The 56482-nt window shown below is 59.2% G+C and carries 54 protein-coding genes and 3 pseudogenes (2 of these 57 cut by a window edge); 42 read left to right on the top strand and 15 right to left on the bottom strand.

Going from position 1 to position 56482, the window contains the following annotated elements:
* From ACZZ0G_RS29235 to ACZZ0G_RS29145, 19 genes are all read left to right on the top strand, one after another.
* Positions 1 to 823, top strand: the 3' portion of a protein-coding gene (locus ACZZ0G_RS29235; protein ID WP_463558630.1) for a bifunctional helix-turn-helix transcriptional regulator/GNAT family N-acetyltransferase. It extends 101 nt beyond the left edge of the window; only the last 823 of its 924 coding nucleotides appear in the window; its start codon lies beyond the left edge, outside the window; the stop codon is at positions 821 to 823.
* A gap of 874 nt (positions 824 to 1697) precedes the next feature.
* On the top strand, positions 1698 to 2654 hold the full coding sequence (locus ACZZ0G_RS29230; RefSeq protein WP_463558629.1) for an AraC family transcriptional regulator: 957 nt from the start codon (positions 1698 to 1700) through the stop codon (positions 2652 to 2654).
* Positions 2655 to 2795: 141 nt separating this feature from the next.
* The gene (gene benA / locus ACZZ0G_RS29225; RefSeq protein WP_463558628.1) at positions 2796 to 4151 is read left to right on the top strand and encodes a benzoate 1,2-dioxygenase large subunit; all 1356 of its coding nucleotides are present in this window, start codon (positions 2796 to 2798) and stop codon (positions 4149 to 4151) included.
* Entirely contained in the window at positions 4151 to 4639 is a 489-nt protein-coding gene (benB, locus tag ACZZ0G_RS29220) for a benzoate 1,2-dioxygenase small subunit (RefSeq protein ID WP_463558627.1), read from the top strand. The genes benA and benB overlap by 1 nt, the downstream gene beginning before the upstream one ends.
* 20 nt (positions 4640 to 4659) lie before the next feature.
* Positions 4660 to 5673 (top strand): benzoate 1,2-dioxygenase electron transfer component BenC, encoded by a 1014-nt coding sequence (benC, locus tag ACZZ0G_RS29215; protein ID WP_463558626.1) that lies wholly within the window; start codon positions 4660 to 4662, stop codon positions 5671 to 5673.
* Between the two features lie 21 nt (positions 5674 to 5694).
* On the top strand, positions 5695 to 6456 hold the full coding sequence (locus ACZZ0G_RS29210; RefSeq protein WP_463558625.1) for a 1,6-dihydroxycyclohexa-2,4-diene-1-carboxylate dehydrogenase: 762 nt from the start codon (positions 5695 to 5697) through the stop codon (positions 6454 to 6456).
* Positions 6457 to 6477: 21 nt separating this feature from the next.
* Complete coding sequence (locus ACZZ0G_RS29205) at positions 6478 to 7599, top strand: muconate cycloisomerase family protein (RefSeq protein WP_463558624.1); 1122 nt, start codon at positions 6478 to 6480, stop codon at positions 7597 to 7599.
* Positions 7600 to 7614: 15 nt separating this feature from the next.
* Positions 7615 to 7905: a muconolactone Delta-isomerase gene (catC, locus tag ACZZ0G_RS29200; RefSeq protein WP_463396569.1), complete on the top strand. Its 291-nt coding sequence runs from the start codon at positions 7615 to 7617 to the stop codon at positions 7903 to 7905.
* A 173-nt stretch (positions 7906 to 8078) separates the two neighbouring features.
* The gene (gene catA, locus ACZZ0G_RS29195; protein WP_463558623.1) at positions 8079 to 8996 is read left to right on the top strand and encodes a catechol 1,2-dioxygenase; all 918 of its coding nucleotides are present in this window, start codon (positions 8079 to 8081) and stop codon (positions 8994 to 8996) included.
* Positions 8997 to 9902: 906 nt separating this feature from the next.
* Positions 9903 to 10949 carry an isopenicillin N synthase family dioxygenase gene (locus ACZZ0G_RS29190; RefSeq protein ID WP_463558622.1) on the top strand — a complete coding sequence of 349 codons (1047 nt, stop codon included), beginning with the start codon at positions 9903 to 9905 and terminating at the stop codon, positions 10947 to 10949.
* A 27-nt stretch (positions 10950 to 10976) separates the two neighbouring features.
* Positions 10977 to 11786 (top strand): MetQ/NlpA family ABC transporter substrate-binding protein, encoded by an 810-nt coding sequence (locus ACZZ0G_RS29185; RefSeq protein WP_463558621.1) that lies wholly within the window; start codon positions 10977 to 10979, stop codon positions 11784 to 11786.
* Complete coding sequence (locus tag ACZZ0G_RS29180) at positions 11783 to 12583, top strand: methionine ABC transporter ATP-binding protein (RefSeq protein WP_463558620.1); 801 nt, start codon at positions 11783 to 11785, stop codon at positions 12581 to 12583. Before ACZZ0G_RS29185 ends, ACZZ0G_RS29180 begins: the two co-directional genes overlap by 4 nt.
* A complete protein-coding gene (locus tag ACZZ0G_RS29175) occupies positions 12580 to 13251 on the top strand; it encodes a methionine ABC transporter permease (protein WP_463558619.1) in 672 nt (223 codons plus the stop codon). The genes ACZZ0G_RS29180 and ACZZ0G_RS29175 overlap by 4 nt, the downstream gene beginning before the upstream one ends.
* An 8-nt stretch (positions 13252 to 13259) precedes the next feature.
* Entirely contained in the window at positions 13260 to 14816 is a 1557-nt protein-coding gene (locus ACZZ0G_RS29170; RefSeq protein ID WP_463558618.1) for a sugar ABC transporter ATP-binding protein, read from the top strand.
* On the top strand, positions 14809 to 15834 hold the full coding sequence (locus ACZZ0G_RS29165; protein ID WP_463558617.1) for an ABC transporter permease: 1026 nt from the start codon (positions 14809 to 14811) through the stop codon (positions 15832 to 15834). The genes ACZZ0G_RS29170 and ACZZ0G_RS29165 overlap by 8 nt, the downstream gene beginning before the upstream one ends.
* 23 nt (positions 15835 to 15857) lie before the next feature.
* Positions 15858 to 16913: a substrate-binding domain-containing protein gene (locus ACZZ0G_RS29160; protein ID WP_463558616.1), complete on the top strand. Its 1056-nt coding sequence runs from the start codon at positions 15858 to 15860 to the stop codon at positions 16911 to 16913.
* Positions 16914 to 17061: 148 nt separating this feature from the next.
* Complete coding sequence (locus ACZZ0G_RS29155; protein WP_463558615.1) at positions 17062 to 17727, top strand: sulfite oxidase-like oxidoreductase; 666 nt, start codon at positions 17062 to 17064, stop codon at positions 17725 to 17727.
* A gap of 430 nt (positions 17728 to 18157) precedes the next feature.
* A complete protein-coding gene (locus ACZZ0G_RS29150) occupies positions 18158 to 20545 on the top strand; it encodes a TonB-dependent receptor plug domain-containing protein (protein WP_463558614.1) in 2388 nt (795 codons plus the stop codon).
* Positions 20535 to 21935: an APC family permease gene (locus ACZZ0G_RS29145; protein ID WP_463558613.1), complete on the top strand. Its 1401-nt coding sequence runs from the start codon at positions 20535 to 20537 to the stop codon at positions 21933 to 21935. The genes ACZZ0G_RS29150 and ACZZ0G_RS29145 overlap by 11 nt, the downstream gene beginning before the upstream one ends.
* A gap of 226 nt (positions 21936 to 22161) precedes the next feature.
* Here ACZZ0G_RS29145 and ACZZ0G_RS29140 read toward each other — a convergent pair whose 3' ends face one another.
* Positions 22162 to 22623: a DUF3574 domain-containing protein gene (locus ACZZ0G_RS29140; RefSeq protein WP_463558612.1), complete on the bottom strand. Its 462-nt coding sequence runs from the start codon at positions 22621 to 22623 to the stop codon at positions 22162 to 22164.
* Between the two features lie 631 nt (positions 22624 to 23254).
* On the opposite strand from ACZZ0G_RS29140, the gene ACZZ0G_RS29135 reads away from it, so the two are divergent.
* From ACZZ0G_RS29135 to ACZZ0G_RS29095, 9 genes are read left to right on the top strand one after another with little or no spacing between them, the layout of a single operon-like run.
* Positions 23255 to 24568, top strand: a complete 1314-nt coding sequence (locus ACZZ0G_RS29135) for an aspartate aminotransferase family protein (protein WP_463558611.1) — start codon at positions 23255 to 23257, stop codon at positions 24566 to 24568.
* Positions 24558 to 25061, top strand: coding sequence for an N-acetyltransferase family protein (locus ACZZ0G_RS29130; RefSeq protein WP_463558610.1), 504 nt, complete (start codon positions 24558 to 24560; stop codon positions 25059 to 25061). The genes ACZZ0G_RS29135 and ACZZ0G_RS29130 overlap by 11 nt, the downstream gene beginning before the upstream one ends.
* Positions 25062 to 25068: 7 nt before the next feature.
* Complete coding sequence (locus ACZZ0G_RS29125; RefSeq protein ID WP_463558609.1) at positions 25069 to 25551, top strand: adenylyltransferase/cytidyltransferase family protein; 483 nt, start codon at positions 25069 to 25071, stop codon at positions 25549 to 25551.
* Positions 25552 to 25600: 49 nt separating this feature from the next.
* A complete protein-coding gene (locus ACZZ0G_RS29120; RefSeq protein WP_463558608.1) occupies positions 25601 to 26233 on the top strand; it encodes an HAD family hydrolase in 633 nt (210 codons plus the stop codon).
* 2 nt (positions 26234 to 26235) lie between these two features.
* Entirely contained in the window at positions 26236 to 27282 is a 1047-nt protein-coding gene (locus ACZZ0G_RS29115) for an NAD-dependent epimerase/dehydratase family protein (RefSeq protein WP_463558607.1), read from the top strand.
* A complete protein-coding gene (locus ACZZ0G_RS29110; RefSeq protein WP_463558606.1) occupies positions 27276 to 29540 on the top strand; it encodes a glycosyl hydrolase family 65 domain-containing protein in 2265 nt (754 codons plus the stop codon). The genes ACZZ0G_RS29115 and ACZZ0G_RS29110 overlap by 7 nt, the downstream gene beginning before the upstream one ends.
* Positions 29537 to 30778 (top strand): MFS transporter, encoded by a 1242-nt coding sequence (locus ACZZ0G_RS29105; protein WP_463558605.1) that lies wholly within the window; start codon positions 29537 to 29539, stop codon positions 30776 to 30778. The genes ACZZ0G_RS29110 and ACZZ0G_RS29105 overlap by 4 nt, the downstream gene beginning before the upstream one ends.
* On the top strand, positions 30762 to 31865 hold the full coding sequence (locus tag ACZZ0G_RS29100; protein WP_463558604.1) for a DegT/DnrJ/EryC1/StrS family aminotransferase: 1104 nt from the start codon (positions 30762 to 30764) through the stop codon (positions 31863 to 31865). Before ACZZ0G_RS29105 ends, ACZZ0G_RS29100 begins: the two co-directional genes overlap by 17 nt.
* Positions 31862 to 32980: an NAD(P)/FAD-dependent oxidoreductase gene (locus tag ACZZ0G_RS29095; protein WP_463558603.1), complete on the top strand. Its 1119-nt coding sequence runs from the start codon at positions 31862 to 31864 to the stop codon at positions 32978 to 32980. Before ACZZ0G_RS29100 ends, ACZZ0G_RS29095 begins: the two co-directional genes overlap by 4 nt.
* Positions 32981 to 32984: 4 nt before the next feature.
* On the opposite strand, the gene ACZZ0G_RS29090 is transcribed toward ACZZ0G_RS29095, so the two are convergent.
* From ACZZ0G_RS29090 to ACZZ0G_RS29075, 4 genes are all read right to left on the bottom strand, one after another.
* Complete coding sequence (locus ACZZ0G_RS29090) at positions 32985 to 35369, bottom strand: DUF3772 domain-containing protein (RefSeq protein ID WP_463558602.1); 2385 nt, start codon at positions 35367 to 35369, stop codon at positions 32985 to 32987.
* 95 nt (positions 35370 to 35464) lie between these two features.
* Entirely contained in the window at positions 35465 to 35902 is a 438-nt protein-coding gene (locus ACZZ0G_RS29085) for a DUF6130 family protein (protein ID WP_463558601.1), read from the bottom strand.
* A gap of 166 nt (positions 35903 to 36068) precedes the next feature.
* Entirely contained in the window at positions 36069 to 36299 is a 231-nt protein-coding gene (locus tag ACZZ0G_RS29080) for a hypothetical protein (protein ID WP_463396556.1), read from the bottom strand.
* Between the two features lie 100 nt (positions 36300 to 36399).
* Complete coding sequence (locus ACZZ0G_RS29075) at positions 36400 to 37305, bottom strand: LysR family transcriptional regulator (RefSeq protein WP_463558600.1); 906 nt, start codon at positions 37303 to 37305, stop codon at positions 36400 to 36402.
* 155 nt (positions 37306 to 37460) lie between these two features.
* Here ACZZ0G_RS29075 and ACZZ0G_RS29070 point away from each other — a divergent pair, with 155 nt between their 5' ends.
* The 7 genes from ACZZ0G_RS29070 to ACZZ0G_RS29040 all read left to right on the top strand — a co-directional run bounded on the left by ACZZ0G_RS29070 (position 37461) and on the right by ACZZ0G_RS29040 (position 43080).
* On the top strand, positions 37461 to 37886 hold the full coding sequence (locus ACZZ0G_RS29070) for a VOC family protein (protein WP_122606237.1): 426 nt from the start codon (positions 37461 to 37463) through the stop codon (positions 37884 to 37886).
* A gap of 112 nt (positions 37887 to 37998) precedes the next feature.
* On the top strand, positions 37999 to 39255 hold the full coding sequence (locus ACZZ0G_RS29065) for a cation:dicarboxylate symporter family transporter (RefSeq protein ID WP_463558599.1): 1257 nt from the start codon (positions 37999 to 38001) through the stop codon (positions 39253 to 39255).
* A gap of 117 nt (positions 39256 to 39372) precedes the next feature.
* Positions 39373 to 40476: an alkene reductase gene (locus ACZZ0G_RS29060; RefSeq protein WP_463558598.1), complete on the top strand. Its 1104-nt coding sequence runs from the start codon at positions 39373 to 39375 to the stop codon at positions 40474 to 40476.
* 57 nt (positions 40477 to 40533) lie between these two features.
* A complete protein-coding gene (locus tag ACZZ0G_RS29055) occupies positions 40534 to 41277 on the top strand; it encodes an SDR family oxidoreductase (RefSeq protein ID WP_463558597.1) in 744 nt (247 codons plus the stop codon).
* Positions 41278 to 41358: 81 nt separating this feature from the next.
* Positions 41359 to 41745 (top strand): nuclear transport factor 2 family protein, encoded by a 387-nt coding sequence (locus ACZZ0G_RS29050; RefSeq protein WP_463558596.1) that lies wholly within the window; start codon positions 41359 to 41361, stop codon positions 41743 to 41745.
* Positions 41746 to 41810: 65 nt separating this feature from the next.
* On the top strand, positions 41811 to 42245 hold the full coding sequence (locus tag ACZZ0G_RS29045; protein ID WP_463558595.1) for an SRPBCC family protein: 435 nt from the start codon (positions 41811 to 41813) through the stop codon (positions 42243 to 42245).
* A 115-nt stretch (positions 42246 to 42360) separates the two neighbouring features.
* Positions 42361 to 43080, top strand: coding sequence for a class I SAM-dependent methyltransferase (locus ACZZ0G_RS29040; RefSeq protein ID WP_463558594.1), 720 nt, complete (start codon positions 42361 to 42363; stop codon positions 43078 to 43080).
* A 36-nt stretch (positions 43081 to 43116) separates the two neighbouring features.
* Here the strand turns inward: ACZZ0G_RS29040 and ACZZ0G_RS29035 are convergent, their stop codons facing one another.
* Positions 43117 to 43668 carry a GNAT family N-acetyltransferase gene (locus tag ACZZ0G_RS29035; RefSeq protein WP_463558593.1) on the bottom strand — a complete coding sequence of 184 codons (552 nt, stop codon included), beginning with the start codon at positions 43666 to 43668 and terminating at the stop codon, positions 43117 to 43119.
* A 227-nt stretch (positions 43669 to 43895) separates the two neighbouring features.
* Between ACZZ0G_RS29035 and ACZZ0G_RS29030 the strand changes: the two genes are divergently transcribed.
* Positions 43896 to 44201, top strand: a complete 306-nt coding sequence (locus ACZZ0G_RS29030; RefSeq protein ID WP_463558592.1) for a hypothetical protein — start codon at positions 43896 to 43898, stop codon at positions 44199 to 44201.
* A 94-nt stretch (positions 44202 to 44295) separates the two neighbouring features.
* On the opposite strand, the gene ACZZ0G_RS29025 is transcribed toward ACZZ0G_RS29030, so the two are convergent.
* The 3 genes and pseudogenes from ACZZ0G_RS29025 to ACZZ0G_RS29015 form a co-directional block, all read right to left on the bottom strand.
* On the bottom strand, positions 44296 to 44451 hold the full coding sequence (locus ACZZ0G_RS29025) for a DUF2986 domain-containing protein (RefSeq protein ID WP_463396546.1): 156 nt from the start codon (positions 44449 to 44451) through the stop codon (positions 44296 to 44298).
* 169 nt (positions 44452 to 44620) lie between these two features.
* A complete protein-coding gene (locus ACZZ0G_RS29020) occupies positions 44621 to 45529 on the bottom strand; it encodes an alpha/beta fold hydrolase (RefSeq protein ID WP_463558591.1) in 909 nt (302 codons plus the stop codon).
* A 66-nt stretch (positions 45530 to 45595) separates the two neighbouring features.
* Positions 45596 to 45679 (bottom strand): annotated as a pseudogene (locus tag ACZZ0G_RS29015) (VOC family protein); the annotation flags it as partial.
* A 168-nt stretch (positions 45680 to 45847) separates the two neighbouring features.
* Between ACZZ0G_RS29015 and ACZZ0G_RS29010 the strand changes: the two are divergent.
* Both ACZZ0G_RS29010 and ACZZ0G_RS29005 read left to right on the top strand, forming a co-directional pair.
* Positions 45848 to 46288 (top strand): annotated as a pseudogene (locus ACZZ0G_RS29010) (alcohol dehydrogenase catalytic domain-containing protein); the annotation flags it as partial.
* Positions 46288 to 46545: pseudogene (locus tag ACZZ0G_RS29005) on the top strand (LysR substrate-binding domain-containing protein); the annotation flags it as partial. The pseudogenes ACZZ0G_RS29010 and ACZZ0G_RS29005, both read left to right, overlap by 1 nt.
* A 77-nt stretch (positions 46546 to 46622) precedes the next feature.
* On the opposite strand, the gene ACZZ0G_RS29000 reads toward ACZZ0G_RS29005, so the two are convergent.
* Genes ACZZ0G_RS29000 through ACZZ0G_RS28990 form a run of 3 tightly spaced genes read right to left on the bottom strand, consistent with a single transcriptional unit; the run spans position 46623 to position 49414 of the window.
* On the bottom strand, positions 46623 to 48164 hold the full coding sequence (locus ACZZ0G_RS29000; RefSeq protein WP_463558590.1) for a methyltransferase regulatory domain-containing protein: 1542 nt from the start codon (positions 48162 to 48164) through the stop codon (positions 46623 to 46625).
* A 58-nt stretch (positions 48165 to 48222) separates the two neighbouring features.
* Complete coding sequence (locus ACZZ0G_RS28995; RefSeq protein ID WP_463558589.1) at positions 48223 to 48912, bottom strand: phytanoyl-CoA dioxygenase family protein; 690 nt, start codon at positions 48910 to 48912, stop codon at positions 48223 to 48225.
* 19 nt (positions 48913 to 48931) lie between these two features.
* Positions 48932 to 49414: a GNAT family N-acetyltransferase gene (locus ACZZ0G_RS28990; RefSeq protein WP_463558588.1), complete on the bottom strand. Its 483-nt coding sequence runs from the start codon at positions 49412 to 49414 to the stop codon at positions 48932 to 48934.
* Positions 49415 to 49678: 264 nt separating this feature from the next.
* On the opposite strand from ACZZ0G_RS28990, the gene panB reads away from it, so the two are divergent.
* Complete coding sequence (gene panB / locus ACZZ0G_RS28985) at positions 49679 to 50494, top strand: 3-methyl-2-oxobutanoate hydroxymethyltransferase (protein WP_463558587.1); 816 nt, start codon at positions 49679 to 49681, stop codon at positions 50492 to 50494.
* On the opposite strand, the gene ACZZ0G_RS28980 is transcribed toward panB, so the two are convergent.
* The 3 genes from ACZZ0G_RS28980 to ACZZ0G_RS28970 all read right to left on the bottom strand — a co-directional run bounded on the left by ACZZ0G_RS28980 (position 50491) and on the right by ACZZ0G_RS28970 (position 53619).
* Positions 50491 to 51891, bottom strand: coding sequence for an aminotransferase-like domain-containing protein (locus ACZZ0G_RS28980; RefSeq protein ID WP_463558586.1), 1401 nt, complete (start codon positions 51889 to 51891; stop codon positions 50491 to 50493). The two genes, panB and ACZZ0G_RS28980, sit on opposite strands and share 4 nt — an antisense overlap.
* 95 nt (positions 51892 to 51986) lie before the next feature.
* Positions 51987 to 53039 (bottom strand): NAD(P)/FAD-dependent oxidoreductase, encoded by a 1053-nt coding sequence (locus tag ACZZ0G_RS28975; RefSeq protein WP_463558585.1) that lies wholly within the window; start codon positions 53037 to 53039, stop codon positions 51987 to 51989.
* Positions 53040 to 53142: 103 nt separating this feature from the next.
* Positions 53143 to 53619: a hemerythrin domain-containing protein gene (locus ACZZ0G_RS28970; RefSeq protein WP_034155440.1), complete on the bottom strand. Its 477-nt coding sequence runs from the start codon at positions 53617 to 53619 to the stop codon at positions 53143 to 53145.
* Positions 53620 to 53947: 328 nt separating this feature from the next.
* Between ACZZ0G_RS28970 and ACZZ0G_RS28965 the strand changes: the two genes are divergently transcribed.
* The 3 genes from ACZZ0G_RS28965 to ACZZ0G_RS28955 form a co-directional block, all read left to right on the top strand.
* Positions 53948 to 55345 carry a cytochrome ubiquinol oxidase subunit I gene (locus ACZZ0G_RS28965; RefSeq protein ID WP_463558584.1) on the top strand — a complete coding sequence of 466 codons (1398 nt, stop codon included), beginning with the start codon at positions 53948 to 53950 and terminating at the stop codon, positions 55343 to 55345.
* Complete coding sequence (gene cydB / locus ACZZ0G_RS28960) at positions 55335 to 56345, top strand: cytochrome d ubiquinol oxidase subunit II (RefSeq protein WP_463558583.1); 1011 nt, start codon at positions 55335 to 55337, stop codon at positions 56343 to 56345. The genes ACZZ0G_RS28965 and cydB overlap by 11 nt, the downstream gene beginning before the upstream one ends.
* Positions 56346 to 56439: 94 nt before the next feature.
* Positions 56440 to 56482, top strand: the 5' portion of a protein-coding gene (locus ACZZ0G_RS28955; RefSeq protein WP_463558582.1) for a zinc-dependent alcohol dehydrogenase. The gene runs 1184 nt beyond the window's last position; the window shows 43 of its 1227 coding nt (coding positions 1-43); the start codon lies at positions 56440 to 56442; its stop codon lies off the right edge, out of view.

The following is a 56482-nucleotide window of genomic DNA, read 5'->3' as shown; positions in this document are numbered from 1 at the left end:
CGACTACTCGCTGACTGAGTTGCGGATCCTCTATGAACTGGCCTCGCGTGGCGACCTGACCAGCGCCGATCTACGCCAGATGCTTGGGCTGGACGCCGGCTACATGAGCCGGATCATCAGCGGTTTCGAGAAGCGCGGCCTGATCCAGAAAGTCCCGTCGCCCACGGACGCTCGCGCTGCGCAGTTACACCTTACTGACCTCGGCCGTGAAATCCTGATCCCGCTGGAAAAGGCTTCCCGCGAACAGATTGTCACCATGCTCGAGCGATTACCTGAACCGCAGCAGAAACAACTGATCGGCGCCATGACGCTGATCCAGACACTGCTGCAAGGCAACAAGGATTCGAACTACGTGTTACGCGATCCGCAGCCCGGTGACATGGGCACGGTGATGCAGCAGCAAGCCGCGCTATATACCCGCGAATACGGCTGGAACGCGGAGTTCGAAACGCTGGTGGCCGAGGTGGTCGCCAAGTATTTACGCGATTACGACCCGACGAGCGAGCGTTGCTGGATCGCGGAAAAGGACGGCAAGGTCATTGGTTCCGTGTTCATCGTCCGCCAGGACGCCACCACCGCCAAACTGCGCATGCTCTATGTCGACGCCAGCGCGCGGGGCTTGGGCATTGGCAGTCGTCTGGTCGAGGAGTGCCTGCGTTTCGCCCGCCAGGTTGGTTACCAGAAAATGACCTTGTGGACGACCAGCAACCTGACGGCAGCGCGCAAGATTTATCAGCAGGCCGGATTTGAACTGGTGGAGGAGGAGGCGGTTCAGAGCTTTGGCAAGGATCTGGTGAGGCAGACGTGGGCGCGGGCGTTGTGATCTGATTTTCATCGGCGGGTGCAGTGAAAAGGCAGACGAAAAAAAACCACCTTAGCGGGGTGGTTTTTTAACCTCGGTTTGCGGCTGAGGTTTGTTGCTTCACTAGCTGCTTTAACGTTCGCTCATGGTAGGAGTCTTTGGGCCCCCTTGCAAGGTTAAAGTTCGTAAGAAACTGGTTGTTTGCGCTATTTCATTTCCAGAAAAAGCTGGCAGAAATAATGGTTAACAAAACAGAAAATTACTTTTCCTGAAAGCCTTTGAATGAAGGTTATGATGCGGGCGCTCACTTGTTCGAGCAGCGGTGAGGCCAGGCTGGTGACTAAACGGTTTCATGCCCTTTGACACGGTTTGCACCCGTGCCGGAATGATGTTTCGGAGGGATTTCAACCGGCCGCCTCACTAGCTGCTTTAACGTGCAGGCTGAAGGCACGCATGATCCGGTAAGCTTGCTGGAGGTTTGGCCCCCAGCGCTGGAGGCCAAAACGTATGAAGCTTTTGCTGCGTACGCTGAGCCTTGTATGGAGATTGTTTAAAGCGTTTCGCTTTTACGAGTTCCTGCGAGACCATTTTGACGACCTGAAGTAAGGGCCGTTGAGGTGGGAGAAGCCCGTTTCAGTTTCGACTGGAACGGGCTTTTTTTGTTTTTTAAAACTGTCATAAGTAGGATTTTTCTGTATCGGATTTTTTGGCGTGTAGGGCATTTCTTCGGCAAGTGTAGGCCTAGTTCAAACCACCCCTTAATCCGCAAAAAACGTTCGATTATCGAGCACCCAAACCTTCGTCCAATTGCCCACCCCGACACTCCGGCGTACTGTGAGTCGTGATGCCTGAAACCCCGTGATCCCAAAATAACGACAACAACGAGCAATGCCCCATGGACAGCCATCTGCTGAGCGATCGCAGCAGCGTGTTTCGTCACGCTGACCCTTATGCCGTCTCCGACTACGTCAATCAGCACGTCGGCCAGCACTTCATCGGCCTGTCCAGAACCACCCACCCGCAAGCCAGCCTCAACCACCGCAAACTCGCCGATCTCGATCTGGCGCGCATCAGCTATGGCGGCAGCGTGCGCGTGACCTCGGCGGCGCTGGAGACCGTATACCACCTGCAAGTGCTGTTGCAGGGCAATTGCCTGTGGCGTGGACACAAGCGCGAACAGCATTTGGTGCCTGGTGAGTTATTGCTGATCAACCCGGACGATCCCGTCGATCTGACGTACTCCGACGACTGCGAGAAATTCATCCTCAAGGTGCCCGTCAGCGTGCTCGAAACGGTGTGCGACGAGCAGCGCTGGATACGCCCTGCGAGTGGTGTTCGATTCCTGCGCAATCACTATCAGTTGAATGAGCTGGAAGGCTTCACCAACCTGCTGGCGATGATCTGCCAGGAAGCCGAGGCCAGCGATCCGTTGCTGCGGGTGCAGGAGCATTACGCGCAAATCATCGGCAGCAAACTCATATCGCTGATGAACACCAACGTCAGCCGTGAATGCCTGAGCGCACCGAATGTCAGCTTCGAGCGCATCCTCGATTACATCGAACGCAATCTGAAACTGGATTTGCCCGCCGAACATCTGGCGGCGCAGGCGAGCATGAGCCCGCGCTCGCTGTACAGCTTGTTCGAACGTCAACTCGGCATCACGCCGATGCAATACATCCGCCAGCGCAAGCTGGCACGCATTCACGCCTGCCTCAGCGACCCGAGCTGCCCGGTGCGCAACCTCACCGAACTGGCCCTGGATTACGGCTTCCTGCACCTGGGCCGTTTCTCCGAAAGCTATCGCCAACAGTTCGGCGAACTGCCGTCACAGACCTTCAAGCGCCGCCACTGATACCTCCCTTCGAAACACGCCGAATCATCTGCCGCGCCATCCTGCACAAAACGGATAGCGATCTGCAGGATTCGGCTATTGCCCCTCGCTGTGCCTCCCTAACCTGACCTGGCCTGAACAATAACAATGGAGGCCCCGGCCATGTCCCTGGGAATCGACTACCTCAATGCCATGCTTGAAGAAGACAAGGAGAAGGGCGCCTACCGCTGCAAGCGGGAGATGTTCACCGATCCGCGTCTGTTCGAACTGGAGATGGCGAACATCTTCGAGGGCAACTGGATTTACCTCGCCCACGAAAGCCAGCTGCCCAACAACAACGATTTTCTCACCACCAGCATGGGGCGCCAGCCGATCTTCATCGCGCGCAACAAGGACGGTGTGCTCAACGCGTTCCTCAATGCCTGCAGCCATCGCGGCGCCATGCTTTGCCGGCACAAGTCCGGCAATCGCTCCAGCTACACCTGCCCGTTCCACGGCTGGACCTTCAACAACAGCGGCAAACTGCTCAAGGTCAAAGACCCGAGCGAAGCCGGCTATCCTGCAGGCTTCAATTGCGAAGGCTCCCATGACCTGACCAGGGTTGCGCGTTTCGAGTCCTATCGCGGCTTTCTGTTCGGCAGCCTCAATGCCGATGTGAAATCCCTCGCCGAGCACTTGGGCGAGTCAGCGAAGATCATCGACATGATCGTCGATCAGTCGCCAGAAGGTCTGGAAGTGCTACGCGGTTCCAGTTCCTATATCTACGAAGGCAACTGGAAACTCACCGCCGAAAACGGTGCCGACGGCTACCACGTCAGCTCCGTGCACTGGAACTACGCCGCCACCCAGAACCAGCGCCAGCAGCGCGAAGCGGGCGAAGCGATCAAGACCATGAGCGCTGGCAGCTGGGCGAAGAAGGGCGGCGGTTTCTACTCCTTCGATCACGGCCATCTGTTGCTCTGGACTCGTTGGGCTAACCCTGAAGACCGTCCCGCTTATGAGCGTCGCGACGAACTCGCCCGTGATTTCGGCCAGGCCCGTGCCGACTGGATGATCGAAAACTCGCGCAACCTGTGCCTGTACCCGAACGTGTATCTAATGGATCAGTTCAGCTCACAGATCCGCATCGCCCGGCCGATCTCGGTCGACAAAACGGAAATCACCATTTACTGCATCGCCCCCAAAGGCGAGAGCGCCGAAGCCCGGGCCAAACGCATTCGTCAGTACGAAGACTTCTTCAACGTCAGCGGCATGGCCACGCCGGATGATCTGGAAGAGTTCCGCTCGTGCCAGACCGGTTACGGCGCGGGTCGTGGCTGGAATGATATGTCCCGTGGCGCGACGCATTGGGTCGAAGGCGCGGACGCAGCAGCCGAGGAAATCGATCTCAAGCCACTGCTCTCGGGCATGCGCACCGAAGACGAAGGCCTGTTTGTGCTGCAACACAAATACTGGCAAGAAACCATGCTCAAAGCCGCTGCCACCGAACCACAACTGATTCCCGTGGAGGCCGTGTGATGAGCAACCTCTACGACATCGTGCGCGATTTTCTCTACCGCGAAGCGCGCTACCTCGATGACGGCCAGTGGGATCAATGGCTGGAACTGTACGCCGCCGATGCGACCTTCTGGATGCCGGCCTGGGACGACAACGACACGCTCACCGAAGACCCGCAAAGCGAAATCTCGTTGATCTGGTACGGCAACCGTGGCGGCCTCGAAGACCGCATCTTCCGGATCAAGACCGAGCGCTCCAGCGCGACCATTCCCGACACCCGCACCTCGCACAACCTGAGCAACATCGAAATCGTCGAGCAGGGCGAAGGCCAGTGTCAGGTTCGCTTTAACTGGCACACCCTGAGCTTCCGCTACCAGGTCACTGACAGCTACTTCGGCAGCAGTTTCTACACCCTCGATCTGCGTGGCGAACAGCCGCTGATCAAGGCCAAGAAAGTCGTGCTGAAAAACGATTACGTCCGTCAGGTCATCGACATCTACCACATCTAGTCGACACGGCGAGGTGCACCATGAATTTCCAGATTGCGCTTAATTTTGAAGACGGCGTCACCCGATTCATCGAGGCTGGCGGCCATGAAACCGTCGCCGACGCGGCGTATCGCCAGGGCATCAATATCCCGCTGGACTGCCGTGACGGCGCCTGCGGAACCTGTAAATGTTTCGCCGAAGCCGGGCGGTACGACATGGGCGACAACTTCATCGAAGACGCCTTGAGCGCGGACGAACTCGAGCAAGGTTACGTGCTGACCTGCCAGATGCGCGCCGAAAGCGATTGCGTCATCCGCGTGCCGGCCGGCTCGCAAGTGTGCAAGACCGAGAAAGCGAATTTCCAGGCTTCGATCAGCGATGTGCGGCAACTGTCCGAGAGCACTATCGCGCTGTCGATCAAGGGCGAAGCCCTGAGCAAACTGGCGTTTCTGCCGGGTCAGTACGTCAACCTGCAAGTGCCGGGCAGCGAGCAGACCCGCGCCTATTCCTTCAGTTCGTTGCAGAAGAATGGCGAGGTCAGCTTTCTGATTCGCAACGTGCCCGGTGGCTTGATGAGCAGCTTTCTGACCGGGCTGGCCAAAGCGGGTGACAGTCTGAATCTGGCCGGGCCGTTGGGCAGTTTTTACCTGCGCGAAATCAAGCGCCCGCTCTTGTTGCTGGCGGGCGGCACAGGCTTGGCACCGTTCACCGCAATGCTGGAGAAAATCGCCGAGCAGGGCAGCGATCATCCCGTGCATTTGATCTACGGCGTGACCAACGATTTCGATCTGGTCGAACTCGACCGCCTCGAAGCGCTTGCCGCGCGTATTCCCAACTTCAGTTTCGGCGCTTGCGTGGCCAATCCGCAGAGCGCGCATCCACTTAAGGGCTACGTCACTCAGCACATCGAACCGCGCCATCTCAATGAAGGCGATGTCGACGTGTACCTGTGCGGTCCGCCGCCGATGGTCGAAGCGGTCAGCCAATACATTCGTGAACAGGGCATCACCCCGGCGAATTTCTACTACGAAAAATTCGCCGCTGCGGCTGCCTGAATCCCTTCCTTCGAGGTTGCCATGAACAACAGATTCTCCAACAAGGTCGCGCTGGTTACCGGCGCGGCGCAGGGCATCGGCCGCCGGGTGTGCGAGCGCCTGCTGAACGAAGGCGCGCAAGTGATCGCGGTTGATCGCTCGGAACTGGTTCACGAACTGCAAGGCGAGGGCGTTCTCGTGCTGACCGCTGACCTTGAACAATACGCCGATTGTGCGCGGGTCATGGCCGAGGCGATCAACACCTTCGGCCGCCTCGACATCCTGATCAACAACGTCGGCGGCACGATCTGGGCCAAGCCGTTCGAGCACTACGAAGTCGAACAGATCGAAGCGGAAGTGCGCCGTTCGCTGTTTCCGACTCTATGGTGCTGCCACGCGGCGCTGCCGTCCATGCTCAAGCAAGGGCGCGGCGCCATCGTCAACGTGTCGTCGATCGCTACCCGCAGCATCAATCGCGTGCCGTACGGCGCGGCCAAGGGCGGCATCAATGCCCTGACTGCGTGCCTGGCGTTCGAGAACGCCGAGCGCGGGATTCGCGTCAACGCCACCGCACCGGGCGGCACCGAAGCTCCGCCGCGACGCATCCCGCGCAATGCCGGCGAACAGTCGGCGCAGGAGCAGGCCTGGTATCAGGAGATCGTCGCGCAAACCCTCGACAGCAGCCTGATGAAGCGCTACGGCAGCCTCGACGAACAGGTCGGAGCGATCCTCTTTCTGGCTTCCGATGACGCCTCGTACATCACCGGCGTGACCTTGCCGGTCGGTGGCGGCGACCTCGGTTGAGCACTTTTCAAGGACATTGAAATGCAGCGAATTCTGATTGAGAGCCTGTCGACGATCATCGTCGACCTGCCGACCATCCGCCCGCACAAACTGGCGATGCACACGATGCAGAAACAGACGCTGGTGATCCTGCGCCTGCGTTGCAGCGATGGCATTGAAGGCATCGGCGAAGCCACCACCATCGGTGGCCTAGCCTACGGCTACGAAAGCCCGGAAAGCATCAAAGCCAATATCGATGCGCATCTCGCACCAGCGCTGGTGGGCATGGAAGCCGACAACATCAACGCGGCGATGCAGCGGCTCGACAAGATCGCCAAAGGCAACACCTTCGCCAAGTCCGGCATCGAAAGCGCACTGCTCGATGCTCAAGGCAAACGCCTCGGACTGCCGGTCAGCGAGCTGCTCGGCGGCCGCGTGCGTGACAGCCTCGAGGTGGCCTGGACTCTGGCCAGCGGCGACACCGCCCGCGACATCGCCGAAGCAGAGCAGATGCTTGAAGCACGCCGCCATCGCATCTTCAAATTGAAGATCGGCGCCAATCCGCTGGAGCAAGACCTCAAGCACGTCGTGGCGATCAAAAAAGCCTTGGGCGAACGCGCCAGCGTGCGGGTCGACGTCAACCAGTATTGGGATGAATCCCAGGCGATTCGTGGCTGTCAGGTGCTCGGTGACAATGGCATCGAGTTGATTGAGCAGCCGATTTCGCGGGTCAATCGCTCCGGGCAGATTCGCCTGAATCAGCGCAGCCCGGCACCTATTATGGCCGACGAATCGATCGAAAGTGTCGAAGACGCCTTCAGCCTCGCTGCCGACGGCGCCGCCAGTGTGTTCGCCCTGAAAATCGCCAAGAACGGCGGCCCGCGTGCCGTGCTCAGAACCGCGCAGATCGCCGAAGCCGCTGGCATCGCGCTGTACGGCGGCACCATGCTCGAAGGCTCCGTCGGCACGCTGGCCTCGGCGCATGCCTTCCTGACCCTTAAGCAACTGACTTGGAGCACCGAGCTGTTCGGCCCACTGTTGCTGACAGAAGACATCGTCATCGAAACGCCGCAGTACCGCGATTTTCACCTGCACATCCCGCGAACTCCGGGCCTTGGCCTAGCGCTGGATGAAGAGCGTCTGGCGCGTTTTCGTCGCCATTGAATCAGGAGAACCAGCATGTTGTTCCACGTAAAAATGACCGTGAAATTGCCCGTCGATATGGATCCGTCACTGGCCAATCGGCTCAAGGCTGACGAGAAGGAACTCGCGCAACGCCTGCAACGCGAAGGCGTATGGCGGCACCTGTGGCGCATTGCCGGGCACTACGCCAATTACAGCGTTTTCGATGTGCCGAGCGTTGAGGCGCTGCACGACACGCTGATGCGCTTGCCGTTGTTTCCCTACATGGACATCGAGGTGGATGGCCTGTGCCGGCATCCGTCGTCGATGCACAGCGACGACCGCTAATTCTGAGCTCGCCGCATTTCCCTTGTGGGAGCGAGCTTGCTCGCGAAAGCGGTGAGCCAGTCGCCATAGATGCAGGATGACACAACGCATTCGCGAGCAAGCTCGCTCCCACAGGGGAAGTGCGCTGAGTAAGAGAACTGCACCGACAAAACAACAAGATGAGGTAAACCACCATGACCGTGAAAATAGCCCACACCGCCGAGCTGCAAACGTTCTTCAAAGAAGCCGCCGGTTTTGCCAACGATGACGGTAACTCCCGTCTGAAAACCATCGTCCTGCGCATCTTGCAGGACAGCGCGAAAATCATCGAAGACCTTGAAATCAGCGAGGACGAGTTCTGGAAAACGGTCGATTATTTCAACCGTTTGGGCGCTCGCTCGGAAGCAGGACTGCTGGTCGCCGGCCTTGGCCTGGAGCATTTCCTCGACCTGTTGCAGGACGCCAAGGACGCACAGGTCGGCTTGACCGGCGGCACGCCGCGCACCATCGAAGGCCCGCTGTACGTGGCTGGCGCACCGTTGTGTGAAGGTGAGTGCCGAATGGATGACGGCAGTGAGGAGGGCGTCGCCACGGTGATGCTTCTTGAAGGTCAGGTGTTCGATCTGCATGGCCAGCCATTGGCCGGTGCCACGGTTGACCTGTGGCATGCGAACACCAAGGGCACTTACTCGTTTTTCGACTCGAGCCAGTCCGAATACAACCTGCGTCGCCGCATCATCACCGACGCCGAAGGCCGTTACCGCGCTCGCAGTATCGTGCCGTCCGGGTATGGTTGCGATCCGCAAGGGCCGACCCAGGAATGCCTGAACCTGCTCGGCCGCCATGGCCAGCGCCCAGCCCATGTGCACTTCTTCATCAGCGCGCCGGGGCATCGGCACCTGACCACGCAGATCAATCTGTCGGGTGATCAGTATTTGTGGGATGACTTCGCCTATGCGACCCGTGAAGGGTTGGTCGGGGAGGTGGTGTTTCGTGAGGACGCGGCGTTGGGGCGTTATGCCGAGCTGAAGTTCGACTTCCAGTTGCAACCGGCACCGGACGTTAGTGCCGAACAGCGCAGTCAGCGGCCGCGTGCGTTGCAAGAGGCTTGATACCGCGTCGTCTGATTCCCTCACCCTAACCCTCTCCCAGAGGGAGAGGGGACTGATCGGGGTGATCTTGAGTGCTACGTCGACCTGAACGTTTTGTACCGAATCCAACCCGGTCGTTCAGGTCGACGTATAACGCAAGATAACACGGTCGGCTCCCTCTCCCTCTGGGAGAGGGCTGGGGTGAGGGGACTGATCGAGTTGATCTTGAGCGCTACGTCGACCTGAACGTTTTGTACCGAATCCAACCCGGTCGTTCAGGTCGACGTATAACGCAAGACAACACGGTCGGCTCCCTCTCCCTCGGGAGAGGGCTGGGGTGAGGGGACTGATCGAGTTGATCTTGAGCGCTACGTCGACCTGAACGTTTTGTACCGAATCCAACCCGGTCGTTCAGGTCGACGTATAACGCAAGACAACACGGTCGGCTCCCTCTCCCTCTGGGAGAGGGCTGGGGTGAGGGGACTGATCGAGTTGATCTTGAGCGCTACGTCGACCTGAACGTTTTGTACCGAATCCAACCCGGTCGTTCAGGTCGACGTATAACGCAAGACAACACGGTCGGCTCCCTCTCCCTCGGGAGAGGGCTGGGGTGAGGGGACTGATCGAGTTGATCTTGAGCGCTATGTCGACCTGAACGTTTTGTACCGAATCCAACCCGGTTTTTCAGGTCGACGTATATCGCAAGACAACTTGGTCGGCTCCCTCTCCCTCGGGAGAGGGCTGGGGTGAGGGGAAATCGGGCCTAAGGTAATGCGAAAAAGATATTGGCTACGTATTTTTAAGATCGTTTAGTTTTGATTTAACGACGAATCAAAACGCATCAAACCGATAGACCCCCGATTGCCATGACGGCACACGCTGAATCGATCACAGGTTTTTCAGGTTTGATTCACACGGGAGTGAATCATGCCGCATACCCTCGACATCACCGCATTACCGACGCTGGACCTGTCGCTGTTCGAAGGCACGGCACAGCAGCGTTACGAGTTTCTTGAAAACCTGCGCCACGCCGCCCGCGATGTTGGCTTCTTCTACCTGACCGGTCACGGCATCGACAGCGCTTTACTCAAGCGCGTTCAGGCTCATGCTCAGCAGTTCTTCGCCTTGTCCGACAGCGAGAAAACCGCCGTTGGCATGATCAATTCACCGCACTTTCGCGGTTACAACCGTGCCGCCTCGGAGATCACCCGTGGCCAGCCCGATTTGCGTGAACAGTTCGATCTGGGCGCCGAGCGCGAGGCGCTGCCCTTGACGGCGGACAGCCCGTTCTGGGCGCGGCTGCAAGGTCCCAACCAATGGCCGGCGGCATTGCCGGAACTGAAACCGTTACTGCTGGAATGGCAAGAAGCGATGACGCGGATGTCATTGCGCCTGCTGCGCGCCTTCGCTCAGGCACTGTCGCTGCGCGCCGATGCTTTCGATCAACTCTACGGCGACAAACCCAACGAACACATCAAACTGATGCGCTATCCCGGCCAGTCCAGCGAATCGAGCCATCAAGGTGTCGGCGCGCACAAGGACTCCGGTTTCCTCAGCTTTCTCCTGCAAGACCAGCAGGCCGGTCTGCAGGTCGAAATCGAAGACGGCCGCTGGATCGACGCGTTGCCGCGCGAGAACACTCTGGTGGTGAACATCGGTGAACTGCTCGAACTGGCCAGCAACGGTTATCTGCGCGCTACGGTGCACCGGGTCGTATCACCGCCCGAGGGCAGCGAACGCCTGTCCATCGCCTTCTTCCTTGGCGCGCAACTCGACGCTGTGGTGCCCCTGTATCCATTGCCCACCGCACTGTTGCGCGAGGCGCGCGGGCCGGCCAGTGATCCGCTCAACCCACTGTTTCGCGATGTCGGCTGGAACTACCTCAAAGGTCGTTTGCGCTCGCATCCCGATGTCGCGCAGCGCTTCTATGCCGATGCGCTGCTGCCGCCACCGCCCGTTCGCAAATCTGCCTGACTCATCACTCGCTCAAGGACTCCGCACATGATCAAGAAAGCAGGTTTGACCCTGGCCGTGCTCGGCGCGCTGCTGACGTCGTTCAGTGCGCAGGCGCTGGAGCCGTTGCGCGTCGCCGCCGACCCGGTGCCCCACGCGCAGATTCTCGCGTACATCCAGAAAATCGATCCGCAGCTCAATCTCAAAGTCATCGAGATCCCCAACGGCGTGAACTCCAACGAGCTGTTGGTACACGGTGACGTCGATGCCAATTACTTCCAGCACCTGCCGTACCTGAAATCCCAGGAAAAAGCCCTCGGCGAAAAACTCGCGGTGGCGGCCACGGTGCATATCGAGCCCTTGGGCATCTATTCACGTCGACACAAAAGCTTCGCCGACGTGCCGGTCAAAGGCACCGTCGCCGTGCCCAACAACGTCACCAATCTGAGCCGCGCGCTGTACCTGTTGCAAGACAATGGCCTGATCAAACTCAAACCCGGCTTCAACGACCCGGCGGCTGATCAAGCAACGCCCAAGGACATCGCCGAAAACCCCAAACAGCTGAAGATTCTGGAGATCGAATCGCCGCAGATTCCGCGCTCGCTGGACGACGTCGATCTGGCTGTGATCAACGGCAACTACGCGTTGGACGCAGGCCTGGTGCCGGCCAAGGATGCCTTGGGCCTGGAGAAGGCGGAACACAATCCCTACGCCAACATACTGGTGACGACGCCGAAGCTTGCGCACGACCCGCGCATCGCGCAACTGGCCAAAGACCTGACGTCGCCAGAGGTCGCCAAATACATCACCGACAACTTCGCCGGCTCGGTGATCCCAGTGGCAGGCGGCAAGCCATGATTACCGTCGAGCAGTTGAGCAAGACCTATCCTTCGGCCGCGCAACCGGCACTTGATCAGGTCTCGCTGAGCATTCCCAACGGCGCGGTCTACGGGATTCTCGGGCGCAGCGGTGCGGGTAAATCGACGCTGCTACGCTGCCTCAATCTGCTCGAACGACCGGACAGCGGACGCATACTGCTCGATGGCATCGACCTGACGATGCTGTCGGTCAGCGAACTGCGCCAGCAGCGCCAGCGCATCGGCATGATCTTTCAAGGCTTCAACCTGCTGCATTCGCGCACGGTGTTCGACAACATCGCGGTGCCGCTGGAGATCGCCAAGGTGGGCAAGCCGTGGCGTCACGTGCGGGTTCGCGAACTGCTTGATCTGGTCGGTTTGAGTGACAAGGCGCAGGCCTTTCCCTCGCAACTGTCCGGCGGGCAGAAACAGCGCGTCGGCATTGCCCGCGCTCTGGCTGCTGAACCGGCGTATCTGTTGTCGGACGAGGCCACCAGTGCGCTCGACTCGGAAACCACAGCATCCATCCTTGAGCTGCTGCGCGATATCAATCGGCAACTGGGCGTGACCATCGTGCTGATCACCCATGAACTGGAGGTGGTCAAGTCGATCTGTGATCACGCCGCGTTCATGGCTAACGGACGTCTGGTCGAGGCTGGGCCGGTGCCGCGGCTGCTGGCCGATCCGCAGTCACAACTAGGCGCATCGCTGCGCCCGACTTGTGGCTTGCCGCTGGGCCACGATGCGCCGGGCCTGAGTTTTCTCAAGCAATACGGCGTACGGGCGGCACACTCATGAACCGCACGGTCAACTGGGATGAAATCCTGCAACTGGTGTTCAACGCCACTGGTGAAACCCTGTACATGGTCGTGCTTGCGGGGTTGTTTACGCTGCTGATTGGCTTGCCACTGGGCGTGTTGCTATTTATCAGTCGCCGCGATGGGTTGCTGCCGATGCCGCGCCTGAATGCCGTACTGGGTGGCGTGGTCAACCTCGGCCGTTCACTGCCGTTCGTGGTGATGTTGATTGCCCTGATCCCGCTGACGCGGCTGGTGGTCGGCACGACGTTGGGCAGCACCGCCGCCGTGGTGCCGATCACCATCGGCGCGTTTCCGTTCTTCGCGCGTATCGTCGAAAACGCTTTGGATGAAGTCGACAAAGGCCGCATCGAAGCGATCCTCGCCATGGGTGGCGACATCGGCCATGTGATTTTCAAAGTGTTGTTGCCCGAAGCGCTGCCGGCATTGCTGGCCGGGATCACCTTGACGCTGGTGATGCTGATCGGTTTTTCCTCGATGGCGGGCGTGATTGGCGGCGGTGGGCTGGGTGATCTGGCCATTCGTTACGGCTATCAGCGTTTCAACAATGAAGTGATGGTGGCCACGGTGGTGGTGTTGGTGATCCTCGTTCAGGGCGTGCAAAGCCTGGGCGATCGGTTGGTTCGTTCGCTGGCGCATCGCCGCTAAGGAATTGTATGAGTGTGCCGGTCGCCGTGGCCCGCGAGCCGCTGATTCGAGTACGTGAGTTGAGCAAGTTGTTTGGCGCGAGTCGGGCACTGGACCGTGTCAGCCTGGACATCTATCCCGCCGAAGTGGTCGCGTTGCTCGGTGCCAATGGCGCGGGCAAGTCGACCCTGGTGAAGATTCTGGCGGGCAGCCAGACTGCCGATGCTGGGGAAATTTGTGTGGACGGTGAACCACGACATTTCGCTTCGCCGCTGTCGGCGCGGCGGGTCGGGATTGTCGCGGTGCACCAGCAGATCAATGAGGGTATCGCACCGGGTTTGAGCGTCGCGGAAAACCTGCTGCTCGATGAACTGTGCAAGCCGGACGCGGACTTCTGGCTCAATCGACAACGCCTGCTGGAACGCGCCGCGAGCATCGCCGCCGGGCTGGGTTTGACCTTGCCGCTGGAGCAGCCGATCGAACATCTCGGTCAGGCCGAACGGCAATTGGTGGTGCTCGCCCGGGCCTTGGCCTTGCAGCCGCGCCTGCTGATTCTGGATGAACCGACGGCGGCACTCTCGGATGCCGAGGCGCAGCGCTTGTTTGGTTTGTTCGACACCTTGCGCAATCGCGGCGTGGCGATTCTGTACATCTCCCATCGACTCTCCGACCTGCAACGCGTGGCAGATCGCGCCATCGTCCTGCGCGATGGCCAGTTCGCGGGAGAGTTCTCGGCGCGGCAATTGCCGCAAGCGGTGAGCGCCATGCTCGGGCAGGCGCTGACGGATCATGTCTACCAGCCGCGTGTGGCCGGGCGCGAGGTGTTGAAACTTAACGCCATGCAAATCCTGCCGCGATCCGCCGCGTTCGACCTGACCCTGCACGAAAACGAAGTGGTGGTGCTGACCGGCTTGTTGGGCGCCGGTAAAAGCGAAATCGCCGAGGTGCTGTTCGGCCTGCGTAAGGCGGCCTCGGGCAGGGTGCAACTGGATGGCGCTGACTGGCGCGCGGACTCACCGCGCCAGGCCATTCAATGCGGAGTGTTCTTCGCTGCCGAAGATCGCGCCAGTCAGTCGCTGGTACCGGATTTCTCTCTGCGTCGCACCCTGACTTTGCCATTTCTCGAACGCTTCACCCGTGGCGGCTTCATCCGCAACCGCGCCGAGGCCACAGCGGTCGAGACACAAGTGGTGGCGCTGGGAATCAAGACCGCCGGCATCGATGTGCCGATGACCGCACTGTCGGGCGGCAATCAACAGAAAGTCGTCCTTGGCCGCTGGCTACTCGGCGAAGGGCGGGTGTTGATTCTCGACGAGCCCTTTCAAGGCGTCGACGTACGCGCCCGCCGCGACATCGGCCAACTGCTGCGCGACAGCGCCAAGGGTCGCGCGACGTTAGTGATTTGCGCCGACGTCGATGAAGCCCTGGAAATTGCCGACCGCATTCTACTCGTGCGCGATCACGCGGTGGTTGCCGAGTACCCGCGTGACGGCCTCGATCGTGCTGATCTGGTGTCCGCGTTGGCCGGCAGCGACGTCACCGAACATTCCCCTCGAGCCACGCCAAGGAGCAGAGCGAGTGCCTGATTCAAGTTCACTGTTATCGACCGAACCGGCACGCGCCGAGCGTCTGCTGCACGGGTTGATCCGCTACGGCCTGTTGTGGCTGCTGGCGCTGATCGTGGTGTTTTTCAGCGTGGCGGAACCGGCATTCCTGCGCGTCGGCAACCTGTTCAGCATCCTGCAATCGGTGTCGATTGTCGCGCTGCTGGCGCTGGGGGTGACGCTGACCATGGCGGTCGGCGGTCTCGATCTGTCGATTGGCGCGGTGGCGGCGATGAGCCTGATGATCGCCAGTTACGTGATGGTCGTGCTCGGCTGGGGCGCGGTACCGGCGGTGTTTATCAGTCTGGCGGGCGGGGCGCTGGTCGGTCTGCTCAACGGCTGGCTGATCGTCAAACTGCGCGTGCCGGACATTCTCGCGACGCTGGGCAGCATGTTTCTGGTGATCGGCGTGCAGCTGATTCCCACTGGCGGGCGTTCGATAGCGGTCGGCATGACCTTGCCCAGCGGTGAGGAAACCGAAGGTACGTTCAGTGCTGCTTTTCTGGCGCTGGGGCGCGGGCGATTGTGGGAGGTGGTGCCGATTCCGGTGTTGATCACGGCAGTGGTTGCGCTGGCGGTGTGGCTGTTTCTCGAACGCACGCGTATCGGCCGGCTGTTCTATGCCATCGGCGGCAACGAGCAAGCGGCGCGACTGGCCGGTGCGCCGGTGCAGCGCTTCAAGTTGTTGGCTTACGTGCTCTCGGCGTTGCTCGCATCGCTCGGCGGATTGTTGCTGGCGGCGCGCCTGGGTCGCGGCGACGTCAGTTCCGGTAACGGTCTGGTGCTGGATGCCCTCGGCGCGGCGCTGATCGGTTTTGCCGTACTCGGCGCGAAGAAACCCAATGCCTTTGGCACGCTGGTCGGGGCGCTGCTGGTGGCGGCGTTGCTCAACGGTCTGACCATGCTCAACGCGCCGTATTACGCGCAGGATTTCGTCAAGGGACTGGTGTTGGTGCTGGCCCTGATGTTCACGTTCGGCCTCGCGCATCGGGCGCGTTGAGCCGCTTTATGCAAGGAAGTTGTATGCACGGTTCTATCACACAGTTCGCCCGTCATTGCCTCGCCGGCGCGTTGCTCTCGGCAGTGGCGCTGGGCGCTCAGGCCAAAGCCTTGCCCGGCGCGCCGGCACCGTTCGATAAGGGGCAGGTGCAAATCGCGCTGGTGGGTTACTTGTTCTCCGGGGACTTTCCCGAGGCGTATTTGCGTGGCGTTGAAAAACAGACCGAAGCGCTCGGTGCCAACCTGCGGGTATTCGATGCCCGGCAGCAAGCGGCGAGTCAGGGCGAGATGATCGATCAGGCGATCGATCTGGGCGTCGATGGCATCATCGTCCAGCTCGGTTTGGCCGAAACCCTGAAAGCGCCGATTGACCGGGCGATTGCCAAAGGCATCAAGGTCGTCGCTTTCGACGTCGATCTGAACACCCCGCAAGTGACCCAGGTCGAGCAGGATCACCATGCGCTGGCGCGTCTGGCGCTGGATCAAGCCGTTAAGGACAACGGCACGAAGTTTGATGCCGGCTACGTGTACATCAGCGGTTTTACGCCGATGGAGCGCCGTGACGAAATCTGGAGTCAGGTGAAGAAGGCCAATCCGGGGATCGTCGAAAAGGCACGCTTTGGCACGCTGAATCCACCAATCGCCAATTCGGTGGCGGATCAGGCCAGCGCCGTACTTCGCGCCAATCCGGGCATCAGCGTGATTTTTGCCCCGTTCGATGAATTCGCCAAAGGCGCGAAAATCGCCGTGGACGAGGCGGGTCTGGCGCGCAAGGTGAAGATCTACAGTGCCGATATTTCCACCGCCGATATTCAGATCATGAAAGAACCGGACAGCGCCTGGGCGGCGACGGCAGCGGTCAATCCGCAAGTGGCCGGTGCGATCAGCGTGCGCAGTCTGGCGATGTTGATTGCCGGGGAAAATCCGGGGCATCAGGTGCTGGTGCCGCCGACGCTGATTACCCGTCAACAGTTGCTGGATCTGGACGTGAAGAACGTTCGCGACCTGGCGCAGAAACTTCCGAGCTTTGGTGATACCGCGAATGTCGCGCGGGCCCCGTGGATTCCAGTGGCCAACTAGAACCTCCTACCGACAACGATCCCCTGTAGGAGTGAGCCTGCTCGCGATAGCGGATTTGAATCCAACATTGTTGCCGGCTGATCCACCGCTATCGCGAGCAGGCTCACTCCTACAGGAGATTGGGGGCACCCTTGAAAATGGAGTGACTATGCACAACAAAGCCTCACGCTTACGCAAAAGCCGTTCCCCGAAATCCGATCCGGCGCTTGGTAAACGACTACCCCCAGGCCAGGTGCTGACGGAGCGATTCCCAATTCTCCACGAAGGCGAAATACCGGACTATGACCTCGCCAACTGGTCGCTGTGCCTGTCCGGCACGCTCGCCCAGCAGATCGAATTGCGTTACGCCGATCTGCTGGCACTGCCACAGCGGCAACTGCGTTGTGACATCCATTGCGTGACACGCTGGTCGAAATTCGACACCGAATGGAGCGGGGTGCATCTGCAGGATTTGTTGCAAGCGTTCGATATCCAACCGACATCGGCGTTCGTCATGGCCCATGCCGACCACGATTACCAGACCAACTTGCGACTCGACGATCTGTTGCACCCCGACAGTCTGTTGGCCACCCATTACGCTGGCCAACCGCTGACTGCGCAACATGGCTGGCCACTGCGGCTGGTGGTGGCGGGGCGGTATTTCTGGAAGAGCGCCAAATGGTTGCGTGGGCTTGAATTCGTTGATCAGGAACAACCGGGTTTCTGGGAAAAAAACGGCTTTCATCTGCACGCGGATCCGTTTGCCGAACAGCGATTCAGTGGGGATGAACTGGATATTGCCGAGGATGCCTGGCTGGCAAAAGAGTTCGATTAAATAATGCCCGACGCAGATCAAAACTGTAGGAGTGAGCCTGCTCGCGATAGCGGTGTATCAGTAAAAAAGTTGTCAACTGACACACCGCTATCGCGAGCAGGCTCACTCCTACAGGGGGACTGCATTTCAGTGTTAAAAATTGGTGTTAGTTGGTTCAGGTGTTGGCTCAGCAACACTTCTGCTGAACTAAGAACAATCCTTTAGACCGATCTAACCTAAGCGTTATTGGTTCTTTTGCGATCGACAACAGCTCGTCTAGCATGGGCTTTCAAGGGGAAACGTCTAACGCTGGGGAAACTGCAACTCACCGTAAAAAAGCCTTCACTGCCTTCCAGAAATCCAAAACTACAGCAGACATTGCCGCGCATTGCTTGCCGTACTTTATTGTCGGTAACGGCCGGGTATTAACTGCGATTCAAGGAGCTGTTATATGCATTACCGTTCCCGTTCATTACTGGCGGCTGCCGTCGTGTCCGCCATCTGGCAACTTCCGGCCAATGCAGAAGAAACGTCCGCAAGCGCCGACAGCGACTCGCGACTCGGCACCGTGTTGGTCACCGGCACTCGCGGCACTTCGCGCACCGTGCTCGATTCGCCGGTACCGGTCGACGTGCTCACCGCCGAAGACCTCAAATCCGCCGGCGCCGCTGACGGTGAACTGGGCGCGGCGTTGCAGACGCTGTTGCCATCCTTCAGCCTGCCGCGCCAATCCAACTCCGGTGGTGCCGACCATGTGCGCGCGGCGCAATTGCGCGGCATGAGTCCGGATCAGGTGCTGGTGCTGGTCAACGGCAAGCGCCGCCACACGTCGGCGGTGGTCAACGACTCTTCGAAGATCGGTCGCGGTACCGCGCCGGTCGACTTTAACTCGATCCCGCTCAGCGCGATCAAACGTATCGAAGTGCTGCGTGACGGCGCCGGCGCGCAGTACGGTTCCGATGCGATTGCCGGGGTGATCAACATCATCCTCGACGACGCCCCCGAGGGCGGCGAAGTGTCCACCAGTTATGGCGCCTATCACACCCATCAGGACGCCATCGGCAAGACCACCACCGACGGCCAGAACAGCGTGACCACCGCGAAGATTGGCACGCGTTTGGGTGAAGAGGGCGGGTTTATCCGTGGCGGCACCGAATACAAGGATCGCAACCCGACCAACCGTGCCGGTTTCGACGGTTTTGCCGACAGCCCCGGCCAGCGCAACTATGTGATGGGCGACGGCGTCGCCCGGGACGTCAACCTTTGGTTCAACAGTGAACTGCCACTGGCGGGCGGCAAGGCCTACAGCTTCGGCACCTACAACCAGCGCCACACCACCGGTGCCGAGTTCTATCGCTACCCGTCCGAACAGCCGCAGTTCTACCCCAACGGCTACTTGCCGCAATCGCTTGGTGACAATAAAGACGTCTCCGCCACCGCCGGTTTCAAAGGTCTGCTCGGTGACGAGTGGGACTTCGACAGCAGCGTCACTCACGGTCGCAACCGCTTCGATGGCTCGACCCGGCACACGCTCAACGCCAGCCTCGGCGAAGACTCACCGACGAAGTTCGACACCGGCGATTACGAGCTGCGCCAGACCACCAGCAACCTCGACTTCAGCCGCGAACTGCGTCTCGGCGAGCGCTCGTTCGTCCTCGCGGTTGGCGGCGAATACCGCTACGAAAACTACCTGACCTACGCCGGTGACGAAGCCTCCTACATCGGTTCCGGAGCCGACGGCGCCAATGGCCTGCGCCCGAGCGAAGAGTCGGATCTGGATCGCAACGTGTTCGGCACCTACGCCGAGTTGTCCGGTGATCTCACCGACCGCTTCTTCGTCGACGCCGCCACCCGCTGGGAGCATTACGACGATGCCGGCAGCAAACTGACGGGCAAACTCAGTGGGCGCTATAAACTCACCGAGCAATGGGCCTTGCGCGGTGCGGTGTCGAACAACTTCCGCGCACCGTCGCTGGCGCAGAGTGGCTTCCAGAACACCACCAGCAATTTCGGCGATGGCGGCACGCTGACCGACATTCGTGTGCTCTCGGTCAACGATCCGATCGCCCGAGCACTTGGCGCCGAGAAGCTCGATCCGGAAACCTCGAAGAACTTCAGCCTCGGCCTCACTTTCCAGTTGAACGAGCGCTTCGACGCCTCGCTGGACGTGTTCCGCATTGACGTCAAAGACCGCATCACCCTGTCGCAACGCATTGGCAGCGATGCCCTGGAAAACTACATCAACGACAACTTCGGCGTCGCCGGTGTGCACGACGTCAACTTCTTCACCAACGCCGCCGACACCAGCACCCACGGCGCTGAACTGGTGCTCAACTACCATCAGCCGTTCTACGAAGGGCAATTGGGCCTGACCACGGCCTACACCTACAACCACACCAAAGTCACCAGCACCAAAGGCACGCCATCGCAACTGACGGCGCTGGGCATCGGCAATGATGCCCTCGTTGGTGTCGAAGAAACCAACACCTTGACCGACGCGGCACCGAAGGATCGTTTCATCTTTTCCGCCAACTGGGCCAGCGAACACTGGGGCTTGCTCGGGCGCCTGACGCGGCAGGGCGAAACCACTCGTGTGTTCGATTTCGGCGACTCGCAACCGGAGCAAACCTATGGCGCCGTGTGGCAACTGGACGCCGAGGTGGCTTACAAATTCACGCCGAAATTCAACATTGCCGTGGGCGGCAACAACCTCACCGACAACTACCCGGAACGCTCCGGTTCGGCGATCAACTATGGCGGCAACCTGCCGTACGACGTGCTCTCGCCAATCGGCGCCAACGGCGCCTACTACTACGCCCGCGCCACCTATGGCTTCTGACGCGGGACCGGGACGGCATCTGCCGGTGTTTCAGGCATTGCTGATAACGCTGGGCATGGTGATCACCACCGACATCCTGAAAACCGCGCCGACCGTGGCCCTTAACGTCGGGCCGGAATATTTCTACCTGGTGTGGGTGCTGGGCGGTGTCACATCGATGATCGGCGCGCTGTGTTTTGCCGAGATGGCCACAGCGTTTCCGCACCCGGGCGGCGACTATCACTTTCTGCGCACTGCGTACGGCGAGCGCATGGGATTTTTGTTCGCCTGGTCGCGGTTTTCGGTGATGCACACCGGCTGGATTGCCTTGTCGGCGTTCATGTTTGCCGATTATGTCAATGCGGTGGTGCCATTGGGGCAGTACGGTTCGGGACTGTTTGCCGGGGCGGTGATTGCGGCATTGGTGCTGCTTAATCCCACCGGTAAACACATCGGCTTCATCACACAAACCTTTCTGGTTGGCCTGCTTGCACTGGGTTTTCTGAGCATTGCCAGTGCCGGTGTTTTTCTGGCTTGGCAGGGCATCGAACCGCCTGCGCCGGAGCTCTCGCCCATCGCGGAAAACACCGGCATGGCCGGCTTCTCGGCGGCGATGATTTTCGTTTTTCTGGCGTTCGGTGGCTGGAGCGATGCGGCGACGTTGTCGGCGGAAGTGCGTGATGGCCGGCGGGGGATTTTCATCGCCATGCTCGGTGCGCTGAGCGTGTTGATGGCGATCTATCTCGCGTTGAACTGGGCGTTTGTCGAGGGCCTGGGATTCGCAGGGTTGGCTGCCAGCAATGCTCCGGCCGTGGAGCTATTGAACCGCGCATTCGGTGCGCCGGGTGTCCTGCTGATTTTGCTGATGGTTGGCATCGCCGCGATAGCGACCATCAACTCGACCTTGCTGGTCGGGGCACGTACCACCTACGCTGCCGCGCGCGACGTGCCGCAACTGCGCAGTTTCGGTGCTTGGGACGATCGGCATGGTGTGCCGCGCAAAGCATTGCTGGCAGAAGGTGCGGTGGCGTTGCTGCTGGTGCTGTTTGGCAGTTTTACCCAGAGTGGCTTCAACACCATGGTTGAATACCTGACCCCGGTTTATTGGTTGTTTCTGAGTTTGAGCAGCGTAGCGCTGATTATTTTGCGGCGACGTTTTCCTGAGGTACCGCGCCCGGTAAAGGTGCCGTTGTATCCGCTGTTGCCATTGCTGTTCTTCGGGTTGTGCCTGTACATGCTGTATTCCAGCGTGAGGGTGGTGGGGTATGGGGCGTTTTTCGGGATTGCGGTGTTGCTGGTTGGCGCTGTGCTTTTGACTGGGTTAAGCCGTTTGAAAGCGGACCCTCACCCCAGCCCTCTCCCGGAGGGAGAGGGAGCCGACCGAGGTGTCCTGGGGGACACATCGACCTGAAAGACCGAGTCGATTATGGATTCAGTGAAGCAAAACAGACTGAGGTCGACTATGGATTCAGTGAGCCAAAAACTGGTCGAAGTCGATTATGGATTCAGTGAAGCAAAAGCAGGCTAAGGTCGATTCTGGATTCAGTGACGCCAGTTCAGGTCGGCGTATCCCTTCAATATCCCCGAATCAGTTCCTTCTCCCTTTGGGAGAGGGCTAGGGTGAGGGCCTTCTAAATCTAGAACGACACCTCCGCCGGCTGCGACAACCGCAGCACCGACAAGTCCCCGGTAATACGCTTGTAAGCCAGCCGAATCGCTTCAATATTGCTCACATTCTTCGCACTGTTCTCATGCAAGATCACAATCACCTTGGTACTCAACCGCTCAGGTTCCTTCGCGCCCTTATCCCGCCACTGCCCATAGGCATCAAACACACTGAACCCATCCGGAAAGCGCGATGTGACCTCCTGATCGAGAAACTCACGCCAGCGAGTCGGACTGACTGCACCATCCTTGCCATCGATCGAACCCACCGAGAAATACAGCTCGGTGCGAATCCACTGCGCCTGCGCCGGACGTGAGGCGTCGCCTTGCAGAGTGGAACTGGCTGGATCGTGGGTGTGAACATAGGCGGGAGGAGGGCTGGCGCAACCGGCGACGGCGATGAACAGTGCAGCCAGTAACAAGCGTTTCGGCATGGAGCTTTCCTTCTTATAAATGAGTGCAGGTGGGGCGATTATAGGTTGCGAGCTTAATAGCGATAAAAGATTAAAAAACTTACCTTGCCTCTATTTCTGGAATAAGAGGTTGCGGCCTATTTAACGCGTTTCATGTCCAAAGGTTTTAAAGCGATTCGCGTCAGTTCCGGGTATGTGCCGCCGTGCGCCAATTGTTAAGTGATGAGCTTTGTTTCTTAAATAGTCGGACAATTAATTGATCATCTCAGATGCTCGAGGAATTTGCGTATCAGATTTTTTATATTGAAGCGTTGGTCGGAATGGGTGGCATAACCTGCTGATAAATTTGCTGTTTAATTAATTTATAATTTTTTGAAATAAGCTGCGCGGGTTGTTTGGCTGTTTGTGTTTAAGGAAAGTTTTTCTTCATGGGAATCAGCTTGTTGTGTTTGCGATTTAGTTTTTAAATTGACGCTGTGAGGGGGCGGGATTAGGTTTTTGCTTCACAACTTTACTTGACTAAGTATTTGTCTGATTTCGAATGTAACGCGATTTTTCGCGTGAGTTTTTCGCATGCCTTATAGCGCCTGTATCCTGCGGGAATGCGGGGTTGTTATTCACACTCAATGGTATGAAAGGAGTGTCAGTGGTCATGGATTGTTTAAGAGAAACACGTGTCGGAAATGTACTGTCAGGATGGAATCATTTATCGGTAGTTGGGCCGATCAATGTGCAGAATACGGCGGGTGCGCGTATTCAATTATCCTCTGGCGAATGGTGCGACGATTATATTATGGGCTGGGGTTCATGCCTGTTGGGGCACGACAGTCCGGTCATCAAACATTCAATTAGCAAAGCCCTGGAACGAGGTTTTCTCCAACAATACGAAACCGATGAACATCGCCTGTTGAGCGAGAAGTTTTGTGCGGTGGTGCCGTGCGCCGAGAAGTTGCGACTGGTGAACTCCGGCCTCGAAGCCACCATGTATGCAACGCGCATCGCCCGTGCCGTTACCGGCAAACGAATCATCATCAAGTTTGAAGGCCATTTTCATGGGCTCAATGATTCGCTGACCTGGAACGTGGATTCTTCGCCACGCTCGGGTGAAGTATTGGCCGGCGGAGAACTGGAACGTCTGTCAGGCACTGTGGGTATTCCAAACGAATTCGGAAGTTTGACGGTGGCAGTTTCGTGGAACGATCTGCAAGCCGTGGAGCACGCCTTTGAAAAGTACAAGGACGATGTCGCGGGCGTGATACTGGAACCTGTCGCCCTGAACCTCGGCTGCATCAAGCCGGACGAGGGCTTTCTGCAAAAGTTGCGGGCGCTGACGACGCGGCACGGTGCGCTGTTGATTTTCGATGAAGTGCTGACCGGATTCCGCGCCAATATCGGCGGTGCGCAGAAAGATTTCGCGGTCACTCCCGACATTGCCGCCTTCGGCAAGGCGTTCGGTTGCGGCATGCCCATCGCCGGCATTGCCGGTAAAGCCGAGTACATGGATGTCATCGCGCCCCGCGGTCCGGTGCAGATCAGCGGCACCAACACCGGGCGCTATCTTTCTGTGTCCGCCGCACTTGCCGCTATCGATCACCTGCAGGACGGTGCGGTGCATCGGCATATTGCCGGGCTGGAGTCTCAGTTGAAATCGGGACTTCGGGATGTCTTCGATAAACACCGGATTCCCTGCCATATCGATGGTTATGGCGGTCGAATCGGCGTCCATATCGGCACTTCCGAACGTCCGCGGACAATGAAGGAAATAGAAGGATTTTATCCGATCGATTTTGCCCAGAAGTTGTTTTACCTGTTGTCCTGCGAATACAACCTGTATGGCTTCCTGATGCCCCTTGGTTACTGTCCGGAGCCGGTGACACTCAGCGCGGTGCACACAGCGGAAATGATCGCGGACGCCTGTGAACGACTGGATTCGGCACTCAAGAGGATTCCATTCCATGGAAAATGAACTTGATGGTGATATTTGCATTCGCCGATTCATAAAGTCCGATATGCCGGCAGTGCTGGCACTGGTCGCACAAATTGGTTCCAGCGAGGACTTGACTGAATCTGCCGGTGAGCAATTTGCCCGGGAACTCGCTGACCCAAACCATGAGGGCGATCGTTTTATTGCCGCACTTGGCGATGTGGTTATCGGAACAATGGGCTGCGCTTCGGGCCCTATTCCGTCAAAGCATGTGTTATGGGCAGACTGGTTGATTGTTGACAGTGAATATCGCCGATATGGCGTTGCGTCTTTGTTATATGACGAGATTGAAAAGTTTGCGCTGGAACATAAGAAGTCCTGGCTGTGTCTCGATATCGGCAATATCGACAGAGAACGGGCAGCCTACCGCTTTCATTTACGCAATGGTTTTCAGATCGTTGGGCAACTTCCCGATTATTGGGGTGATTTTGAACACTTGAACATCATGGCTAAATCTCTCAAATCAAAGGATTGAATTTATCATGGGCGTTTTGAATGACATTACTGCATTGCAGGACGAGGCGGTTTATTGCCGCGAAAAAGGTTTGGTGATCGGGCTTTGTCACGGTTGTTTTGACATTGTTCACCCGGGGCATATTTATCATCTGCAGCGCGCCAGTACGATGGTCGATCGACTGTTCGTATCCGTCACCGCAGACCCATACGTGAACAAAGGCGCGGACCGGCCGGTATTTCCCGATCAAAAGCGCGCGGAGTTTCTCGCATCCATCCGTTATTGCGATTTCGTCATCGTCAACCATACGGCAACCGCTGAATTCATGATCAAGACATTGCGCCCCAATTTGTATTTCAAGGGTGCCGATTACACCGATGGATCGGACACCAGATTGCAGGCGGAGCGGGCGCTGGTTCAAAGCGTGGGAGGGCGGATGGTGCTGACGGACGACAAGATATTCGACTCGACTTCCAGGATCGCTCAACTGGTCATGGCCAAGAACAGCTGACAGGTAATCAACCATGTCGAACCTTTTACTGATTGATCTCGACGGAACAATGATCGACACACCGCATTTCGAAGCCTGGCGCAATGCGGCCCTTGAGTTTTCTGGACAGCAGTTGACGCCGCAGCAATACATTGAGCACATCGCCGGGCGGCCACGCATGGAAGGTGCTTCCCGACTGCTGGCACTGACCACCCGTGATGCCGACGGTGCAACGTCCGCAACGTTCAGCGCAGACGACCTGGCCGCGTACAAACAGGAGGAATTCCAGCGGCTCTCACCGGGCACCGAGCTGTTCGAGGATTCTTTGCGATTGCTGCAGCGCATCGAAGCGTCCGCGCAGCCGGTGATGTTCTATACGGCGTCGCTGAATGCTCCGCAATTGTTCGAGGCGGCGCTGAAGCGGGCGAACGTATGGGGACAGGCGCCGGTATCGATTACCCGGCAAGCACCACATCAAACCCGCGACAAACTGGTTCAACAACTGATCGGCGACCATGCTCCGCAGGATGTTCACCTGATCGATGACAGCCCCTATGCGACTGATCTGGCCTGCGGCCTGGGCGTGCGCGCCTGGCAGATTCGCCGTGATCCGCTTGAACCCAAGGCTAGCCATCCACACGCTTCAATACTGTCATCGCTTGATGAATTCACGCTGGCGCACTCATCACAGGGAAGGAATTAACCATGAAAAAGGAATCAACTGTTCTTGTTACGGGCGGTGCTGGCTACATTGGCTCGCGTCTGGTGCCCAAACTGCTTGCCGCCGGGCACCGCGTCCGGGTGCTGGATGCGCTGTATTTCGGCAACGGGCTCGAAGGTGTGCTGAACCATCCTGGCCTGGAATTCATCAAGGGTGATATACGCGATCCGGCGCTCGTGGAAACGTCGCTGCAAGGTGTCGACACCGTTGTGCATCTTGCTGCGGTGGCAAACGATCCAAGCTTCAATTCGGCCCCGGAACTGGGCCAATCGATAAACATCGATTGCCTGCCGCATCTCATGAGCAGCGCCAAGCGTCTGGGTTGCCGGCGTTTTATCTACGCGTCTTCAGCGAGTGTCTACGGCGTCAACGCAGAACCTTTTGTCGACGAACGCCAGCCCTGCGTGCCCATCACCGACTACAACCGGTTCAAGGCTGATGGCGAGAAGATACTCTTCGAACTGACCGACTCATCGTTCGAAACCGTTGCCGTTCGCGCCGCCACGGTGTGCGGCTGGTCGCCCCGGCAACGTCTGGATCTGACCGTGAACATCCTGACCGCCAGTGCGCTGGCGCGTGGTGAAATCACCGTGTTCGGCGGCAGTCAGTATCGCCCCAACGTGCATATCGGCGATCTGACCCGGCTGTATACGATGCTGGTCGAACGGGAATCCCTGGGCGAGGTGTCCGGGACGGCAATCAATGTCGGCTACGAGAACCACACGGTGACCGACATTGCCAGTCAGGTAAAAGAGATTGTCGATCGGTACTTCCGCACCAATGTGCCGATCACCACGACCCACAGTGACGATGTTCGATCCTACCGGCTGGACTCCCGGCGCGTGCAACAGACGCTGGGTTTCGAATTCATCTTTTCGATCCGCGATGCGATCGTCGAGATCTGTGAGCAGTGGCAATCGGGGAACTTCAAGGACAGCGGCGATGTGTTAGCGGATATCCGTTATCACAACGTGCGCAACATGCTGCACAACGACTGGTCGTTCCAGGCGTCAGGAGGCGCATCGTGCTGAGCATTTCCTACGGCGAGCAACGCGAAGACATCGTCGCGATCGACGCGAGATCGTCGTCCTTCGCGGCGTGCGTGGCGACCCTGGCCAATCCCTTGCTCGGCGTGCGTGCGCACATGCCCAACGCATCGGCTCGCTGCCGGCGCACGCAGTTGCTGTTGGCGGGGGTGTATGCGGCCGGTGTCGGCGTCTCGCGGGAAATCATTGCCTTGCCCGCGCCGGCCATCCTGCGGCTTTACGATGTTGACACGGGGTTGCCGCTTGAGCCGGCAAGCAACGAACCCGTGGTGGTGTTGGCACTCGATCAGGCGACCGTCAGCAGTTGCGAGCAGTTTCAGCTGGCCGGTGTGCAATATGAGCTGACGGTCACTCAGTTCATTGATGCCCCGGATCAGGCGGAGGTGTCGACGCAGATCAGTTTGAAACGCCTCGGCACCGGCACCGCACGCCATCGACTGAGGCTTGATTACGGAGTGGATGGCAGCGCGTCGAACGAATACCTCGGGGCTTGTGACTGGCTGACCGCGCGGCATTACCATTTCGGGCAAAGCGTTGTCGATCAAGCGTCGTTCAGCCTGATCGTCGACGCGGCCGAGCAGCGGCTGCGTTATGACGTGCGCGTCGAACAGGCAGATTCAGCGGCGAGTTCCGTCGTTTCCTGGCGGCAGGGGCAAGAGGGTTGTGTGGCTTCGGTGACCCTGGACTTTGCAGCGGTCAGCCAGCACCGGTTGGTGACGCATTGGCGGGTGGCTGTCGATAGCGATCAGACCCACCCCGACACGTTTGCCGGCGACTTTGATGTCGCAAGGATCCAGGGCTGTCATTTGAGCCAATGGAACAGCCTCTGGCGTGAGCATGAAGTCACCATTCAGGCTCCGCACTCGGGCACTGATCTGGGCATGAAGTACGCAGTATTCCAATTGCTGCAACATGGCCTCGGCGCGGCGCATGGGGCCAATGGCACGATATCGCCGGCGCGAGGCCTGACCAGCACTTACCATTCTGGTGCGACGTTCTTCGACACTGAACTGCACAAGTGCATGTTCTGGATCTGGAACGCGCCGGACGTTGCCAGGGCTCTGATCGACTACCGCTATACGTTCTTGGAAAAAGCGCTGCAGTTCGCGCGTACCAGCGGCTTTTGCGGTGCACGTTTCCCGGAGGCGTCCAACGATCAGGGCGGCGAAAATGGCCCGCATTATGTGTTGTCCTATCCTGAACAGGACATAAGGCGAGAGTGGAGTGTCGATGAGGTGCTGCACATTTCGGCAGACGTCAGCTATGCCGTGAACCGGTACTGGGCGGTAACCGGTGACAACGCATTCATGGAATCTCGGGGCTTCGAAATCCTGATTGAAAGCGCTCGATTCGCGGCATCGGTGTTCAAGTGGTCAGAGAGCAAGCAGGCGTACGTGGTGAATTCGGTCATGGGCCCGGACGAGTATCACTACCACGTGAACAACAGTTTCTTTACCAATTACCTGCTGCGCTGGAGTATCCGGCGGGTGCTTTCATTGCTCGACCGGCCGGGCTTTCCCGGGGTGTCTGGCGCGCAACGCCGACTCTGGCAAGCGATAGCCGATAACGTCTACCTGCCGTGGATCACGGTGGACGGGGTGGCCATTCCTGAAGAGTTCGAAGGTTATGCGGCATTGCCGGACACCCGCCTGCGCGTGGTCAAACAGCGTGGGCCGCAGTTTGCCGACGAGGTCGAACGCGACAGCGCGGAGAAACTGCAAAACTTCGATTCGCAACTGGTCAAACAGGCCGACATCGTGCTGTTGATGTCGATGTTTCCCGACGATTTTTCAGCGGCCGTGAAGCGTGCCGCGTTCAATTACTATGAACCGCGTACGGTGCATGAGTCCTCGTTGAGTTACGGCCCGCATGCCGTCGTCGCCGCGCATCTGGGCGAGACGCACACCAGTGCCGATTTCATTGCCCGGGCCAGCCGCTATAACCTCGACTTCACGCCGGTCGACGACTACAGCAACGGGCTGCATCTTTCCGCCTACGCCGGCGCCTGGCAAGGATTGGTCGAGGGGCTGTCGGGGCTGGATATCGAATCGGGCCAACTGGCCTTCCGACCGAAGTTGCCCGCACACTGGCAGGCTTACCATTTCACGCTGCAGTTCCGGGGTCGACGACTGCGGATTTCCGTGCTCGGTGACGATGAGCTGGAGATTCGCCAAGGCGATCGCCAGTTGCCGACCCAGCGTGGCGAGGATGGACGAATAGGCCTCAAGGAGGGGCACCCATGATTTCTATCAAAGAACGCTTGTCACCTTACAACGATGCCTTGGGGGTCTTGCCGTTTCGCAAGTTGCTGATTGGCCAGGGCCTGTCGATGGCCGGCGATGCCATCTGCCTGGCGGCGCTGCCGATCGCACTGATTCGCGACGGTTTCGGTGGTGATGTATTTGGTTTCATCATGGCTGCCGTCGGTGTCGGAACCGTTATCGGTGCCCTGGCCGGGGGGATGCTGGCGGATCGCAAATCGCCCCGGCAAGTGCTCATCTACACCGATACGGCGCGAGGCCTTGCGCAACTGGCCGCCGTTGCGCTGCTGATGACAGGGGCGCACTGGGGCTTTTTGGTGCTCGCGTATCTGATCTTCGGTATCGGTATTGGTGTATCGAAACCCTGTGCACAGGTGCTGCTGGTCAATCTGTTGCCGAAAAAGGCCCTGGTGGCGGGCAACGGGGCGATGAACTTCATCGATAACCTGGTCGCCATTCTGTTTCCGGCGACGCTGGGGGTGTTCATCATTCTTTGGGATCCGGTGTGGGGGATCCTGATCGATGGGCTGACCTTCTTCTGCGCCGCCGTTTACACCGCGCAGTTGCCGAACGTCGGTCACCATGAATCGGAGGAAGAGTTCTCGCTGCGTGAAGCGCTCAACGGCATCACCGTGGTCGTCAACAACGCCACGCTGCTGCTGGGTTTTGCCGCGACGCTGGTGGTGAACGTGTTGTGTTTCCCGATCTTTCTGGTCGTTGCCCCTTATGCGATCAGTCAGCGCTTCAGTGAAGACATGTGGGGTTATTGCCTGGCGGCATCGGGATTCGGCGCTTGCATCGGTTCGGTCATCACGGTGCTGGCTTCGGGGCATGAGCGACTGGTGGGGCTCGCCGTCACTTGCGGATTGTTCCTCGCGGGGGCAATGGCCTTGCTCGGGCTGGGCACATCGGCGTGGATGGCAATTCTGGGAGCGACGTTCGTCGGCATCGTCGAAGCGTCCTGGCTCACCGGCTGGGCAACCGCCATGCAGACACATTCCCCGGAGAAGGATCTGGGCAAGGTCGTGGCGGTCGATACCTTCGTGACCAGCGGCGTGCACCCCTTCATCTATCTGGGCAGCGGGGTGGTCGGCGGAATCGTCGGCTACTCCCAGACCCTGACGCTTACCGCTGTTGTCAGTGCGGTCGGGACCCTGCTGATTGTCCTGACGTCCCTCATGTTCATGCCAAGGAGTGCGCGAAATGATCAAGTGCAATAACGTCCAGGAACAGGCTCAGGACCTTTCGAGCGAGATTTTCGAGCGCTGGCAGGTGCTCCTGCAGTCAGGCGAATTCATTCTGGGTGAGGAGGTTCTGGCGTTCGAAGCCTGGATGTCGGAGCGCTGTGGCGGGGCGCATGCGGTGGCCCTCAATTCAGGCACGGATGCGTTGTTTCTGGCATTGCGTGCGCTGGATATCGGGCCCGGCGACGAAGTCATTACCTGCGCCAATACCTTTGTTGCCACCGTCGGTGCCATTGTGGCGGCAGGTGCCCGGCCGATCCTGGCGGACGTGGGCGACGATGAACTGATGAACGTCGATACGATTGCGCCCCTTTTGAATGAGCGGACCAAAGCGGTCATTCCGGTCTATCTGCGCGGACGTCCGCTGAATATCGATGCCATCCTCGACCTGTGCCGTGCCCGCGCAGTGGCCGTCATCGAGGATTGCGCACAGGCGATCGGCACCACCCTCGACGGCCAGCAAGTCGGCACTCGAGGCGATGCCTCCGCCTTTTCCATGCATCCGTTGAAGACGCTTGGGGGTCTGGGAGATGGCGGGATGCTGGTCACCCGCAATCCGAAGATTGCCGAATACGCACGTATTGCACGCAACCATGGCCTGGAAACCCGTAACGAATCGGTGCGGTTCGGTATCAATTCGCGCCTCGACTCGTTGCAGGCCGCCGCGCTCAATGTCAAAGCGCAGTATCTGGACCAATGGCTGAAAAGACGTGTGGAAATCGCCGCTTTCTATGATGACGTTCTGGGTACCACCCGCACGGGGACAGATTTGGGTGGGGGCAAGCCGGGAAATTCCTATTATCACTATGTCGTGCAGTCGCAAAATCGTGATCGCTTGCAGGCGTTTCTGGCGCAGCACGATGTGCAAACGGCCGTTCATTATCCGCTGCCGATCCATTGGCAAAAAGCCTGGTTGAGCAGTCAGCCACGCATCGTGCTGGCCAATACCGAACGTCTGTCCCGAGAAATGCTCACCCTTCCTTGTCATCATCATTTGTCGGATGCCGAGGTGGAGAAGGTCACCACGCTGATCAAGCAATTCGAGCGCACGGAGGGGCGGTGAATATCGATATCGAATGCGTGGTGATCGGCGCCGGTGTGCTCGGGCTGGCGGTGGCCCGGGCACTCGCCTTGAGTGGGCGTGAAGTGATTGTGGTAGAGGCGGGCGAGGGCATCGGGACGGGCATCAGTTCGCGCAATTCCGAGGTCATCCACGCCGGTATCTATTACGCCGACAACAGCTTGAAGGCGCAGATGTGTGTGCAGGGCAATCGCCGTCTGTATGCCTTCTGTGAGGCGCACGCCGTGGCTTGCCAGCGTCTGGGCAAGCTGATCGTTGCCACCGACGACGCGCAGCGTGGTGCCTTGCAACGCTTGTGGGAGCAGGGGCGGCGCAACGGTGTCGAGGGCTTGCAGCTGCTCGACGCCCGCCAGGCGCTGGCGCTGGAGCCGGAACTGTCCTGTGTCGCGGCACTCTGGTCGCCCTCCACCGGAATTGTCGACTCCCATGCCTTGATGCTTGCCCTGCAAGCGGATGCCGAGTCCATGGGCACCTCGTTTGCCTTTCATACCCCGTTTGAATCCGCCCGCTGTCACCCTGGTGGGATCGAGTTGCGGATGGGCGGTGCGCAGCCCATGACCCTGGGTTGTCGCGCACTGGTCAACTGTGCGGGTTTGTCTGCGCCACAAGTGGCAAGTCATATCGCCGGCCTGTGCTCATCGTTCATTCCCGTGGCGCGATTGTGCAAAGGCAGCTATTTCAGCTTCAGCGGGCGGATACCTTTTCGCCATCTGGTCTACCCCGCACCCGAAGCCGCCGGGCTCGGCGTCCATATGACGCTCGACCTCGCGGGACAGGCGCGCTTCGGGCCGGATGTGGAATGGGTCGAGCAGGTTGACTACCGCGTTGACCCGCAGCGGGCCGACAGCTTTTATCAGGCGATTCGCCGCTATTGGCCGGGGCTGCCCGATGGCAGCCTGCAACCGGGGTACAGCGGCATCCGCCCGAAGATCAGCGGCGAACAGCAACCGGCGGCGGACTTTGTCATCAGTGGCCCAGCGGCGCATGGCGTACCGGGTCTGGTGAATCTGTTTGGCATCGAGTCTCCGGGGCTGACGAGCTGTCTGGCTTTGGCGGACCGCGTCGTGCAGGAAATCGGCGGTTGTTCGCCTCATTGATTTTTCACGTACTTGCCGCCGGCTTCGCCAGCGCAATTCCCGCCGCCCCGAGACGCTTGAGCACTTCGAACAAAAGATCGCTTTTGGTCACCCCGACAATTCTCGGGCTGCCCACATACCCGGTCACCGTCAAGGTGATCCCGTCCGGCGACAACTTGCTGAAACGCACAAACGGTGCCGGCTTATCGAGGATGGTTTCGTTCTCCCGATAAGTTGTGAGCAACAGGTCTTTGACCGCTTCGGGATCGATGTCCAGCGGGAACACCAACTCCAGCGACGCCACGCCTTGCGCGCTACCGCCCAGCGTGACGTTGCGCAGGTTCTGCGAGATCAGTTGCGAGTTCGGCACGATCACAATCGAGCGGTCGCTGAGCTGGATTTCCGTGGCGCGCACGTTGATGCGGCGAATATCGCCTTCGACGCCACTGATGCTGATCAAGTCGCCGACTTTCACCGGCCGTTCAGTCAGCAGAATCAGGCCCGAGACGAAGTTCTTCACGATCTCCTGCAAGCCGAAACCGATGCCCACCGATAACGCACTGACGATCCACGCCAGATTGGTCCACTGCACGCCCAGCGAGGACAACGTCAGCAGAATCACGAAGGCGTAGCCGATATTGGAAAACAGCGTGCTCAGCGAGGCGCACATGCCCGGGTCCATGTCGGTCTTGGGCAGGAACTCATTGTCGAGCCAGCGGCGCAGGGCGCGAATCAGCCAGATGCCGATCATCAGCGCCAGCACGGCATTGAGCAGATGGCCGGGGACGATGTTCAGCTTGCGCAATCCGGCGCCGCCGAGGATCGCCATGATGTTGCTCGCCAATTGCCCGAGCGTGGTACCGATGCCGCCGACAAACAGGGCAATGACCGCCAGCAGCAACAACGCGGCACGACTGAAACCGGACAGCAGAATCGAGATCTGATCGAGTCGCCGGTCACCGATGCCCAGTAACTGCTTGAGCGCTTTGCCGCTCGCATGTCTGGGGGAAAACACGTGCTCGCAGACGTCCTTGATCAACTGGATCAGCAGGTAAAAACCTGACAGGACAATGTACGCCCACACCAGCTCATAACTGATGAACCGCGCCAGCGACACATAGCCGGCGAGCAAGGCAATCGCCGAGACAAACATCGACACGCTGGCGAGGGTGTAAATCACCCCGGCAAACGTACTGTTCGTCGCCGCCGCGTCATTGGCCGCGACCAGCGCCTTGCGCACTTTGCCGACGCGCAGCAGCAGGGTCGTTACGATCACCAGCACGACGATCGAAATGACCCCGCGCCCGGCAATCACAATCTGGCTGCTCATGCCGGTGGCATTGCTGACCTGCACCAGCGTCACCAGCACCAGTAACGTACAGGACAGGATGCGCGGATAGGGCTTGAGCGCCAGCGCCACCGGATCGGCAATCGCTGGCAAGCGCCAAGAGGGATGCTCGGTCGACAACAAAGCGCGGCTCAAACCGGTGAGCAGCACGCAGGCATACACGACCTTCTCGAACTCTTCGGAGAAGGTTTCCAGTACCGGCGGCAAGGGTTGGTGGCGGGTGCAGGCGTAGAACAGCAGTTGCAAGGCAATGCCGGTGGTGGCGATGGTCGCCAGCGCCGAGGCGAATGCCAGCGCACTGCGGCGCAGACGTCCCTCGGGCATGCGATAAATGCACACCCAGGTCAGGCCGCGTTCCGCCAGCCTGCGGCCGAACGTCCAGATGATCAGCGCCAATAACACCAGCAGACTGGTGTAGAGCCGTTCTCCCGGCGCCCACACGGTGGCCCAGGTGTCGCGCACCTGGGCCACGAAAAAGCGCAAGCGCTGCCGATCATCGACAGTCGGAATCAGCAGTGGCGACCAGAAACGCGGACTCAGCACGCTCTCAGTACCCAGCGTCAGCTCGCTTTCCAGCAATGTGCGGCGGATGCCGGCAATCTGCGTAATCAGATCCGCCGCGTTTTGCTTCAACGCCGCCAGGCTCTTCAGCGTGCCGTCGACCTTATTCTTCTGCTCAGCCAGCGAGGCTCGCTGCGCGATGATATCCGCCTGCTCAGCCGCCACCTCGGCATCCGGCGCGGCCCCCAATACGCCCAACTGCACGGCCAACTGTGCCTGCTGCGGCAGCAACGCCGCCGACAACCGATCAACATCCAGAATGAACGCTTGCACGCGATCCTGCGGGCCTTCGAGCTGGTTGTAATTGTTCGCTGCGGAAATCTGTTGTTTGAGACCGTCGAGGCGTTGTTGCAGGGCTTGCAGATCGCTTTGCGAAATCACCGGCAGCGGCGCGGCGGCGGTCGTTGCCGGCGCCGGCAGGTCGGCTGCCCACAGCGCCGGACTGCCGCCAGCGAGCAGCATGAATGCGACCAAAAACAACGACTTCAATGTGTTGCGCATGGGGGGGGCGGCTCGAGTGGATCACACAGTCTATGAGGTTAGGTGATCGGGCCGGTTGGGGAGGAAAAGTTTCGGCAGTGTCGGGCTGACGGGCATCAGGGTTTTATCGCTGGAACGTCAAAATTCACCGTTGTGGCGGTGAGAATCTTGTGTGTCGGATCGGCGACTTCGAGGAGTACCTTGTGCGGGCCCGGCGCCAGTCCGACCAGAATAATCGGATCCTCACTGGTGTGTGCCCATGTGCCTTTCCAGTCGTCGACAGTCACGTGCAGATGACCCAGACGCGGTGACACCTCCCCGGCGGCTTTGCCAAACACCGGCATGATCCGGGCGTGCTCGGTTCGATACTGAATGATCACGACACCCCGAGCGAGTGGTCCGGGCAGCGGTGGATAGGCAATCAGCTTCGGCGCCGCTTCCGAATCCACTGGGAGAAGGGCGGGTGGCTGCGGGGTTTCGGCTTGCGCTTGTCCGTGTGCGGAAATGCACACCATTGTCGCCAGGACGAGCAGATTTCTGAGAGCGAGGGACATGCTGTTTTGCTCCCGCGTGAGGTCTTTCAAGGTTAGTTGAAAACGCGCAGGTGGGCGGATCCCCGACGGGAATGCCGCGAGCAAATCAGACGCGCAACGGCTGAACGAAAAAAGCCCGACGGATGAGGTCGGGCCTTTCTTCGGTGACTGCGATGAAGCGCTGCATTCAGACGGCGCGGCGTTCGAGCAAGCGGTCTGAACCACCTTCGGCAATGGCATCACTGAACAGTGGATCGGTTTCAGTCGCAGCTACTGCGTCGCTGAACAGTGGATCTGTCTGGGTCGCGGCGGCGACTGCATCGCTGAACAGCGGATCTGTCTGGGTGGCAGGTTCAGCGGCAAATGCATTCAGGGCGAACAGGGAGAAAGCGATGCTGAGAAGGGCTTGGCGTTTCATGAGTGTGTGCTCCGAGGTGTAGTGGGTTTGTCTGGAGCCGATCTTACGCCGCGCTGTTGATAAGAGAACTTCATTGAATTAATGGTTGTTATTGATGCAGTTAATGATCCTGTTTTTTGAACCCATTGGGGATTGAACCGGGATTCACCTGAGCACTGATCAGCTCAGCCAACATCCGTACAGGTTCGGTGAAGGTCTGGGGAGATCGGTGCACCAGCCCGATATCCCGGTGGAAGGTGTGCTGGCCGAGTTCGAGTACCCGGACCCCGACCGGCCATGCAAAGTCGGGCGCCGTCTGCGGCACCAGCGCCACGCCGACGCCGTTTTCGACCAGTCTGATGATCGCTTCCAGTTCATCCAGCTCGCAGACCTCGTGCAGGGTGAAATGCATCTGCCGCAGAAAACGGTCGACCTGTCTGCCGCCGAAGGAGGATCGGTCATAGCGAATGAACGGCTGGCTGGAAAGCAATCGGGTCCAGTCATCGCCCGGCATGTCGCGTGGCACGATCAACCGGTAAGGCTCCAGCGCCAGGGTGGTCCAGCGCAGATCACTCTGCAGTGAGAAGGGTGGGCGGATGATCACGGCCATGTCGATCTCGCCAGTATCAACGAGGTTGACCAGTTCCATCGACAACCCCGGCACCACGCGGGATCTGCACTGCGGGCAGTGTTGGTGAAACTTCGCCAGGGCATCAGGCAGATAAGAGCGCTGCACCGAGGCAATCGCGCCGATGTTGACCAGCACGCTGGGCGGCAGCCCAACCGTTGTAGTACCGAGGCTGTCGTAGAGCCGCAGCAGCTCTTGCGCTTGCAGCAATATCTGGTGACCCATCCTGTTGAGATGGGCCGAACGCCCCTTTCTGTCGAAAAGCTCAAAGCCGAGTTCGGCTTCCAGACGCTGGATCTGTGCGCTGACGGCAGCCTGTGTGAGGCCGATTCGGTTACCGGCAGCAGCGAATGTGCCTTCGCGCGCTACGGCGATGAGTGTCTTCAGTTCTTTGATCATTCACAAATATTAATTGTGTTTCTGAGAAATATATATTGATTTTTATGTTGGGTTTTCCGTCCTAGGATGTTTCCCATCCCCGCCAGCGGCTGAACCGAAAGCGCCGATGACGGTAGGAACGTTCGCCAACCCACAAGAATATGATCGGAGTTCTGATGAGCCTCTCGCCTTTTCATCTCGCAATCCCCGTTTACGATCTGGCTGCAGCGCGCACCTTTTACGGTGAAGTCTTTGGTCTTGCAGAAGGGCGCTCCAGCCATCAGTGGGTCGACTTCGACTTCTATGGCCATCAACTGGTCATTCACGAACACCCGAAAACCGCTTCCCAGGAAAGTGTTCACAGTAACCCGGTCGACGGTCACGACGTTCCTGTGCCGCACTTCGGCATCATTCTGGGCTGGCAAGAGTGGGAGGCGTTGGCCGAGCGCCTGAAGTCCTTTGGCACGCAGTTTGTGATCGAACCTTACATCCGCTTTCAAGGGCAGGTTGGCGAGCAAGCCACCATGTTCCTGTTTGATCCGTGCGGCAACGCTCTTGAATTCAAGGCCTTCAAGGATATGAGCCAGCTCTTCGCCAAATGACAACCGCCATGGCACAACCCGGTTGTGCCATTTGTTCTCTAGTGAGCTGGAAGCTCATGACTCTAGCAACTGCCCATAACGCAGACCTTTCATTCCAACAAAAAGGCTAGACATGAAACGTATTCCCTTGGTGTGGCAAATCGTTGCCGGGCTGTTGCTTGGCGTGCTCGTCGGTTGGTATTTCAATACGCATCCGCAGTATCAAACGTGGGTGAGTGCGGAGATTCTCAAACCCCTCGGTGACATCTTTATCAAGATGATGAAGATGGTGGTGGTACCGATTGTGTTCTGTTGCATGATTCTGGGCATTGCCGGCGGCGGCGATAACAAGTCGTTTGGCCGCATGGGTATCAAGTCGCTGGGATATTTCTTTGCGATTACCGCGCTGGCGATCGTCGTCGGCTTGTGTTTCGCGAACATCTTCGAGCCGGGTACCGGTACCGATATTTCCGGCCTGTCCCACGGCACGGCGTCGATCAGCATGGAGCCGTCAAAAGGCGCGCTGGTGATCTTGCAGAACATCGTGCCGGACAATGTTGTGGTGGCGATGGCGGAAGCGAAATTGCTTTCGGTGCTGTTCTTCGCCGTGCTGTTCGGCCTCGCCTTGAATGCGCTGCCGCGAGAAAAAAGTGCACCTGCAATCGCGCTGGTTCAGAGCATTTCCGATGCGATGTTCAAGGTCGTCTCAATGGTTATGGCCTACGCGCCGATTGGGGTCTTCGGCATGATTGGCGCAACGGTCGCGACGTTTGGTTTTGCCTCGTTGTTGCCGCTGCTCAAGTTGATAGGGGTGGTTTACCTGGCGCTGATTGTTTTCGCCTTGGTGATACTCGGCGGCATTTGCTACTTGATTGGCGAAAACATTTTCAAGTTGATTCGCTACTTCCGCAGTGAACTGATTCTGGCGTTCTCGAGTGCTGCTTCAGCCGCGGTCATGCCGCAGTTGATGACCCGATTGGAGAGTTACGGTGTACCGCGTCGGATCGTCAGTTTCGTGGTGCCAGTGGGTTATGCATTTAATCTGGATGGCGCTTCGATCTTCCTCGGGGTCGCGACGATCTTCGTCGCGCAGCTCTATGGAATCGACTTGTCGCTGTCTCAGCAAATATTGCTGGTGGTGACGATGGTGCTCACCTCGAAAGGCGCGGCGGGGGTGCCCGGGTTTGCCATCATCATCCTCTCCGCGACGTTGGCGTCGGCCGGGCTGCCCTTGGAAGGCGTGGCATTGATCGCGGGTATTTTCAGGATCATCGACAGCGGTACGACGACGCTGAACGTCTTGGGCAATGCCATCGCGCCGCTGGTGATTGCCAAGTGGGAGAGGGCTGCTCTTGAACCTTCACGTGCTCCTGCCACAGCCGAAGTATGAGTTTTTCGCGGACATAAGCTTTTGAAATCGCACTGTTAACGAGTGCGCGCCCGCTGGCAAAGGGGCGTTTTTTTGGTTCTTTTTACTAGACGACCGGTCTATTGATGTGGAGTGTTTATGCTTGATAACGCTGTTGATACCGACCTTTTTTCGCCCATGGCCATGGGCGCGCTGCAATTGGCCAATCGGATTGTCATGGCCCCGGTGACACGCAGCCGCATGGCCGAAGACGGCGTGCCGAATGAAATGCACGCGACTTACTACGCCCAGCGCGCCAGTGCAGGCCTGATCATCGCCGAAGCGACGAACATTTCCGCTCAGGGGCGCGGCTATGCCATGACCCCGGGTATCTGGTCGCAAGAGCAAGTCGCCGGGTGGAAGAAAGTCACCGATGCCGTACACGCCGCCGGCGGAAAAATCGTCAGTCAGCTGTGGCACGTCGGGCGTTTTTCCAGTGTCGAGTTGCAGCCCGATGGCCAGGCACCGGTCGCGCCTTCGGCGATCAAGGCTGAGGGCAGCACTTACACCGAGAAAGGTTTCGTCGAAGTGTCAATGCCGCGCGCACTTGAGACCTCGGAAATTCCGGGAATCATCGAGCAGTACAAGCTTGCCGCCGAGAATGCCAAGCGGGCCGGTTTTGACGGTGTGGAAGTGCATTCCGCCAACAGTTATCTGCTCGACCAGTTCCTGCGCGATTCGACCAATCAGCGCACCGATCAGTACGGCGGCTCTATCGAAAACCGTGCCCGACTGACGCTGGAAGTCACCGAAGCGGTGGTGTCCATCTGGGGCAGCGACCGCGTCGGCATCCGCTTGTCGCCGGTCACCCCCGATGCCGGCAACACGCCGCCGGACAGCAACGTCATGGCGACTTACGGCTACCTGATCCAGCAACTCAATCGATTCAATCTGGCCTACCTGCATTTCGTTGAAGGCGCCACGGCCACTTCGCGCACCGTGCCGGCGGGCGTGGATCTGGACGCGTTGAGCGCGCAGTTCGAAGGCGTGTTCATTGGCAACAACAACTATGACCTGGCGATGGCGCTTGAACGACGGGCGCAGGGCCGCATCGATGCGGTGGCGTTTGGCCGTTTGTTTATTGCCAACCCCGATCTGGTCGAGCGCCTGCGGCACGGCTTCGAACTGACCATTGCCCCGCGTGAGAGTTACTACGGCGGGGGCGCCAAAGGCTACATCGATTGGCCCACCGCTAACGCCTGAATGACCGACCTGACGCCGAGCAGGCGCAATCGCATTCACTGTAAAGAGGAACCGAGCATGAATTATCTGCACAAGAAAGTCGCCATCGTCACCGGCGCATCTTCCGGTATCGGGGCGGCAACCACACGGGCACTGGCGGCTCACGGCGTTCGCGTCGTTGCCGCCGCGCTGGATGAACAGGGTCTGGCAGCCTTCGTCGCCGAGTTGCGCGCGGCTGGAAATGACGTGGTCGCTTTCACCACTGACGTTACGCAACTGGATCAAACCCGGGCACTGGCCAGTTTCGCTCAGGACACCTATGGCGCTGTCGACATTCTGGTGAATAACGCCGGGCTGATGCTGTTCTCCAACTGGGTCGATCTGGCCGTAGAGGATTGGGACAAGATGATCGACGTGAACATCAAGGGCTATCTCAATGCCACAGCAGCCGTGCTGCCAATGATGCTGGAGCACAAGTCCGGGCAGATCCTCAATATGGATTCGGTGGCTGGCCATCAGGTCGGTCCGGCGGCGGGCGTTTACAGCGCCACCAAATTTTTTGTGCAAGCCATGACCGAGTCGATGCGCAAGGAATTGGGCGTACAGCACGGCATTCGCGTCAGTACGGTCAGCCCCGGCGTTATCAATACCGGTTGGGCGGACAAGGTCAGTGATCCACAAGGGCGCAAAGCCGCCCAGGAACTCAACCGCATCGCCATCGCGCCTGACGATATTGCGCGTGCCGTGATTTACGCGCTCAACCAGCCGGAAAACGTCACCGTCAACGACCTGATCATTTCGCCGACGCGCCAGGATTGGTGAGTGTCGGCTGCTTCTGCCGCCGGCTGTCAACCTTGGCTTCCGGTGGCCTCTGTAACTCACCTTCAACGAAAGGAAACAACCATGTCGCAGAACATCAAAGCCGTACCGACCGCCGAATACACCGCTGTCATCGCTACCGCCAATCAATACGTCGAAGGTCTTCGGATCGGTGATGCTCAAGGCGTCGCTCAAGCCTTCCATAAAGAGGCGGTGATGTACGGTTTCACCAACGGCGAATTACTCGGCGGCCCGATCAAGAACCTGTTTGATTTCGTCGAGAAAAATGGCGCAGCCCCCAAAATCAGCACGCGTCTTGACGTGCTGGCGATCACGCCGACCACCGCAGTGGTGCGCGTGGACATGGAAACCGATGCGATCGGTGCTGATTACAACGACTATCTGACTTTGATCAAAATTGACGGCGTCTGGAAGGTCATTGCCAAGGCTTATCACCAGTTCGAGGCCTGAGTAACGTTCGATCCCGGTAGTTCGCTGCCGGGGTCGGCGAATGATCAATCAGAAGAGGAAGCGAGATGTCGAAGGTTGAGTTTTCCGCTGCCGTGGATGGCGCTGCACAACAGGTCTGGAAAGTGATGAAGCAGTTTGGCAAGATCAAGAATTGGCACCCTTCGATCGTGGACAGCCATATCGAAGGCGCAGGACCCGAGACGGTGGGGTGCATTCGCACGCTCACTTTGAGCGATGGCGCCGTTGTCAGAGAGCGCTTGTTGTCGGTTGATGACTCAGCGTTAACGCTGTCCTACTGCTTTGAAGAGGCACCTTTACCGCTGGACAATTACGTGGCCAGCGTGAAGTTGGTGGCTTTGACCGGGCAAGACAAAACACTGCTCAGTTGGCTGGCCAGTTTCGATCTTCGACAGCCGAACAGTGCTGAGCACTATCAGACACTGATCCGCAGCCTGATCGTCGATGGCCACAATGGGCTGCAAGCATTGCTTGCTCGGTAATACACAACACAGGTTCCCACGCCCGCATTCCCTTGAGGAATGCGGGGCATGAACCGAATGAATTTTTCCTCGCGTTCACTTCGGCGTAGCGTGCTCCAAAACAAGGAGTATTACCGTGAGCCAAACCTCGACCAGCCCCGCAGAAAAATTCGACACCTCGCGCGCCAGCGAATACGCCCGACAAAGCCGCATCGCACTGGCCGGCTACGACGCCTGTCACGATCTGGCGGCCTGCATGCTCGCGGCGAGTTTCGGCAGTTCCCGTGCGGCCAACATACTGGTGGTCGGTGCCGGCGGTACGGCGCAGGAAATCGTTGCGATGGCGGCGCTGGAACCGCAGTGGCGCTTCATCGCGGTTGACCCTTCCGCGCCGATGCTGGAAACCGCGACAGAACAGTTGCAGGCCCACGACTTGTTGCACCGAACCCAGGTGCATCTCGGGCACGTCGAGGACTTGCCGGCGGATGCGCAATTCGACGCGGCGACATTGATCGGCGTGCTCCATCATTTGCCCGGCGACGACGCCAAGCGCCAGATCCTGCAATCGATTCAGGCGCGTCTAAAACCGGGCGCGCCGCTGATTGTCGCCGGCAATCATTACGCCTATGCCAGCCAACCGTTATTGCTGCAGGCGTGGGGGCAGCGCTGGCGACAGCAGGGTGCCAGCGCGGAAGAGGTGCAAGCCAAGCTTGGCAAGATTCTGCAAGGCGCCGACCCGCCGCATTCCGAAGCGGCGGTTCTGGCGCTGTTGCATGAATCCGGGTTTGGTGACGCGACGCGGTTCTTCAGCAGTTTGTTCTGGGGGGCGTGGTTGACGTGCAAAACGCCTTCTTGATGCGGACTGACTCGTAAGGTGCGCTCAGACATGCCATTAACGGAACCGTACGCGCTCGATCCATTGTTCCCTGGTCAGCCCATAGCACTTGCACAGGGCCGGTGCACTGGAGAGGTTCAACTCGGCATCATACAAGTGCACGGCGCCGATTTTCAGCAGCGCTTTTTGTGATCGGATGTTGGCGGGGCCGACGTGGAAATAGACGATGTCGTAGACCCTGAATGCATGTTCCAGCATCAGTGCCTTCAACTCACGATTGGCATCACCACCCCATTTTGTCCGCATCAGAAAGGTGTAGCCGATGGCGATACTTTCGGGTTGATCGGGTGGCGTGTAGTAGCTCGACATACCGACGATCTGCCCCGATTCGATATCGATGACGGCGAGTGTTTTTGCGCTGGCCAGTCGAGCCGCGAAGTACTTCTCAAACACCTGCCGCTCATAGCGATCGTGGACGGGATGTCCGGCCCAGATGAGCGGATCGCTCGCCGCTGAAAACAACGCTTCGAAGTCACTGGCGGTCAGCGCCCTGAGTTTTAGCGTGCTTCCATGAAGAACGGGTTGGCAGTCGAATTCACGTACCGGCATGGTGTCTTCTTGGTCGATTTGAGGAGTGCGACCAGTCTAGGGTGGCAACGGGTTAAGGAAAGATCCAATTCGGTGGTTATTCATGGAGCCAACGGTCTACGGGATTCGCTGCCTGAGCTGGTGCAGCTTTTGCTTGGGTGGAGACAAGAGGCGCCTGTTGACAGGCTACGACCTCGGCTCGAGACCCCGTAGGCCAATATCGGCGCAGAAAAGGAGAACCGCCCATCATGAGTCTTTCCACTATTGCTGTTTTATACCGATGGAAACTGCACAGCGGCAAAGAGGACGCGTTCAAGCAAGCCTGGGCTTTGCTATCTGAACAATTGATACAAAGAGGCTCACTCGGGTCGCGACTGCACCGGGGTGCTGACGGCTGGTGGTACAGCTATGCCGCGTGGCCGAGCGTCGCGTCTCGCGACGACGCATTTAATCGGGAACCTCTTGATGCCGGCGCTTTGACGATCATGAGGGCGGCAGTAGCGGAGTCTTGTCCGGAAGTGGTGCTCGAGCCGGTGGTGGATCTGCTGCTATGAAAGGCGCCGCTCGGCCCGGGCGACGCCGTGGGCCAATTGTCCGCACGGTGTTCTGCTGGAGAACTCAGAGGATTTTCGCCAAGCGAGGGGGATTTCAGCTTTCGCGGGTTTCGACTGGCTCTGCCGCCTCGGCTTCCATCTTCGCCCGGTCAGCCTTGCTGATGTATTTAGGCTTTTTCGGCGCCAGTTTGGCGCTGGCCTTTTTGGCCTTTTCCTTGAACAACTGCTTCAGTTTTTTCTGGCGATTCATGTGTTCTGCTCTGCGTGTAAGGGTGAATATCGACTAGCGAAGGGCGTAAACGTAGGCAGCAATTGTCATACCCGGTTCCCATAAACGAATAGACACTCCACGTTCGCTCCTTTCGCTCGAAAAGGGGCGAATCCTGACGTAAGCCTCGGGCCAAGGCAATGCCCATTCCTCACATGGCGATAAAGTCGCGCACAGCCTTGATGGTCGGTACCGGGGCTTCTTCCATCAACCAATGTCCCGCCGCCGGGATCACCACTTCGGTGACGTTGTCAGCGGCGTTGCGCATGACGATCGCTTCGTTGTTGCCGAAGGACTTTTCACCGCCCACGGCCAGCACCGGCATGTTCAAGTGTTTCTGCAGAACCGGGGCGTTGTCGAGGGCGTCCTGACGAATGCTACGGAATTGGGCGAACGCGGCATGCATGGCGCCGGGGCGGGCGTACAGCTTGGCGTAGTGCTGGCGGGTGCCTTCATCGATCTTGGCCGGAGTACCGGCAAATTCGTTCCAGAAACGATCCAGGTAGATGCGTTCGCGTCCGGCGACCAAGCGCTCCATGTCCGCGCCGCCGAAGTCGAAGTGCCAGAGCATCGGTGAGCGAACAATGTCATTCCACGGGGTGATGCCGGGCACGGGTGCATCCATTACCACCAGACGTTCGGTCAGCTCCGGATAACGCGCGGCATAGGCGAACGCGACCATGGTGCCGATGTCGTGACCGATCACCACCGAGCGCTCGATCTTCAGTGCGCTCAACACTTGGCGAATGTCGCCGGCCTGGGTCTTCTTGTCGTAGCCGCCCTCAGGGATCGACGACAAACCCATGCCGCGCAGATCCGGCACCACCACGGTGTGATCGCGGGCCAGATCCGCCGCCAGCGGCGCCCACATGTCGCCGGTATCGCCGAAACCATGCAACAGCACCACAGCCGGACCCTTGCCACCAACCCGCACGTGCATCGTCGCGCCTTCGACTTTGATGTCTTGAGTGTGGAAAGTCGCAGGAAAGGGAACGACGTCGGCGTGTGCCGGGAAACTCAGGGCGAGCAGGGCGAGGGCGGTCAGTAGTGGGCGAGTCATGGCGAAGTCTCCAAGCGTGGTGGCGTTGGAGAGAGCGTAGACGTATCGCTCAGGACCGCTTGAGTTTCATGTGGAGGCAAACGCCGCCTCGATAAAGGCGCCCAGCGCCTGCTCTTCGAGAATCTCGATCGAGAAGTGTCCGAAGCGTTTGGAGCCGTAGCGCTGAGCCGAGGTCGCCGCTAGCCGGGTTGATGTGCGATTGAATTGCTGCAAAATACGCAGCAATGATCTGCATCTGGAGGGTCTTGTTCGTCGGCGGATCGGTTATCAGACTGGAACCGCTGATGTTGAAGCAGCTTCCAGAAAGGAGAGATAACCATGGTTTCCGTGATCCGGTTTGAGCAGTTTGGCAATCAAGACGTACTGCAAATGCAGGCAACCGACTGGCAGGCACCGGGGCCCGGTGAAGTCTGGCTTGAGCAGGAAGCCGTAGGTGTCAACTTTCTTGACGTGACCCAACGCAAAGGCGCGGTCGCGGTTCCGTTGCCTTCCGGTCTCGGGCTGGAGGGTGCAGGACGTGTGGCTGCGATTGGTGCAGGTATGAGCAACGTCAGCGTCGGCGATCGTGTCACCTACGCCACCGGACCGTTGGGCGCTTACGCCTCGGCGCGGCTCTTCCCCGCAGAGCGTCTGGTCAGAATTCCCGACACCTTGTCCTGCGACGCGGCAGCGGCGGTGATGTTCAAGGGCATCACCGCGCAGTATTTGTTGAAATCCACTTATCCCGTAGGGCCGGACACCACGCTTCTGCTTTACGGAACCTGACCGCCAGTGACAGCGAGTCGCTGCTGGCCGCTGCCCGAGCAGATTCCGGCATTCTGGGCGCGGGAGACTGGTTGATGAGCCGCGATATCGCCGCCGGAAAGCTGATTCATGTCCTGCCTGACTGGCAACTCGATAGCGCTGGAGGTGTTTATCTGGTCAGACCATCGGCGCGGTTTCCAACGGCGGTGGTCGTCGCGTTCAAGCAATGGCTCGAAGCGAAGTTCGCGCCCGCGCCGCCGTGGGCTTTTTGATAACCGGCACTGGTGCGTGCTGATGGCGCGAGTGGCCGCAGATTTCCTGTCTGCACCACTGCGCGCCACCGGTGCGATCAGACGATTCTCAACGCGCTCAGCACAATCAGTGATTGCTCGGCAAAAGCCTGAGCCTGTTCGGTCAGTGCGGCGACGTTGGCTTCGGCGGTGGTCAGCGCTTTGCCGTCCTTGACCAACACTTCGTTTTGTTCGGCGATGATGCTCCACGCCAGTTGCGCCCACTCCGCCGGGTGCTGTTTGCCTTGGCGGATTGCGATCAGGAACAGTTGCTGGAAGCGACTGACCGTGACGCCACCTCCGGTGACCGGGCTGCTCAACACCTGAATGTCGGCGTTGAACAACGCGCGTTTGCACAGTTGCAGGTTGAACGCGGCGCAACGCTCGTACACTAACGCCTCGGCGGCTTCGCTCTGGCAAGGGGCTACCGCGCCCATGCTGACCAGGATGGCGATGGCCTGTTCCAGATCGTCGTAGGCCATTGGTGTCACCGCATCGAGCAACTGCTGCATCGTTTTGGCTTCATACGTCTGCCCCGCGAGTGCATCGAGGACCGGGCCATAAATTTCGGGTTGCAGTGACGCTTCGCCTGCGGGGCCGGTGACGCTGGAGGCTACGTTTTCTACCGGTTGCATCAGGACAAAACGCGAACTGAGCATGCGCGACCGGCGCTCGGTCGCGCTGAGTCGGTTGGCACCGCGCACGTACAGATCGCGACGGAAAGCCTGGTTGACGAAATAGTCACGCGCCTGCTCGCGCATCACCGGGTGTTCGATCCCGTCGAGAAAGGCCAGGCCTTCGGCGCTCAGGTTGAGTACGTCGACCGAATCCAGTGGCACCGCCGTCGTGACGTAATCGAGCTTGGCCGGGGCCAGCGCATCGACCATGTCGGCGAAATACATGCAGTTCCAGTCGCGATTGAAATATTCGTGGGCGACGTATTGGCGATCCTGACCTTTGATGGTCTGCAGGCGCGCGCCCAGGCTCGGCGCAGCAATGGCGTACTTGGGGTTAGCCGCCAGCAGCGCTTCGGAAAACTGCAACGCGGCATCGATGCGCTGATCCGCCCGCGTCGAGTGACTGGCAAAGCGGTCGTGCAGGCTGAACAACTGGCGCAACGGCGCTGCAGGCGACCAGCCCGGGAATGCGTTGTAGCTGACGTACAGATGACCACCCGGTTTGAGGTGGCGGCGGGCGAATTCGACAATCAGTTTCTGGTTGTCACGGCTGACCCAGGTCCAGATGCCATGCAGGCTGATGCTGTCGAACTGCGGCAAATCATGGCGCGCCAGCAGTTGCTCGAAGCTGTCGTCATACAGCTTCGCACCGTTGTTGCTGAGTGCTGCCAGTTCAATGGCGTGAGCTGCCTGACCGGGGTGGAAGTCCGTACCGACGAAGCCTGCCGGGTTGGCCGTGGCGTGGATATTGATCGACACACCCTGACCAAAACCGAGTTCGCAGTGATAACCGTCGGGATTGTCCAGGCCGGCAAAACCGCGCAACAACAGACAGTAACGCTGGAAAACCGGATTGATTTCCCGGCTATAGCTGTAGGTGTAGCCTTCGTCGGTGAAATAACCTTCGTTCCAGGCATTGCTCATGGGTGCAGCCTCTTGAATCGTAATTGAAAGTAGCTTTATACGTGATGGACTTGCGCCGTTAAAACCTCTCGGTGTCCACCAGGATGTTGTCGGCCGGATCGAACCATTCGATAGGGTCCATGCGGATATTTCGCAGGGCCACGGTTTGCCGGTGAGACGCGTACAGCGGCTCGGCCCAATAGTTGATCAGCATCGAGCGTCGGCGCGCGCCCGACAGATTCCGGCTTCCCGCATGCAGCAGGTCGACATCGAACACCAGAATGTCACCCGCACGGCCCGTGAGCTGGACGGATCGCGTCTCATCATGGACATCAGCGGGCGGCGCTCCGGACGCGGGCCGATGGCTGCCGGGGACGAGGCGGGTCGCGCCATTCTCGTTGCCATAGTCATCGAAAAAAGCCAGGGCCACCACGCAGTCGCCGGGGCGTTGCGCGGACAAGTCGCGATGCAGTTGCTGATGGCCGCCCCCCGCAAGTGGTTCACGACCCTCTACCTGGGACAGAAAGAAGCGCTCCGCGATCAGCTCACCCACCACCGCCAACAGCGCTGGCAAGCGGCACACCGCGCGCACGGTCGCATGCTCATCCAGCAGCGAATGGCGCCAGTCCTGACCCCGTGGGACGGGCCAGCGATCTGACGGCAGCACACCCGCATCGAACGCCTGGTGCAGGTCGTCCAGCCACTCGGCGGGTATGGCGCGACGGAGCAGGGCAAAGCCCTGCTGATGGAGCTGTTCACGTTTATTCATGATCGGATGTGTTCGCTCCTCACAATCGAACGCCCATCTCCAGGGCACGGGTCTCGAAGCCGAACTCGGCATACATACGCACCGCGCGCTCGTTGAAGGGCCATACAGTCAAACGCAAATCCTGCGCATCGTGCTCGATGGCCCAGTCCTTCACGGCTTGAATCAGCGTACGACCGATCCCTTTGCCCCAGAACGGCTCGGCCACACACACCGAGCCGATGCGCACCACATTCTGCGGCTGCATCAACGGCCCGGAACTGGCGGACAGGTTGGCGCTAATGAACGCGACGGGCCGGTCAGCGGTGCTGGCGATGTAGACGATCTGACCGGGCTTTTCGAATACCCCGGCCCAATGCGGCAAGTCGCGGGCGAAATCTTCGGTCGCGGCGGCGTAGATATCGGGGCGGGCGGCGTGGTGGACCGAATTGAGCAATTGGCCCAATTCGCTCATTACCAGCGCATCGTCAGCAGTGGCAATGCGGTAGGTGATGACTTCTTCCATGATAAAAATTGCTCCCTGGATGTGTTCATAAGCTTCGCATCCTGCGGTAAACGGCGAAATAAAGCATCCAGGATCCTGCGCGCATTTCAACGAAGCCGGGTGCACCTGGGTCGCTTTTTCAGGCAAATCTGTGCATTGAATGTTTTTCCGTCAGGCGAATAATCGAGCGCTCGAAACCTTTTGGATTGAGCACTGTATGAAAGATTTTCGCGTTGATTTCGACGACATTTATCGTTTACGGACGGCTGCCTCAAGGAGTCGCCCATGAGCCTGCATACCCGCACCAAACGCCTGACCGTGCCGCAACTGGTCGCCATGAAAGGCCAACAGAGAATTGTCTCGCTGACGGCGTATTCCAGCAGTATCGCCAAATTGATCGACCCGATCGTCGACTTTATTCTGGTCGGCGATTCCACGGCCATGGTCGGTTATGGCCGCGCCTCGACACTGAGCATGCAGCTTGAAGAAATCATCGGCCATACGCGGGCGGTGGTCGATAGCACGCGCCTGGCCTGTGTGGTGGCCGACATGCCGTTCGGCAGTTATCAGGAATCCAACGAACAGGCCTTTCGCAATTGCGCTCAGGTGCTGGCACGGACCGGTTGTGATGCGGTGAAGCTGGAGGCCAACAAGGCCTTGGCGCCGACGGTCGAGTTTCTGGTGGCCCGTGGTATTCCGGTTATGGCCCACGTCGGGCTGATGCCGCAGTTCGTCAATGTCATGGGCGGCTTCAAGGCTCAAGGCCTGACGGCTGAAACCGGCGCAGTGATTGCCGGTGATGCGCGGGCCAATCTCGACGCGGGCGCCTTTAGTCTGTTGCTCGAAGGTGTGGCCGAAGGCGTGGCGCGGCAGATCACGCTGGACTCGACAATGCCCACCATCGGCATTGGCGCTTCACCGGCCTGCGACGGCCAGGTGCTGGTCACCGAAGATGTGCTCGGCCTGGGCGGTGAGCACCTGCCGCGTTTCGTCAAACGCTACGCTGATGTCGGCGCGCTGATCAGCGAGGCGTGCGCGCAGTTTGCCGAGGATGTGCGTCATGGGCGGTTTCCTGAAGCGCGGCATTGCTATGGACTTTAAGCGCGGTTTTCTTCGGTGATCGCCTGCGCCAGTCGTTCCACCGCGTGGTCGATGTCCTTGTCCCAGTCGAGGGTGTAACTCAGGCGCAGGTACTGCTTCCAGGCGCCTTGCTGGCTGAAGATCTCGCCGGGGGCGATGACGATCCGCTCGGCCAGCAAGCGCTCGAAAACCGTTTGCATCGCGATCGGACGCAAGACCTTGAGCCAGAAGCTCGCGCCACCTTGCGGGACGACCACGTCCCACTGACCGTTGCCGTGTTGTTCAAGCAAGGCGTGCAGCTGTTTCATGCGCTTGAGCAACTGTGCTCGCAGCGTCTTCAGGTGCTGGTCGATGCGCCTGGAGCTGTACAGTCTGGCAATCGCTTTCTGCCGAATGGGCGAGAGGCGAAATCCACGCTGCATAAACAATCGATGAAACTGCGCCGCATGCTGACGACACAGCACATAACCGTGAGGCGCTTCGCCGCCAATGATCTTGTCGAACGTCGAGAACACCAGCAACTTGTCCGGGTCGGCAAAATCGCGATAGCGCGCCGGTGAATCGGAGAAGCACAACTCGCCCCACGTATCTTTTTCGAACAGCCAGATATCGCGCTCGGCCAGCCAGTGGCAGATCTGCTGTTTATCCTGCGCCGGCATCAACTGGCCTTGGGGCATATTCACCGTGGAGGAGAGCACTGCCAGGCGCACCGGCTCCCGCGTGAGCAGCGCTTTGAACGCGGGCAGATCGAAGCGGCCGTCATCGCCAAGGGGCATTTCGATGACGCGGATATTGGCCGCCTGCAATTGGCGCAGAATCGCCCACGAGCAGGGCGACTCTACCAACGCCACGCTGCCGCCCAGATTCAAGGCACTGAGTGATAATTCCAGCACGCTACGCAGATCCGCGCCGATGTACACCTGCCCGGCCTGCCAGTGGCGGTGTGCGGAACGGGTGTAGCGTTCGGCCAGCGCCGCGCGCAATTCCGGCTCGCCGAGGGGCTGATAGAGCGGCGCGTGCGAGCGCGGGTATTGGCGGGTCAGTTCGCGCTCGATTAGTAACAACGGCGCCTGCAGCGACAGCAACATCGCCGGGGCATCGCTGCTCAGGGCCAGCATGGCAGGCTGACGGGCGCTGGCGAAGACGCTGTCCAGAAGATTGCCGGAGTGGGCCGTCACAGGCGCCGCCGGCATCGACCGGGTGAAATAGCCGAACCTGGCTTTGGCGTGGATTCGGCCCTCGTCTTCGAGCAGTGCGTAGGCGTATTTGGTCGTCGATACCGAAACGCCGAGGCGCAGGGCCAGTTGTCGCAGGGACGGCAGTTTCTGCTCGCCCGCGCCACTGGAGGCCTCGATCAACCCGACGAGGTAGTGGTAGACCGCTTGATAGGCGAATGAAACGTCCCTGTGTGCCGTCAATGCTGCTCTCCTGGTTTGCCTCGATTTGCCAGTGCCCGGAATGACGCTGCGTTACCCGCGCAGGTCCCTTGCTGCAAAACGTCGGCCAGTCTAAATCAAGTCTGAAAGAAGCGCTTAGGGCGGCAGGGCTCGAGTGCTGCGGATGACTGGCACTCAAGCAATTCTTCACTGGCAAGGCGCCCGACGATCGCCGCCAGCGTTACACCGGGGTGCATCGCGCAAACGTAAACTCCACCGACCCCTGGCAAGTAACCAACAACGGGGAGGCCATCAGCGGGCATGGGCCTCAGCCCGACGGCGACCGTTTGCGCCTCAATGGAAACCACCCCGTTAAGTTCTTTGCGTATGGCTTCGGCGGTTTGCCGGGCGATGTCTGTCGGCGAGTTGCCCGGCGCCTCTCCCAGATAATCTTCAGCGGCCAGCAACGTGCCGTTGGCGCTTTGCCGAATTTCCATTTCAGGGCTGGAGATGATGCCTTTGACGAGGCCCGGTTGGGTCTTGTAGCGGATGAAAATGGCGGGCGAGGCGTCGATGGGCAGGTCGGCGTTCAGCAACTGCGTCAACTGCCGGGTGCCAGTCCCTGTGGCAAGCACAACAAGGTCGGCATTGATCGTGCCTGTTGTGGTTTCAACGCCGGTCACGGTTGCTTTGCAAGTTTTGAAGCCGGTCACCCGGGTATGCGTGAGCAATTGCGCCCCCAGCGCCTGGGCGCCGGCAATCAAGGCGTGGGTGGCCTGCACGGCGTCGAGTGCGCCTTCTTCCGCGCGAAATAACGCGCACCGTGGGGGATTTTTCAGGTTGGGTTCGCGGGCAAGCACTTCGGTAGCTGACAGCAGCGTTGCCGAAGCAGGATGTTCTGCCGATTCGTCGTACGACAAGGCCCCGGTCCAGCGAATCTGCAAGTCCGGCAGCTCGGTTTGAAGTCGGCGATAGGCTTCGATGGCCGCACCGCGCAACTGCGCAATGGGATCAGCGCCGGTGTACGTGGTATTGATCCAGGCGAAAGAGCTTGCCGTCACGCCACTCGCGATCTCGCCGGTCTCGATCAACGTGACCTGCGCCCCTTTGCCGGACAGGTGATACGCAAGGGAGGCGCCGAAGATGCCTGCACCCACCACCACAATTCGCCGATGGGCGGTATTTTTCATTTCAACATTCCCTGTTGTCGACGGCTTGATCCTGCAACAGGGTAACGATGCGAGCAACCAGAAAAAAGCCCGGCCAAAGCCGGGCTCGTACGCGGTTAACGGATTAAGCGGCCATATTTCCCGCGGCCATTTCCTTCTTGCAGCTGGCTTTCATGGCCTCCATCTGCGCGCCCAGCTCTTCGAGTTTTTCCTTGCCCAGGAGCTTTTTCGCTTGAGGAAACATTTCGGTTTCTTCCTCCTCAATATGGTGCTCCAGCAGTTCCTTGACCACTTTCACTCGACCGGAAAACTCTGGAGTGCCCGGGTCGGTGAGTTTCAGATCGGGCAGCACCAGTGAGTCGACGGTGCGATGTTCTTCCTTCGCCTCGAAATACATGACGTCCTGTTCCTTGCTGCCGGCGGCCTTGAACGCGGGGTAAAGGATTTCCTCTTCGAGGCGGGTATGGATGGAGATTTCCATTTCCAGTTTGCCCAACAGCTCGACACGTTTTTTCAGTGCACGCTCGGTTGAGTCGCTCAGTTGGCTGAGGATGTCTTTGACTTTTGCATGATCGGCTTTGAGAAGGTCGATGGCGTTCATGGCGTTGCCTCTGCTGTCACGGAGTGAACACAGACCGTTGTCTCACGGCGCTGTGAATGCTCTGAAACTGTGGCATTTGCCATGCCAATTCATCGATCCGGAGAAATGTCGCTGCTTCAATGGCTTACAGCGCCTGAGGCAAACTGCCTTCGTGCAGCCTGCATGACCCGCGTCGTGCAAGCATTGCAGTTCACAGCCTCGGCTGAATTTGCATGCCGACGTAGCTGTCAAACGCGCATCCGAGTGCTGTTCGAGGTGGACGTCATGCTGAGCGAGAGGCTGATCTACGCAAAGGGTCAGAGGCCGTTTTCGTCACTGAGCAAATTGCATGGACGCCGTTGATTCCGCCCTGATGGCGGCGCGCGCGCAGTTCGCGATCACCATCAGTTTCCATATCGTGCTGGCGGCGTTCACCATCGGCCTGGCCAATTTTCTGCTGATCCTGGAAGCATTGTGGTTATGCAGCGGCCGTCAGGTCTATCTGGATGTCTATCGTTACTGGCTCAAGGTCTTTGCGCTCAACGTCGCGATCGGCGTCGCTTCCGGGCTGATTCTGGAATACCAGTTCGGGCTGAACTGGTCGCGACTTGCCGTGCAGGCCGGGGACATTCTCGGGCCGCTGATGTTTTACGAAGTGCTCGCGGCGTTTTTTCTTGAGGCAGGCTTTCTTGGCATCATGCTGTTCGGGCTGAAAAAGGTTGGCCCGCGTCTGCATTTCTTCGCGACTTGTGCGGTGGCGGCAGGGTCGCTGATGAGTGCGTTCTGGATCCTCTCGGCCAATTCCTGGATGCACACGCCGGCCGGCTATTCGATTGCCGCTGACGGGCGTTTCATTGCCGAGGATTGGTGGGCGATTATCTTCAACCCGTCGTTTCCTTATCGACTGGCACACATGACCCTGGCCGCGCTGCTCGGCACCGCAACTGTGCTGGCGGGCGCCGGCGCCTGGCAATTGTTGAAGGCGCCCGACAACCCGCGGGCACGCCTGCTGTTTTCCATGGCACTCTGGGCAATCGTTGTATTGATACCCGTGCAGATCGTGGCCGGCGACCTGCATGGTCAGCACAGCTTGAAAGTCCAGCCGCAAAAAGTCGCGGCCATCGAGGGCAGCTGGACACGCCCGCCGCAAGGTGCGGGCGAACCCTTGCGTCTGTTTGCGTGGCCGGACATGACCGAGCGGCGCAATCACTGGGAAGTCGCGATTCCACGTGTTGGCTCTTTGTATCTGAGTCACGATCTGAGTGGGACCATCAAGGCGCTGGATGAGTTCGCGCCGCAGGACATTCCGCCCGTGGCGCCGGTGTTCTTTGCGTTTCGTCTGATGGTCGGGTTGGGGCTGTTGATGCTGGGGCAAGGCTTGATCGGTCTGATTCTGCGACGGCGGAGACGTTTCTACATCGCTCGTCGCTGGTTGTGGGGCAATGTGCTGATGGCGCCGGCCGGTTTTCTGGCCATGCTCAGCGGCTGGACGGTCACCGAAGTCGGGCGCCAACCCTATACGGTCTATGGTCTGTTGCGCACGGCCGACAGTCTGTCCCCGGTCTCGCGTGAGCAAGTGCTCGGTTCGACCCTGCTGATTCTGCTGTTCTACTTGCTGGTTTTCGGCATCGGGCTCTGGGTGTTGCTGCGCATCCTGCGCGAGCCTGCCCATGAGAATCAGCCCGGACCGCAGCCGACGCTGGCCGATGAAACGGGGCACGCAGGGGATCGCTCGCATGGAAACTGACTGGATAACCCTGCTGTGCGCCGCCGCCCTGGGCTTCTCGGTGCTGAACTATGTGCTGCTCGACGGCACCGACCTCGGTGTCGGCGTGCTGATGGGGCTGACCCGTTGCCGCAACCAGCGCCGAGCCATGGCCGTGACGATTCTGCCGATCTGGGATGCCAACGAGACGTGGCTGGTGCTCGGCGGTGGCGGTTTGCTGGCGTTGTTCCCGCTGGCCTACGCGATTCTGCTGCCAGCGCTCTACCTGCCGTTCATTGTGATGTTTCTGGCGTTGATGCTCAGGGCAATGGCACTGGAATTCCGCGATTATTCACCCAGCCAACGCATCAAACGCTGGGTCGATGGCGCCTTGATGGGTGGCTCACTATTGACCGGCGCACTGCAAGGCGTGGTGCTGGGCACATTGATGCAGGGCGTGCCGCACGAGAGCGGGCAATACGTCGGTGATGGCAGTGAATGGCTGCGCTGGTTTCCGTGGTTTTGCGGGGTGGTGCTCGTGCTGGGCTACACGTGGCTGGGCGCCTGTTGGCTGTACTGGCGAACTGTCGATGAACTGCAACAGCGTTCCGCTCGGCAGGCAAAGGCACTGGCGGTGCTCACCGTAATGGCATTGATTGCACTGGTCATCTGCAGCGCAACGTTGCACGAACAATATGCACAACGATTGACTGACCCACGGGTGTGGGGCCCGGCGGCAGCGCTACTCTGCGCATGCCTGCTGGTTTTCTTTTTCGGGTTTGCCGGACGCTTTGACTTTCTGCCGTTGTTCGCGGCGCTGGGTGTCTTCGTGCTGGCCTTCGCGCTGATGCTGGTGGCGCTGTTTCCGCTGATCATTCCACCGGACCTGACCTTGAAGGCCGCAACGTCGAGCCCGAAAAGCCAGGTGTTCATGCTGATCGGATTTGCCGTGTTGATCCCGGTGACGCTGATCTACAACACGTTCGGCTTTCGGGTATTCAGCGGCAAGGTGCGCGTGAACGGCGATGACGGATCCCACTGATCCGATCTTGAAGAAAATCTCTGAACTCGTACTGAGGCGAACCTTCCCAATGTGAAGCAGCAGCCATTTCACTCATCAGTACGAGGACTTTGCCATGCGAGCCATGACCTACCACGGCGCCCACGACGTGCGAGTCG

The organism is Pseudomonas sp. AC169 (genome assembly GCF_979258515.1).
This window is presented reverse-complemented; position numbering and strand designations above follow the sequence as displayed.

Coding starts and splice junctions, on each gene's coding strand:
- ACZZ0G_RS29230 (WP_463558629.1), top strand. CDS start 1,698: ATGGACAGCCATCTGCTGAGCGATCGCAGCAGCGTGTTTCGTCACGCT.
- benA (WP_463558628.1), top strand. CDS start 2,796: ATGTCCCTGGGAATCGACTACCTCAATGCCATGCTTGAAGAAGACAAG.
- benB (WP_463558627.1), top strand. CDS start 4,151: ATGAGCAACCTCTACGACATCGTGCGCGATTTTCTCTACCGCGAAGCG.
- benC (WP_463558626.1), top strand. CDS start 4,660: ATGAATTTCCAGATTGCGCTTAATTTTGAAGACGGCGTCACCCGATTC.
- ACZZ0G_RS29210 (WP_463558625.1), top strand. CDS start 5,695: ATGAACAACAGATTCTCCAACAAGGTCGCGCTGGTTACCGGCGCGGCG.
- ACZZ0G_RS29205 (WP_463558624.1), top strand. CDS start 6,478: ATGCAGCGAATTCTGATTGAGAGCCTGTCGACGATCATCGTCGACCTG.
- catC (WP_463396569.1), top strand. CDS start 7,615: ATGTTGTTCCACGTAAAAATGACCGTGAAATTGCCCGTCGATATGGAT.
- catA (WP_463558623.1), top strand. CDS start 8,079: ATGACCGTGAAAATAGCCCACACCGCCGAGCTGCAAACGTTCTTCAAA.
- ACZZ0G_RS29190 (WP_463558622.1), top strand. CDS start 9,903: ATGCCGCATACCCTCGACATCACCGCATTACCGACGCTGGACCTGTCG.
- ACZZ0G_RS29185 (WP_463558621.1), top strand. CDS start 10,977: ATGATCAAGAAAGCAGGTTTGACCCTGGCCGTGCTCGGCGCGCTGCTG.
- ACZZ0G_RS29180 (WP_463558620.1), top strand. CDS start 11,783: ATGATTACCGTCGAGCAGTTGAGCAAGACCTATCCTTCGGCCGCGCAA.
- ACZZ0G_RS29175 (WP_463558619.1), top strand. CDS start 12,580: ATGAACCGCACGGTCAACTGGGATGAAATCCTGCAACTGGTGTTCAAC.
- ACZZ0G_RS29170 (WP_463558618.1), top strand. CDS start 13,260: ATGAGTGTGCCGGTCGCCGTGGCCCGCGAGCCGCTGATTCGAGTACGT.
- ACZZ0G_RS29160 (WP_463558616.1), top strand. CDS start 15,858: ATGCACGGTTCTATCACACAGTTCGCCCGTCATTGCCTCGCCGGCGCG.
- ACZZ0G_RS29155 (WP_463558615.1), top strand. CDS start 17,062: ATGCACAACAAAGCCTCACGCTTACGCAAAAGCCGTTCCCCGAAATCC.
- ACZZ0G_RS29150 (WP_463558614.1), top strand. CDS start 18,158: ATGCATTACCGTTCCCGTTCATTACTGGCGGCTGCCGTCGTGTCCGCC.
- ACZZ0G_RS29145 (WP_463558613.1), top strand. CDS start 20,535: ATGGCTTCTGACGCGGGACCGGGACGGCATCTGCCGGTGTTTCAGGCA.
- ACZZ0G_RS29140 (WP_463558612.1), bottom strand. CDS start 22,623: ATGCCGAAACGCTTGTTACTGGCTGCACTGTTCATCGCCGTCGCCGGT.
- ACZZ0G_RS29135 (WP_463558611.1), top strand. CDS start 23,255: ATGGATTGTTTAAGAGAAACACGTGTCGGAAATGTACTGTCAGGATGG.
- ACZZ0G_RS29130 (WP_463558610.1), top strand. CDS start 24,558: ATGGAAAATGAACTTGATGGTGATATTTGCATTCGCCGATTCATAAAG.
- ACZZ0G_RS29125 (WP_463558609.1), top strand. CDS start 25,069: ATGGGCGTTTTGAATGACATTACTGCATTGCAGGACGAGGCGGTTTAT.
- ACZZ0G_RS29120 (WP_463558608.1), top strand. CDS start 25,601: ATGATCGACACACCGCATTTCGAAGCCTGGCGCAATGCGGCCCTTGAG.
- ACZZ0G_RS29115 (WP_463558607.1), top strand. CDS start 26,236: ATGAAAAAGGAATCAACTGTTCTTGTTACGGGCGGTGCTGGCTACATT.
- ACZZ0G_RS29105 (WP_463558605.1), top strand. CDS start 29,537: ATGATTTCTATCAAAGAACGCTTGTCACCTTACAACGATGCCTTGGGG.
- ACZZ0G_RS29100 (WP_463558604.1), top strand. CDS start 30,762: ATGATCAAGTGCAATAACGTCCAGGAACAGGCTCAGGACCTTTCGAGC.
- ACZZ0G_RS29090 (WP_463558602.1), bottom strand. CDS start 35,369: ATGCGCAACACATTGAAGTCGTTGTTTTTGGTCGCATTCATGCTGCTC.
- ACZZ0G_RS29085 (WP_463558601.1), bottom strand. CDS start 35,902: ATGTCCCTCGCTCTCAGAAATCTGCTCGTCCTGGCGACAATGGTGTGC.
- ACZZ0G_RS29080 (WP_463396556.1), bottom strand. CDS start 36,299: ATGAAACGCCAAGCCCTTCTCAGCATCGCTTTCTCCCTGTTCGCCCTG.
- ACZZ0G_RS29075 (WP_463558600.1), bottom strand. CDS start 37,305: ATGATCAAAGAACTGAAGACACTCATCGCCGTAGCGCGCGAAGGCACA.
- ACZZ0G_RS29070 (WP_122606237.1), top strand. CDS start 37,461: ATGAGCCTCTCGCCTTTTCATCTCGCAATCCCCGTTTACGATCTGGCT.
- ACZZ0G_RS29065 (WP_463558599.1), top strand. CDS start 37,999: ATGAAACGTATTCCCTTGGTGTGGCAAATCGTTGCCGGGCTGTTGCTT.
- ACZZ0G_RS29060 (WP_463558598.1), top strand. CDS start 39,373: ATGCTTGATAACGCTGTTGATACCGACCTTTTTTCGCCCATGGCCATG.
- ACZZ0G_RS29055 (WP_463558597.1), top strand. CDS start 40,534: ATGAATTATCTGCACAAGAAAGTCGCCATCGTCACCGGCGCATCTTCC.
- ACZZ0G_RS29050 (WP_463558596.1), top strand. CDS start 41,359: ATGTCGCAGAACATCAAAGCCGTACCGACCGCCGAATACACCGCTGTC.
- ACZZ0G_RS29045 (WP_463558595.1), top strand. CDS start 41,811: ATGTCGAAGGTTGAGTTTTCCGCTGCCGTGGATGGCGCTGCACAACAG.
- ACZZ0G_RS29035 (WP_463558593.1), bottom strand. CDS start 43,668: ATGCCGGTACGTGAATTCGACTGCCAACCCGTTCTTCATGGAAGCACG.
- ACZZ0G_RS29030 (WP_463558592.1), top strand. CDS start 43,896: ATGAGTCTTTCCACTATTGCTGTTTTATACCGATGGAAACTGCACAGC.
- ACZZ0G_RS29025 (WP_463396546.1), bottom strand. CDS start 44,451: ATGAATCGCCAGAAAAAACTGAAGCAGTTGTTCAAGGAAAAGGCCAAA.
- ACZZ0G_RS29020 (WP_463558591.1), bottom strand. CDS start 45,529: ATGACTCGCCCACTACTGACCGCCCTCGCCCTGCTCGCCCTGAGTTTC.
- ACZZ0G_RS29000 (WP_463558590.1), bottom strand. CDS start 48,164: ATGAGCAATGCCTGGAACGAAGGTTATTTCACCGACGAAGGCTACACC.
- ACZZ0G_RS28995 (WP_463558589.1), bottom strand. CDS start 48,912: ATGAATAAACGTGAACAGCTCCATCAGCAGGGCTTTGCCCTGCTCCGT.
- ACZZ0G_RS28990 (WP_463558588.1), bottom strand. CDS start 49,414: ATGGAAGAAGTCATCACCTACCGCATTGCCACTGCTGACGATGCGCTG.
- panB (WP_463558587.1), top strand. CDS start 49,679: ATGAGCCTGCATACCCGCACCAAACGCCTGACCGTGCCGCAACTGGTC.
- ACZZ0G_RS28975 (WP_463558585.1), bottom strand. CDS start 53,039: ATGAAAAATACCGCCCATCGGCGAATTGTGGTGGTGGGTGCAGGCATC.
- ACZZ0G_RS28970 (WP_034155440.1), bottom strand. CDS start 53,619: ATGAACGCCATCGACCTTCTCAAAGCCGATCATGCAAAAGTCAAAGAC.
- ACZZ0G_RS28965 (WP_463558584.1), top strand. CDS start 53,948: ATGGACGCCGTTGATTCCGCCCTGATGGCGGCGCGCGCGCAGTTCGCG.
- cydB (WP_463558583.1), top strand. CDS start 55,335: ATGGAAACTGACTGGATAACCCTGCTGTGCGCCGCCGCCCTGGGCTTC.